We start from the raw sequence: 57671 nt of genomic DNA, 5'->3' as shown, positions 1-57671 counted from the left end.
CTTTCCTCATCCGCTAACAGCCAAGGTGCTTCAGATTGGAGTGAACTTGCATATAAACTATCGACATCTTCAGCTAAAAAAGCTTGAATTTTATCAACTTGGTCAGCAGCAATAGTTAACTGATTTAGCCATTCAAGTAAACGTTTATCTCGTTCAATTAAAACATCTCTTGCAAGTTGCACCTGTTGATTACGAAATTCACTTGCGCCCTGGGTTTGTACTTGACTCAATAAATTAGGAATTAACGCTAAGGGTAAGATTTCAGCAGCTAATTCACATAAAGACTGTCGAATTGCTTCTAATGCAGCAGTTTTTTCTTTTTGTTTATCTTCTAACTGACTGCGTTCGGCGGCAATTTTACCACCTTCAGATACAAATTTATCTAAAGCCTCTTGCTGGATAGTTTCTAATGATTCAACTTGATTTTTTAAATTAGCTAACTCTTGTTCTGTTACTTGATAATCTTCTTGCTGTTGTAATAACCTTTTTTCAATATCTTCAATATTAGCTAAATCTTTAGTATCAGCCATCTCTTTACGCTTGCGGTTGATTAAAACATCTAAATCAACGGCTAATTTATCAGCTAATTCTAGTCCTAAAAGTCCACGAATAGCTTCCACAACAATTGGCGGCGGTGTTTCTTGTTCTGCTAGTTCTTTTACTTGTTCGCCATCAAATAAAAATAAATTAGAAATTCCTAAAGGTAGTAAATTTTCTATATAGTCATCCCAGATACTTGTCAGATAATCAACAGGCCAAGTATCATCATCACCTAAAATTCCTAAAGCATCTTTGCCATCTTTAGGATTTTTCTCCCAAGTTCTCACAATCCGATATTTTACTGGCTGATCATCTTCAATATGTTCAAAAAGTAACTCAATTCGTGTCTTTTCAGAAGGAGTAGCTTTACTATTAACACATTGATTTAAAAAATCACTATAGCTCAAATTACCGCGCGTCGAACATTGAGCGCGTTGTCCATATAATGCTAGGCGAATAGCATCCATCAGCGTAGTTTTTCCCCCACCATTCATACCGCCTAATAAAAGAATTGGGCGAGGATTATCCTCATTTCTTGGGTCAAGATTAATTACTTGTCTGCCAGAATAAGGGCCAAAATTTTGTAATACGAGTTCTAAAAATATCATTTGTCTTTATAGATAAAAGGCTAGATGCTTTGCGAGATCCCCGACTTCTTAAAAAAGTCGGGGATCTGACCACTCCCACGTCTTAAAATGAATGCGATGAACCACTAATTAATTTGTCAGAATCTGCCTTGTTAAAATACTCATAACTTCGCCAGGGTTAGAACTAGGTAATAAAGGACTCCACTCGTAAACTTGGGCGAAACCCAGTTTGTATAAAGTCAAAATTGTGTTGTGGACACCTTTTTTAGAACCATAAATTACAACCTTTACAGACTCTCTATCGGGTGTTGTTTGTGTAGAGTCGTTGCTGGAAGCAAGCTGTGTGGTGCTTTGACAAGTCTCTGCTAGAAAGCTTTTAGTCATTGGAATTTACCTGTTTATGGGTAAGTCGTTGTGTTACTTAAACGTAACAAGATAATCTTACCTCGTTTGTTACATATACAGAACATTTACTCTGTTAGAAGCCTTTGACACAATCAAAGGCATGGGAAAAGCAGGTAAAGCACTTAAACAGGTGTTGGAAACATACAGCATCAGTCAGAACAAGTTAGCCGTCACAATGGGAACAGGACGGCCAAACATTCACCGTTGGATTAATGAAATGACAGACCCCGTTGCTGATAAGCTGTTAGAAATTCGTGATGCACTCAGAAAAATTAATCCAGTCGCCGCAGACGAGTTTATCAGGCTGTACTTAGGAGACGCTAATGATGACCAGCAAATTTAAGCCTTTGTCTGTTTCTTTTTAAATTTCATATTTGACCAAGTTTTTGCATTGTCAGAAGATTTTGATGTATTTTCTGTATCATTTTGTGTATTAGGTATACTTGCTTGTTCATTGGGTGCAGAAAAATCGGCTAAAGTTAGTTGCTTGACTTTTTCAATATCACCTTGTTCAACCGCCGTTTTCAAATCTCGTTTTAAATGAGCATTTCTCACCGCTTCATCTTTAGAACGAGAACTAGTAGCAAAACATTTTTCTAAGCTTTCATAAATTCCTATACGACGTGACATTTTGCGAAATTGGCGTTCTGTGTCTAAAAGTTTCGCCATCAGTTCTAAGTGCATTTCATCATCTTCACAGATTTCTTCTAATACAGACCATTCATCGCTACCTAATAAGCTAAGGTCTGCACCTGGACGCGGATCTTTAAATTCCTCACCCGTCACTTCTTGATAAATGCGGGGTAAGCTATCGTCAAACTCGTGCTTTTCTTCTAACCAGATACGGCGAATTTCACTTAGTTCTTCAAGAGAAATGAGGTGAATATCGCGCATATTTTCTGGTGCTGTTTGACGGATTTGTTTTTCTGCTTCTAATAAGCGCCTTAGCCAATACTCTCGCCAGTATTTTGTATATGGCCCATGAATTGGTTCAACAGAAATTTCTCCATCTAAATTACGTTCAAACAGTTGTACTTCTCCCCAAATACGGCGAAAATCTCTTTTATCACGATCATCTCTGATATCTAATTCATTGCGAATATCTAATAGAGGCTGCATCCATTCTTTTTCTTCATCATTTTGGATCATTGCCTCCATTGATTTATCTTTATTAACAATTGTGCAAACCCAGCAGCCAAACCGAGAATCACCACAACTAGGTGTAGAAGTATCAACAACTAGTGGACACTCATTATCTGCTGTTGCACCGCGATACATAATAAATAAGTCTTTATTGCTATATCCCCAAGGATTCTGACACTGATTCAGATAAATCCAAACTTCATCAGTACGCCAATCTTCAATGGGAAGATAAATCAGAGAGTTGGGTCTGTTGGGGTTAGCATTTATATGATCTTTTATACGCCATTCCCGATGTTTAGCCATCGTAGTGGCACGTTTAACACTTTCAGCTTTACGAGTACCTAAAACGAGAATTACTTCACCATTAGCTTGGATTACTTCACGAATAAAGCTATCAGTTGGTTTAATCTTTAATCTGTCTGTACACCAACGCATACGGTTGCGTGGGGCTGGATAGCCTTTGCCTATTAAGTTCACCCAAAAAGTATCTTTAACTGCGGGATATAGCAAATGAGCCTTTATTGGCATTTCTTGTTCATTTGCGGCTAATCTCATCCGTTCTAGAGATTTACGTACCCAAACAGAGACTACAGGATTTTCTACTAAAGTATCAGTTGTGATGACATGAATAGGCTTAGTCCGCTTTTCTGGGGGGAGTTCAGATATTGCATTCCAAATAAGCTGTAAAGTTGCTGTGCTGTCCTTACCCCCCGAATAACCAACAACCCAAGGTATGGCATCCAAACAATACAATTCTTGAATTTCAGTGGTAAGAGCTTGGATATACTCTACCAACTCTGCTACAGTACGTGTCTGCTGACCTTTATTTTCTGGTTGTTGTGCTTCAGTCATTGCTTCCTACCTCTGGACATTTGGGCGTTACCGCTTTTTACTCCAGCATATGGAATGCGCGGCTTCCCAAAAAGTTTTTAAAAACTGATTTATTAGTATCTAACTTTTTGGACAATATAGCTAGGTTACAAGACTAAGTTTTTAAAAATTAATATGAGTGACATTGCATCTAACCTCACTACTGATATTGCAAAAGAGTACCTGGAGAGAGACAACAAGGATAAACAGGTACTAGCTTTACTTCTAGAAAAATTCTTAGAGAAAAAAGACCAAATTCTGGTACAGAAAACGGAAATGGGAGGAATTGAAGCCTATATTGGTTCCGTGACTCTAGAATGGTTCGCTGGTCGAGTTCATTTCGCTTCTGGTTTACCTCTGCTGCAAAAAAAATATAATCCAGAGACTGATAATATCGAAATCGATGCAGATAGTATCGATGAAATTCAACAGCGTCCTATCGACTGGTCGCGCCAAGCACCTTTAGTTCAATATTTGGCTGCGAGAAAAAATCATAAGTTTCCCCCAGTTCTCGTAGTCATTAACCAGCCTTGGGTTGATAACTCAAAAGCCTCGGAGTGGGACAGTGAAGAACGTGCTACAAAGTCTACTACAGATTTTACACCTCTAGATAAAGATGGTAAGGTCGGCTTACTCAATGTTTCTGAAGAAAATGTGACAATTTATGCACTAGATGGTCAACATCGGCTAATGGGAGTTCAGGGTTTAATTGAGTTAATTAAAACTGGCAAACTCCAGCGATATAAAAAAGATAAAATCGCCGATGATAGTTTTATTACTATCTCAGATTTAACAGAGCAGTATCAAGTAGATCCTGCTTATTTACAAAGCCTACCTAAAGAGAAAATTGGCATTGAATTTATTTGTGCAGTAAATTCTGGGGAAACTCGTAACGAAGCCAGAAGAAGGGTAAGGTCGATTTTTGTCCATGTTAACTTGATGGCTGCACCTTTAACTAAAGGTCAGTTAGCACAGTTAAATGAAGATGATGGTTTTTCTATTGTGGCGCGAAAAATTGCAGTAACTCATCCACTTTTAGAACAACGTCCCAACCGTAACCCGCGTGTTAATTGGAATAGTGCAACTGTAGCTACAAATTCCACAGTTTTGACGACATTACAAGCTCTACAAGATATGTCTGAGAGATATTTAGGTCAAAAATTCCCTCACTGGAAACCATTAGAAAAAGGTTTGATTCCAATGCGTCCAGAAAACGAAGAAATTGAGCAGGGAATTGCAGAATTTAAAAAGCTATTTGATAACTTGGCGAATTTACCTAGTTACAAAATTTTGGAACATGAAGATACACCTGTTTTGCGAAGATTTAGTTTTGAAAAAGGTGGTGGTGAAGCTAATATACTTTTTCGTCCTGTAGCGCAAGTTGCTATCGCTCAAGCTTTGGGATTTTTGGTGTTTAAAAAAGGGTTTTCTTTAACCAGTATTTTCAAGAAATTGAAAAAGTTTGACCAACAAGGCGGCTTTACTGGGATGGAATATCCTCAATCTCTTTGGTATGGTATTTTATATGACCCGAATAAAAAACGAGTTCAAGTTTCTGGAAAAGATTTAGCAGCAAAGTTATTAATTTACATTTTGGGTGGAATTGAAGATTCAATGGAACGTGCTGAACTTCGCAAGGCTTTGGCTAATGCTAGGACAGTGGAAAATAAAACAATTGGTTTTGATGGTGAATTTGTGGAACTCAAAGAAGTAGGACTTCCATCTGTATTGTAATTAGCCTTGAAATATATTTTGACGATGCCATTGTAAGGCTTCTAGTTCTGGAAAGTATTGCTCTTTATTTGGTAACAGCAGCCTTTCACCGTGAAAGTCTTTCATAGGTTTAGTATGGGGAGAGATTTCTTCTAATCCCCTACTTACAATAATTTTATATTGTTCATCAGCAGTAAACCAACCACGGTCAAAAGCCCAGTGGTGATTTTTACAAAGAGCAATACCATTATGGATTCTGCTGTCATAAAATTGGGCAAATGGTTTGATATGTGCGCCATCTACAATGTTTTGATTTGTAGCTTTAATGACTCGCAGTCCACAAAAAGCACATTTAGAATCATATATATGAACAATTGCTTTTCTAAAAAAGGCGTTTCTAATTAATGTCGTTTTTAGTCTCCATTGAGGATTAGTTTTAGCCGCAGCATCTAAATTTTGTAAATCTTTGCTTAAAACTTCCTCTTCAGATGTTTTATTTTGAAAATTCTGGTTGATTTTTACAAGGTCTTCTATGATATTTTCCTCATAGGAAAACCAACTTGACATTATTGCATCAATTAATTCTATTCTGGCACTATCATCTTGTATTAAGTTAAACAACTCATCATCTAAATACGCATAATCAATATCTTCTCTCAGTTTAGGAATGCTTTGAGGACGACCTCCACCATATTCAGAACTATACTTGAGATGCCAAAATCTACATTTATCATTTTTTAGGTGAAAAAAAGGAAGTGCAAAATCACTACCTTTAAATGAGTTACTAGTCGTTAATTGCCAGTATTTTTTAAATGTTTCAATTAGAATATCAGAAATAATAATATGATTGTCTTTTATTATCTCTCGTGAGATTAACTCTATGATAGAAAGTAATAACACTGGTTTATTAAGTGCATCACCTTTCTTATGAGTTTTATATACTTTTAATTGTGAAAAGCAATTACAATAATAATCTAAATTTTTATTCATTTTTATTAGTAACTAGCAGATTAAAATTATATAAATTTACTTAAATCAAACTCTTCTTCATAATTATCCTGAAATCGTTCAGAACTAAGAAATAATAAAATTCTTTCTGAATAATCTACTGCTCCTCTCATTTCTATTTGTAATATTTCAAGTCCGCCATTAGCATACTCTTCAAAAATATAATTGCGCGTCTCATTATTGTTTGCCTCATTAAAGGCAAGAATATTGATTTCCTGAGTTTCAACAATTGCTAGTAAGTTAATTACAGTATCATATCCCCTGATAATAAACTGCTCTTGCGGAATAGGTGATGGTTCGCGTTTAGAAATTTCGCCTAAAGGTACGCGCTTTTTATGCTTTGCACCCAAGGCTGCTGCAAATACAATCACATCAGCAAATGTTTGAAAAGGCCCAGTACCACCATCGGAAGATGTTAACGCTTTTACTAAATCTGCTTTATCTTTAGCAACCCTGATTCTGCCAGTTTCAGCCATTGATTTCAATATTCACATTGTAGCTATGATAACCGAAAGCTAAGATAATCCCAATCAACGCAAACAAAAACGCCCCCCTAAAAAGGAGAGCGTTTTTATTAATTATTTAGAGACAATCTCTAGAAAATTAACCGTTGATTGCAGGAGCATTCAAAGCAACGGGAGTAACTTCACCAGCAGCTAAGTCTAAGGGGAAGTTGTGAGCATTACGCTCGTGCATTACTTCCATACCCAAGTTAGCGCGGTTGATGATGTCAGCCCAGGTGTTGATAACGCGACCTTGGGAGTCAATCACGGATTGGTTGAAGTTGAAACCGTTCAAGTTGAACGCCATTGTGCTGATACCTAAAGCGGTAAACCAGATACCAACTACAGGCCAAGCAGCTAAGAAGAAGTGCAAGGAACGGCTATTGTTGAAGGACGCATATTGGAAGATTAAGCGACCGAAGTAACCGTGTGCTGCAACGATGTTATAGGTTTCTTCTTCTTGACCGAATTTGTAACCGTAGTTTTGAGATTCGGTTTCGGTTGTTTCACGAACCAAGGAAGAAGTTACCAAAGAACCGTGCATTGCAGAGAACAAAGAACCGCCGAATACACCAGCCACACCGAGCATGTGGAAGGGGTGCATCAGGATATTGTGTTCTGCTTGGAACACGATCATGAAGTTGAAGGTACCGGAGATACCCAAAGGCATACCATCAGAGAAGGAACCTTGACCGATGGGGTAGATCAAGAATACTGCGGTAGCAGAAGCCAAAGGAGCAGAGTAAGCTACGCAGATCCAAGGACGCATACCCAAGCGGTAAGACAATTCCCACTGACGACCCATGTAGCAAGCACATCCGATCAGGAAGTGGAAAATTACCAATTGGTATGGGCCACCGTTGTACAACCACTCATCTAAGGAAGCTGCTTCCCAGATTGGGTAGAAGTGCAAACCGATCGCGTTAGAAGAAGGAACAACTGCACCAGAGATGATGTTGTTTCCGTAGATCAAAGAACCAGCAACTGGTTCACGGATACCATCGATGTCTACGGGGGGTGCGGCGATGAAGGCGATTACGAAGCAGGTGGTTGCAGCCAGCAATGTAGGAATCATTAATACACCGAACCAACCGACATAAATACGGTTTTCGGTGCTGGTGATCCAATTGCAGAACCGCTCCCATACGTTAGCGTTAGAACGCTGTTGTAAGGTTGTGGTCATTGTTTTATAAGTGCAATGTTTAGTTAAATATTGAACAGACAAATTTTTTTAATGCCTGTTGAAATAAGTCTACATGAATTTACTTTAATTGGATGTTTCGCTTCATATTCTGTAATATTTTTCTGCTATTTACTCGCGTAAATGTAAAGTTTTAAGTTGAATTTATGGCAGCCTTTCAAGGCATCCAAAGCCTTGATATTCATGAGTTATAGCTGTTTGAATTGGCTGTGAATTTTGGGGATAAATTTTCTAGAAACACGGCTTTATATTTCTTTACAAATCTGACTTAAATTAATCAAGATGTAGTCAAGACTCTACAAAGCCTGCTGGATAAGAGACTTAGTATTTAAACCATGAAAATAAGGGGAAAATTGTAAACCCAACTTTCTTAGAATCCTAAAATTATTACCCTTAAATAATTTTTATTAAAAAATGTAAACGAAATAACCTATTTCTTTCGCCATACTCTGTTATGGAAACTGCATCAGAGGTTTTATCGTTGCGTTGGAGGAATTAAAAGACTAACTTTTGGTCAGCTATAATCATTAACCCTAGATTCTATAGATATAGCAGGTGACAGGGTTAAAAGCTTTGTGATGTCTAAGTTTGATTATTTATCGATGTCCTAAGCAATTTGGCTACTGCTATAGATGCTAATTATCTGAGAAGGAGAATAAAAATCTGCTTGTAGAGGTTGGCGTGAAATGAAGCGATCGCCATTTCTCAAGCTATAAGTATTGATAGGGCTGACTTTTAATTTTCTACAATTAAACTAAAATTGTTGATTGTGCCACTTTCAATGGCGGAATGTAAGCTAAAAAACAAATCAGTAAAAAGTGGTAGCAATATAGCAGTTTTGCTCAAAAACTCACATCTACCAAAAATCTGCCCCACACATGAGTTCACTATCGCCGCGCCCTGACAAAATTTTGGTGGTCGATGATTCACCAGATAATGTTTTTTTAATTAAAACCATACTAGAAGAAGAAAGTTATACGGTTAGCACCGCAGAAAACGGTTTTGTTGCTTTAGCCCAACTAGAAGCATCTCCTTGTGACTTGGTATTGCTGGATTTAATGATGCCAGGAATGGATGGTTATGAAGTTACCAGGCGCATTCGTGGAGAGATGAACTTGCAGCAATATATTCCTATTTTGTTAATCACAGCCCACGATGCACCCAACGTTGCACACGGATTAGATTTGGGCGCTGATGATTTTATTCGTAAACCAGTGACGGTAGATGAATTACTTGCCAGAGTGCGATCGCTATTACGACTCAAGCATAGTATGGATGAGCGTGATGAAATTGCTCGTCAGAGAGAAGACTTTGTTTCTCGACTCACCCATGACTTGCGTACGCCCTTAGTCGCGGCTGATCGGATGTTAATGTTATTTGAGCAAGGTGCTTTGGGTGAATTGTCATCGCAAATGCGAGAAGTACTCACCATCATGGCGCGTAGCAATGCCAACTTGCTCTCGATGGTAAATACTTTATTAGAAGTGTATCGATTTGAAGCCGGACGCAAAACCCTAGCGTTTCAATCTGTTGATTTAAAGCTATTAATTGCCGAAGTAGTTGGAGAACTCGCACCTTTAGCCGCAGCTAAAGCACTGACTATCGAACAAAAATATGCCGAGGAATTAACTAATAGTAATATTATGGGCGATCGCTTAGAACTGCACCGCCTGTTAACTAACCTTATAGGTAATGCCATTAAATTTACTGAATCTGGCTATATAGCAGTGCGCCTCTCCCCCGCAGATCAAAATCCAGAGATTTCCTCCTGGGGAAACACGTCATCTATCTCTGGGAATGACTATATTGATATTGTGGTAGCTGATACAGGTTCGGGTATTTCGCCCGAAGAACAAACAACATTGTTTCAAAGATTTCGTCAAGGTAGCCACAAGAGTTCCGGTAGTGGCTTAGGACTGTATTTATCTCGCCGAATTGTCGAGGCACATCAAGGGCAGATTTCTGTTAATTCTGTATTAGGTAAAGGTAGCGAATTTATTGTCCGTTTACCCCTTAAACCTTGAAGAAATAATAAATTGATCAAGTATGATCCATAGCAGTCCTAAATCATTTGTGAATATCAAGATACCCGAATTCTTAAATAAGCTGGGTATCTCACCCTCTCGATCAAATATTAGAGGATAACATCATGATTACTGCTGAATTATCTAAAATTTCTGAACTGATTAAGCAGCAACGTCAATTTTTTCAAACTGGTAAAACAAAAGATATAGCTTTTCGCCTAGAAAAACTCCGAACTCTCAAACAAGCAATAATTGATAACGAAGCTGATATTGTACAAGCTTTAAAAGCAGATTTTCAGAAACCCGAATTTGAGTCTTACATCACAGAAATTGGTATTACCAAAGAAATCGATTATGCCATTAAACATTTGCACTCTTGGGCTAAACCACAAAAAGCAGCAGTGCCAATCGATTTTTTTTCTTATTCAGCTAAAATTTATGCTGAACCTTTAGGAGTTGTTTTAATTATTGGCCCTTGGAATTATCCCTTTAATTTAATTATTGCCCCCTTAGTCGGTGCGATCGCCGCAGGTAATTGCGCCATTATCAAGCCTTCAGAACTTGCCCCCGCTACCTCTAGTTTGTTAACCAAAATAATGGCTAAATATTTTGCACCAGAGTTTATTACTGTGGTGGAAGGTGGTGTAGAAGCCAGTCAAAAGCTATTGGCAGAAAAATTTGACCATATCTTTTTTACTGGTGGTACGGCTGTGGGCAAAATTGTGATGGAAGCAGCAGCAAAACATCTCACATCAGTGACTTTAGAATTAGGCGGCAAAAGCCCTTGTATTGTTGATGCTGAGATTAATTTAGAGCATACTGTTAGACGGATTACTTGGGGTAAATTTATTAATGCTGGACAAACTTGTGTTGCCCCAGATTATCTTTTAGTTGATAAAAAAATTAAGCCAGATTTCATCAATGGCTTGAAAAAAACTCTCACAGAATTTTATGGCGAAAACCCATACAATAGTGCTGATTATGCCAGAATTATCAGTCAAAAACACTGTGAAAGGTTAATTAAACTGCTTGATAAAGGTGAAATTGTGGCTGGTGGCGAAAGCAAATTAGAAGAACGCTATATTGCCCCAACAATTATTGATCAAGTCTCCTTAACAGATCCTGTAATGCAGGAAGAAATTTTTGGCCCAATTTTACCTGTAATTGAATATACAGATATTACAGAAGCGATCGCCTTAATTAATTCCAAGCCAAAACCCTTAGCTTTATACCTGTTTTCACAAAACAAAAATCTGCAACAACGAGTTTTACAAGAAACTTCTTCTGGTGGCGTTTGTCTGAATGACACAGTAATGCACCTTGGTGTTTCATCTTTACCCTTCGGTGGCGTAGGTGATAGTGGTATTGGTAACTATCATGGTAAAGCGGGTTTTGATACCTTTTCCCACCATAAAAGCGTGCTGCATAACTCCTTCTGGCTAGATTTAAAATGGCGTTATGCCCCATATCAAGACAAATTAGGCTTTGTGAAGCGATTAATTAAGTGAAAAGTGCTGAGTGCTGAGTGCTGAGTGCTGAGTAATCTTTTTCTTATTAGGACTCTGTACTGAAGTATGGTAAAAATTGAGAGACGTTGCATTGCAACGTCTCTCACTCAACAAAATCTTCAAATCAAAAACTACTGCTATAGCGTTCTTCCGCCCAAGGTTCGCCCCGGCGATGATAACCGTTGCGTTCCCAAAAACCTAGTTCTTCTTTCTTGAGAAATTCTAAACCATTAATCCACTTGGCACTTTTCCAAGCGTAGAGATGGGGAACAACTAACCGTAAGGGGCCACCATGTTCTGCGGGTAATGGTTCTCCAAACAGTTGAACAGCAAAGAAATTTTCTTCCCGGACAAAATCTTCAATGGCGATATTAGTAGTGTAGCCACCATAGCAATGTTCCATGATGTGGGCGGCTTCTTTTTCTACCTCTATCAAATTCATAAAATCTGTTACCTTAATGCCAGTCCACTTGACATCCAGTTTTGACCAACGGGTAACACAGTGAAAATCTGCTGTAAATTCGTGCTGTGGTAGCGCCATAAAGTCCGACAAAGTGAAAACAGCAGGTTTAGCCGCACCCCAAACGCGAAATTCCCACTCTTCGATATTGACTTTGGGTGTTGCACCATAAGTTAGTACAGGGAAACCTTTGGCGAGGTGCTGTCCAGGCGGGACACGTTCACCCTGTTCTTTATCTGGTTTTTGAAAAAACTTGCCTAACATATTCTCAGCAAAATTAGGTTAATTGAAACACTTGGCTATTTCGAGATGATGAACTAAACCTGATTGTGAGTGTGGCAGAGAGCCTGAGCATAAACAACTAGACTCAGACAGAGAAGAAATATTAATTTTGCTGAACACCTACATCATTAGGATATCCAGATAATTTACTGTGTGATTATGATTATCTGATCATCAGTCATGGGTAATAGGTAATGGATAATGGATTTTCCAAATTATTCATTACCGATTTTTTATGTATCCGATTACTTGCTGCACAACAGGCATAAACTATTAATAAGTAGAAGAAATTTCGGAAAAACTTTTGCTCAAATACCAAAAAGCCTGAGCGGTAGAAGTCACCGCTCAAATCTTCGGTGATGCTAGGGTTTTTCCTAATCGGAAATTATGATTCTTCTTCCTCTTCTTCAGCAGCAGGATAGACAAATGTAGAACGTCCAGTCAAAATAGACTTGCCGAGAGACAAAGCTTTTTGAGCTTCAACAGCAGCTTTATGTCTCCAAGTAGCTCGACGTTTATCGCGTTTAGATTTAGATGTTTTCTTCTTAGGGACAGCCATAGTAGCGGATATCGCAATTTTTGACAACCTTTCTATTCTAAGCCATCTCTTTGCATCTGCAATGGTCTACCTGTAATTTACAAGTAAGGGGCTAGAGGTGAGAGGCTAGGGGCTAGTATTTTTACTCAGCACTTACACTTCGACTTCTTCTGTTGGAGACGCTGCGCGAACGCTCAGTGTACAGCACTAATTACTCAGCACTCAGCACTTTTAACTTACGGTGTGGTGGTTGCTGGTGCAACGGTGGTGATGGGAGGGATATTGACGGGGTTGCTTGGGGTTTGTTCAAAGAATAATAGCGATCGCGCGGTTTTAAAGTAAGTCGCCCAAAGTTGAGCATCAGGACGGGAACGCCATTGGGGACGGCTGACTTCTAAAGCTAAAATTGGTGCGATCGCACCGTAGCTCTGTACGGAGACAATAATCGATACATCTGTAGCTAATATATCTTGGTCAAAACTGCGTTGTGCGGCGGCTCTGGCTGTGGCTTCGGCTCTCCGCAGTGTGGTTTCATAGTTTTCATCAGGTAATCTATCAATAATTAAATCAACTCTAGCTGTGTAAGCTCTTACCATCTGTGGTGAAATTACTTCTGCCACAATCCATACAGGTAGGCTAGAAAAGAGCAAAAATATTAATGGAAATATCCGGATTTGTTTGATAACTTGGCTAATAAATAAAAAGGAAATGATCGATGATTGTTGGTTAGCAACATTCTTGGTCATAACCTGAAAGCTCCTTACTAATTAATGGCCTGTAATTGAATTGTCTGAGAATTTTTACTGAAATTAAAGGCAATAAAAATTACTTAGTCTTTGGGATTTCATGAGAAATTCCGAGACTATAAGACATAGGTTAGCTTTGTTCTTTCGGCAAAGCCAACCGCAATTTTAGGCAAGTCAACCAATTTTGGATTTTAGATTTGCGATTTTAAATTGATGATGGCTACGCTATCGAGCGTCTTTTCAATTTGTTTAGCGGACAAGCATTAAAACTTGAACTAAAAAACAATCCAAAATTCAAAATCTAAAATTGGCACGGTCAACCACAACCTACAAATAGCGGGATGGCAAATCACTGGGCGATCGCGATCGGCATCAATCAATATCAATTTTTTCAACCTTTACGTTGCGCCCAAGCCGATGCCGAGGCGCTAAAAGATTTTTTGGTTCAAGAAGCAGGTTTTTCTCCCCAACGCTGTCTACTAATGACAGATACTTCACCACCAATTGGGGATAGGTCTACCTATCCCACAAAAGAAAATATTTTGCTGTTGATAGAAGACTTGGCTGCGGCTTGTTGGCAACCGGGGGATTATCTGTGGTTTTTCTTTAGTGGTTATGGTGTTAACCATACAAGCCAAGATTACTTGATGCCAGTGGAAGGTAATCCTGAGTTAATGCAGGAAACCGCCATCGAAATGCGATCGCTCTTGCACAGCCTCCACATAGCTGAACTAAATGCTGTAGTGCTGCTTGATATTAACCGGGCTTCCAGTACGCAAGCAGATGCAACCGTTGGACAAGAAACCATTGAAATAGCGCAAGAATTACAATTAGCAACGATTCTGTCTTGCGAACCAGAACAATTTTCTCGTGAAAGCAGTGAGCTAGGTTACGGATTTTTTACTGCGGCTTTGTTAGCTGCGTTACGTTCTGGTCATGGCAGCAGTTTGGCAGATTTAAACAGCTATTTAAATGTGTTCACGCCAGAATTATGCCAACACTATTGGCGACCAACTCAAAATCCAGTAGCGATAGTACCTGCTAAACCGTTTGTCATCTTGCCACAGTCAGAGGTGAATCATCCAGTTACAGAAGTTCCCAGCACACTGGAACCAACTGAAGCCGCACCCCATGAATTAGAGACATCTGAAGTTGAGGGTAGTATTTTTTCAGAAGAAAACTTTGCTGTGGCTTTGGCTGCTCCCCCATTAGCGCCAACATCAACCAAAAATCCCGTAAATTCGCCGCATATTGGGATTTGGGGAGAAGCATCGGTTTTACAGTCGGCTGTTGCTGCCAGATTACCAGATTTGAAGTTTCCCAGTTTCAGTTTAGGAGAACCACAACTTTCTCCATCACCCGACTTAATTGCCAACGAAGAATATAACAACCAGCAAGGGCAATTAGCGATCCCTGCTTCAGAAACAAGTGCGGGGAGATTTATTCCCGATGTTGCCCAACCTTACATCTCACGTTTACCTCAGAAAAAGGCCAATACCTTATGGTGGCAACAATTTTTCTTTTGGGGCGGTGGCATGATGTTAATAGCTGCTGTAGTAACAGTGGTCTTTCTCCGCAATCAAGAAAAGTTCGTGGCGGGTCGAGAAGCTTTATCGGCAAAGTCCCATGAACATGAACAAGTAGTTCCTGCAAAAAATCAGTCTGCTGCTCAAATAGCTTCCCTTTCTGAGTCGAAGAACCGCAATCAAGCTGTATTAGACTTGGCGAAAATGTCTCTTAGACAAACTCAAGCCAGTGATTTGAGTTTAGCGATCGCCACTGCGAGAAAAATTCCGCCAGGTGAGCCGCTTTACGAACAAGCCCAAGAAAATATCAATATTTGGAGTAACATGATCCTTAATTTAGCCGAGGGTCGTGCCAAGCAAAGACAATATACTAATGCGATCGCTGCCGCACAACTAATCAGTAAAGAAAGCTCCCTTTATCCCCAAGCCCAAACAGTAATTAAACAGTGGCGACAAGAAGCCAAGCAATATCTCGCTAACAAAACTTTATTAGATGCGGCTAATGCCTTAATTAAGCCAGGACAAGCCTCTACATATAATCGCGCCATTGAAGTAGCCAAGCGCGTTCCCCAAGGTCAACCAGGATTTGATTTAGCTCAAAAATCAATTAATAAATGGAGCGAAAAAATCTTAGACTTAGCAAAAACTCGTGCTGCTGAGGGTGATCTCAAGTCCGCCATCACCACCGCAACTTTAGTCCCAGAAGAGACATCTGTGTATGAAGATGCTCAAGAAGCAATCCGTAAATGGCAGAAAAAATAGTTGAGAGTTAATTCTGGGTTGTTGATCAATTTGCCAGCAGTATCGATTTTAAAGAAAAGATGAGATTTAGTTGCTAATGATGAAGTCAGGGGCTAGTTTATGCCAAAATCTGGCTATGGATACTTGATAACTTACCCCTTAAGTATAATCATGGGTCTGAACGGGTATAAATCTCAAAGTGATCATGGAAAATCGTCAAAATTTCAACCATGAGCCACCCCAACTGATAGAACCCAATCTAGAATTAGCGAAGACTAAATTGGGTTCCAAAGGTCGCTCAAACATGCTGATGGCTTTACTGACACAGCATCCACTGGTGCTGTTATGTGGAGTTTTTACAATGGTTGTGGGTACGGCGACTGTGGCATTTTATAGCCTCAGTTATGTAGATCATAGGAAACAGGCAGAGTCAGAACCCATCCCAGTAATTGTAGAAGAGCCAATTACGATTGAACATAGCAATCCTCTACCTTTATGGATGGTAATGGCGATCGCACTCAGTTGTGGTAGTGGTTGCTATCTCATTTTTCGCTTGTGTAACCCCAGCCAAGCTCAGAAATTTCCTAAATCTGCCTCCAGTCGCCTAAAAGCTCTAAAACCAGCTTCGCAAACATCCCGAAATTTACCAGTGTTTGCATCTTTGCAACCACTCAAAGTCAAAAGCAAAACCTTGGTTGAAGTTCTACCACCAGCACAAAAATACCGCCTGGGTAAAGGTAAAGAATCACTCGCAGACTTGATGGATATTCGCAAAGAAAATTCCTTGTCAGCACTTTTACAAAAGCATTAATGTTGCCGTAATACAAAAACTTTTGAAATACAACTTTTAAACTAAGAGGGTACAGCATTGCTGTACCCTTCTTAGTGGGAATTATACTGAGATTGTGGATTGATTATTTTTTCCTGCGCCTGGATGTTTTTAATATATAACGCGATGTGCGACTTATTCTTGAAACCCCTCTCCAAACCTCTCCCCGAAACGGAGAGAGGCTTTGAATCTTGCTCCCCTTCCCTGGTAGCTTACTGGTGAGTTTTTCAGTAACCCATTTGTCGCAATCATTTTTCAAATTGGTATAATTATCAAAATTTGGGGGATTCTCCTTCATACCCCATACACTGTACTTTTTATCTGAAATGCAAAAATATAGTAAAAATAATATGTTTACTTGATTAAAAAAATAACGTGAAAATTTGATTTTCTCAGTATTTGTTTAAGTACATATAAATCTATTTTTGCTCTACTTACTTAAATTTACCAATTGTTGATATTCAATTAACTAATGTAATATATTAATTGTTTTGTCCAAAAATTAAATTTCATTTCAAATTTAAAATATCAACATTTAAACTCAGGTTTTTTTGTGAAGAATTAACCGATTTATTCTGATTTATCAATCCCGAAATATAACCTGATAAATTATCAATATTTTTTATAATTTGTTCAAATTGTAAAATCATCAATTTTCAGCCTACATAACCAAGCGTATTTATGAGTGACTTATTCAATCATGCCCTGGGGCTGACACAAAATCAATTAACTGCTGTTGAAAAATCAGATCCAGATGCACTACATTTTAATATTACCTTTAATGATCCATCAGGAAAATTTTCTGCCTATTACTCCGCTATCAAGTCTCATATATTAGCGGCTGGGTCTAGTTGGGACAAGTATATTACAGGTAATGCTGATTTAGAAATTGTTGTTAATTTTTCTAATCCAAATCCCACAGCGACAGGCAGAAGTTTAACTTCATCTTTTGTGTATAAGAAAGGCACTTTGTCAGTATATGAACCAGGTGCAGTATCAGAAATTCGCACCGGAGTTGATCCTAATGGTGCTACGCCTGACATTGAATTTAACTTTAATCCTGATTATCTAGTTAATGAACTGTGGTTTGACCCCAAACCAGTAGCACGAACTACGGCTGTACCCATTAATAAAACAGATGCCGTTTCTTTATTACTCCATGAATTTGGTCATGTCTTTGGCTTCAATGCCTGGAAAGATAATTTTGATGGCACACTCTCAGGTAATTATCAATCTACATTCGATGAAAAAATTATTTTTGATGGCAGCAATTTTTTCTTTGTAGGAAAACAAGCGACTAGTGTTTACGGCTCTCCTGTACCCTTGACTTTTGGTAACATCACTCATGTGGGAAATGATGGTTCTAGACCAGGAGTTAATCTGGTTAGAGACTTAATGAATGGTGTCAAATTTTATCGAGGATTTCGCTATAGTATCTCTTCACTTAATGTTGCCATATTAAAAGATGTTGGTGTACCTATTGTTGATGTCCCAACTCTTAGTCTGAGTAGTGTTACGACTACCTTACCAACCAACGTTGAAAACCTCACTCTGACAGGAACATCTCAAATTAACGGTACTGGTAACGCGGGTAATAACATTCTCAAAGGTAATAGTGCAAATAATAAGCTAATGGGCAATGCTGGGAATGACACCTTAGATGGTGGTGCTGGCAAGGATACCTTAAACGGGGGGAGTGGCGATGATATCTTAATTGGCGGCGCTGATAATGATAGTTACTACGTGGATAGCAGCAATGACCAAATTATCGAACTATTGAATGAAGGTACAGATACAGTCCGCACGACTGTGAATTGGAAACTCAGCGATAACTTAGAAAATTTGGTCTTAACTGGTACTAGCGGGATTAATGGTACGGGAAATGCTTTGAAAAACACCATCACTGTGAACAAAGCGGATAATCAACTGTTGGGTGGCGATAATGATGACAAACTAATAGGAGACGCAGGTAACGACACCCTGAATGGCGGAGATGGCAATGATAGCCTAGTTGGTGGTAATGGTAATGATAGCCTGGTTGGTGGTAATGGTAATGATACATTGGTTGGTGGTGCGGGTAGCGATCGCCTAACGGGTGGTACGGATAGTGATAAATTTGTTTTTTCCAGTCTAGGTGAGGGTATTGACACTATTACTGATTTCAGCAGCACCGAGGATTTTTTAGTAGTACAAACTCTCTTGACTCATTTGAATTATACGGGTATTAATCCCATTGCTGATGGTTACATTCGGGGCATACAATCTGGGTCAAGTACTTTGATTCAAATTGATATTGATGGCTTAAATGGCAACTCAATTTTTAGCACTTTAGTCACAGTCAGCAACTTCATCGCTAGTAACTTCAGCTTAAATAACTTGATTTTTTAGTGCAGTAATCAGCAAATCTGCATTGAGGTGACAATGCCAAGTCTACATATATTTTCACAGGTCAATACTGGTTTATCGTCAATATTTGATAACTAGGATAAATAGTCATAGTTGGATTTACTTGTTAAACTTTAAGTTAACTACATACTGTTATCGGTTACTAAAGTTTAAAATGAATGAATGAACAAACGAAAGCAATTCGAGTTGCTTGGTGTAGTTCACTAGATTTACCTCAACCAACAAATACGCGCCTCAATTTTGAGTGGATTACGGTTGATATCTCCAGCTTATTTGAGCAGGATTTTGACATTATTGTACTCGACTTCAGAGTTGTTGCAAGTATAGAGAAAGTTAGAGATTTATATAATACTGTTGGGAAACCAACAGTATTATTAGTAGAGACGATTGAGCAAGAATCTGCTGTGCTTACTTGGTTAGAAGCAGAAGATGAAACCTGTCAATATGATGCAATTAATCAGCAAATTTGTCTACGTTTACAGCGCAGTTTTTGGCACAATCAACAAAAGCATTTATTTAATCTCGATAAATTGACAGGAATTGCTAATTTTCGGAAATTTAATGATTATGCTATCAATCTTTTAACTTCTAATGAAGATATCGAACAAATATCTTTGATTTATTTAGATATTGACCGTTTTAAGTTTATTAACGATCGCTACGGTCACATAACAGGAGATCAGATATTACAAGAGATTGGACAAATTCTGCAAAAGTACTCACTAGGCGCAGGAATTGTGGCGCGGACAGGCGGGGATAAATTTGCTATTTGTATGCGTGGAAGTATTGAGCAAGGGAAGGCCTTTGCAGAGTTTCTCAGAACCCAAATCGAAACTCATGAATTTAAGCTCAATGCGATGTCGTCGGTGCGCCTCACTGCGTCCTTTGGTGTGATTTCGATGTTAGGACACACCTCGATTGAGCAATTATGGCAAGAAATTAATCAATGTATATATGCAGCCAAGCAAAAAGGGCGTAATCAAGTTGTCACATCTGAAGAATTTGATGCGATCGCCGATGCTTCAGGACAAGATAAACTGATAACTGATTTTGAGCATCGCATTCGTGTCACCGCAGAACGGATGATTAGTGAAATGGTGCTGAAAGCCAGTCGATTAGCTAATAAATACCGCGTCGAGGCCGAACTCGATGGTTTAACGGAGGTGTTTAATCGTCGCTATCTGGATAGGTTACTGGCGCGTGAAATCGAAAAAGCTCATAAATATCAGCAACAACTCACAATCTTACTTTTAGATTTAGATTATTTCGGTGCAATCAATCGCACCTACGGTTTTCCTACAGGTGATCAAGCTTTAAAAACTGCCGCACAAGTATTTCAAACCCATATCAGAGCCGGAGATTGGGTGACACGCTACGGTGGAGAGGAATTTTGTATTGTTATGTCTAACACTGACCTGAATACAGGATGTCAGATAGCAGAACGAATTCGCCTCGCCCTCAGTGCAGAAGTTATTACAGCCTACAATGGTCAACAATTCCACCTCACTACCAGTATTGGTGTTGTCGAACTCATAGCAGAAGATAAACTTGTCTCTTTTTTACAGCGTGCCAGCGATAAACTGAGAGAAGCCAAGAAAAACGGGCGTAATCGCATTTGCTTTTGATGGGAAAGTACTGAGTGCTGAGTTTGATTAGACAAGGTAGACAAGGTAGAAACATTACTCCCTTGTCTCCCTTCCCTTGTCCCCTTTATCTCCAATAACCAAGCACACTTCAAATTTTCTCCTTCGCCGGGGGGACAATACCAGTTTGATTTAAACCTGCATCAATATCGCGGAGAATTTTGAAATCATCCTCTGGTAAAGGATAACTACTACTGTTAAACAAACCTGCACTTGCAACTGGTTGCTTTTCTAAAAAAGAGAATGCTTGGCGAAATTGTTGTGGTTGGGCTTTAATTGGTGCATCAAAATGGCAGGGAATAATCCACTGAAAATCCCAACTAGCAACTTTATCAGCCCAATCAATTGTTTCTCTGGGTGCGCGGTTGAGGATGAGAGTTTGCAAAACTGGTGCGACAAATAAACGTCCATCGCCACGTAAGGCGTGAAATGACCTTTGCCAATTATTTTGCCATTTAAAGGGAAATAAACCAAAATAAGCTTTGCGGGAACGTTCTGGGGCTTTGAGGGCATCGCGGAAGACTTCACCCCAGGCGGGTACATCTAAAACACTGGGTTGAAAGTATAAAGCAAATAAAGTGATGCGTTGCCATCCTTTGCGGCGGTTGGCTTGATTATCAGCAACCACATCAGAACCTTTTTCTTTAGCGTGGAAGAGTAAGGGATAAGGGTCGAGTTGAACGATCGCAGGAGGTTCTTCTGGTATAGATACTACTGCATCTGTGACTAATAAAGTGTGCGATCGCTTGTGTAGAAATGCTACTTCTGTAAATTTACCTGGGCCTAAATCAATCGTTTTCAAAATTGTATAGTCAAATTCATCACCAAAAGGCGCTTGACTGCTATCTTCTGGCAAGACTTGAGTACGTTTTCCTGGTAAACCCAACCAACTCAATGGTAAATTTAGCGGGAAACTCCATTGATTTGGGGCGACAAATACCTGTGCATTGGGAAAACATCTGGCGAAGGGGCCGACGAAAACCTTATGTTCAATGCCAGAAATAGTTGGCAAGATAATATATTTCACATCACCATGTTCTGCAACTAACTCCTGTATCAGTTGCAGACATTCTTTTGTCGGTGCGACAGGTGCATAAACCAATAAACCACCCGCATCTAACTTGACAACTGTCATCCGAATCGGCACAACAACATAAAAAATGCCTTGCAATTGGTCAAAAGTCCAGATGGAGTCTTTGATGATTTCTTTGCGAATTGTCCGCCGCCTGCTATATGGGTAAAGTGGCACAATCGGCCAGAATGGCCAAGAAATATCTTGTGGATGAATTTGTTCTGTTACTACACGTTCATCAAAAGCCACCCTGAAACTCCTCCGAAAATTCCCAATACTTCAGTTTATTCTTTCTGCGCCAAAGTTGGAGTTTAGCAAATTCTGTTACTGAGAAATACAAAAAGTAAAATTTTTAAACCAGATATTTACAGACGAAGTTAATTACCTCTGTTAATCCTGATTGGGTTTTTAAATTAGTAAAAATAAAAGGTTTATCACCGCGCATTCTTTTTGCATCGCGTTCCATCACATTTAAATCTGCACCGACATAAGGCGCAAGGTCAGTTTTATTAATCACTAATAAATCAGATTTGGTAATTCCTGGGCCACCTTTGCGGGGAATTTTATCGCCAGCAGCGACATCAATCACATAGATAGTTAAATCGACTAATTCTGGACTAAAGGTAGCAGCTAAATTATCACCACCACTTTCTAAAAAGACTAAATCTAAATTATGAAAACGTTCTTCTAACTGTTCAATTGCCGCTAAATTCATTGAAGCATCTTCCCTAATCGCCGTGTGGGGACAGCCACCAGTTTCTACACCCAAAATGCGATCGCTTGCTAAAGCCTGAGAACGCACCAAAAACTGTGCATCCTCCTGAGTATAAATATCATTCGTCACCACAGCAAGATGATACTGCTCACGCAACGCCTTACATAAAGCATCCACTAACGCTGTCTTCCCCGAACCCACCGGGCCTGCAACACCTACTCGAAATGCGTTCATAGTCACACAGTTAAGTAATAAGTAGTGAGTAATAAGTAAATTCTTTACTCATTACTCATTATTCATTATTCCTTACTCATTATTCATTACTTTTTTCAATCAGTTGCTGTAACTCATAAACACCGAGTCTGCTATAACTATGGTATTCCCTTTAATAAAAAGTGAGTACATAGAGAATTTTTATAGTTTTTGACATAATTCTGATTAAGATAATTACTTAAATATTGCTGAATAGTTTGAGATTTACATAACAGAACTTGCTCAGGACGATACATTTGTAAAACTGAGATCAGTTGTTCAGCCGTTATGCTGTTAGATTCTATCCTGATGTGGGACAAAACAGCAATCTCTGGAGGCACGGGTAAGCCCGAATAAAAAGCATAAATTGGATAGTCTGTGAACAGCCAGTTAGTATATTTTTTATGTTTTAAGAGAATGTCTACGAGTTGGATATGATTTTGATTCTGCTCTAAATATTTATGATTTTCTACCAAAATGACTCCTAATTTAATAGGAGTGACAAAAATTGCGAAAATAATCAAGACTGCGGCTAAATAAGGAATGGTAATTTGCGATAAATTAGCAAGTTTAAATTTAGAGTACCACTTATTTTGACGGAAAAAATCTAGTGATAGCTGTAATCCATAGGTGGCTAACCAAGTCAAGGGAATAGACATTAAAAGGTAGTGGTGATACCAGACTGGTCGATGATTCATTAAAACGATAAAACTGATAACAAGCCAAATAACTGGGAAAGAATTTTTCCATTGTTTTTTTTGAATGATCACTGTACTTGCCAGAATAGCTAAAAGTAAATAATCAAAATCTTGCAAAAGAAATGATAAGGTGAGAATTTGACTATTTTTGGCTAAAAAAGCTGTGATTGTTTTTTCAGATAAACGAGCTTGCAGCAATTGTTCATAATTGAGAGAATTCCAGGCGATCGCAATCAGGAGAGAAACAATTAAACAAGCTGCCAACCACAGTAAAGGAGTTAGCAATACTTTCCAATTTAGTTGCTGGCGATTGTATTTATTAACTTGAAAAATAATTATATCAAATAGGATTAAAGGAATAATAAAAGCAGTAAATAACTTGATTTGTAAAGAAAGTCCGAAAAGTACACCTGATAGCAGAATTAGAAGTTGAGAGTTTTTCTGAGGAAAGTTTTGTTTATATAGACTCAATATAAAAATTGAGAGCATGACCATTGCTAAGGAAGGTAAACCAATCATCACAGAAACACTCAACCGCAGAAAATTGCAGGAAATTATTAACATTAAAGTGCCAATAATTGCCAGTAAATTTCCAAAATATATCCGTAGCGTCTGTGAGAAAGACCATACCAACATTGTGGCATAAGTCAAAGTTAACAGCCGTGCAGAATAAATTGATTTGCCAAACAAGTTCAACCAAAACCCTAAAATGACTGTTGAAAGAGGCGGTTGGTCATTCCAAACTTGTGTATACATTGAAAAGCAATCTAAATATAAAATAGCTTTAATTAATTCAATTCCTTCATCACTGCTATCAAATTGAAATACCTGCTTAATTGGCATAAAAGTAAGAGCAAAAATAAAAAAACCAACAGGTATCAAGAGATTAAATAATAAAAATATTTTAACTTTATGATTGGTCATGTATAGCAATCCTATTGGAGATATGAACAAAAGATACTATAGGACTGATATTTGATTTCTGAAAAAAATCAGTACATTCAGATCAGGCTTCTTTCCTACTCCCGACTCCCCATTCCCTATTCCCTACCTACACAAATAAATTCAGAAATCAAACCGGATTCCTATAGTACAACAAGGCAAAAGTCAAAAGAAAGAATATTAATAAGTAGATAGGTGAAAAAAATTATCGTTCAGGGAAGGTAGGAGGAAATAAGTTGTTAAGATTATTTACTTTTCTTGACACAGTTGGGTTTATTTATGCCTACCTAATTATCACAAGCCTTTTAGCAATTCCTTATGGTCACTGAGTTTCGGCTTCGCTCAACTACTGCATGGTCTAATACCATTTCACTTTAAAAATGATACAGACATGAAAGCAGCGCCTCGACTTCTCCTGACGGAGACGCTGCGCGAACGCTCGGCGACCGGAATCAGAGTTGCAGAGGAAGTGATTTGTATTAGTAATTTCGTGAATTGGTAAGTAACCACGCAAAATTAATTACAGTCATTGCGAGCGAAGCGAAGCAATCCCAGCCCTTGCGATTGCTTCATTTCGCTTCGCTCCATTCGCAATGACTTTGTGTAATTAATTATGTTTAACTACTTATAAGTAAGGCTGTGAGGCATTTATCAAGGGAGTTTGAGAGGGTGCTTGCAAACAAAAATCTTTGCTTCCTCATTGTTGATCACAGGAGGGTACAAAAATTAACCGTATGTTGGGTTTTCGCTGTTGCTAGGGTAATTACAAGAGCGTTTTATGGTTACTTACGGTTTTTACAATTGCTCAATTGCTTGTCTATCCTGGGTTTTACACTTGCCTTGATACTCCAAATACATACACGCCTGACCATTTTTTGTTTTCCTTAACTTGATACTAATCATCTCATCCATAAAAATTAAGCAATGTTTAAAATTAGGATTTTGTTACCAAATATACAGTAATCCTTGGTGATTGACTTTTGAATACATAAGTAATGATGTAATAAATTTGAAATGACGTAAAATAAAGCTCTCTCAAAGTTTTAATCGCAGGGATCATCTCATCTCTAAGTAGAAACCAGTTCTAAGTGAATTTATATATCTAAAGTGAGATGATAAAATCACCTACAGATTAAGATAATCAATAAAAGTATTGTAAAGGTTTATTAGCTAAAATTTTTCTTAAGATTACCAACAAATCTTCTGGCTATTTGTTAGCTTGGTTAAACCAAACATCGAATTTAAGACTAACAGTTCAAAAACAAAAATTTAGTTATCTCCAGGGGTTAAAAAATGCAGATAGTATACAAGATTTACTGCCCAAATTGTGGTAGTAAAGCAGAGCGTTATTACATTTCAGATAGTGAATTAACACGGACACAATGCTCAAGTTGTGATTACTTGATGATTAGTTGCACCCGTACTGGTAAAGTGATTGAAGCTTACGCCCCTGGAATTCAGTTAAGTAAAAGATAAAAAGTAAAAATGCAAAAAAATGAAGTATGAGCTAAGTTAATTTCATACTTCAGAATTCATCACTTAACACTTCAATTTACTTTTTACTCATTCTCAACTGTCCACAAGCAGCATCAGCTTCTAAACCGCGAGAATAACGTACACTTACAGCAATTTTTTGTTGTTGAAGAATGTTAACAAAAGCTTGGATGCGATCGCGGCTGGGGCGTTGATAATCCACTTCTTGAATTGGGTTGTAGGGAATCAAGTTAACGTGACTTTGGAAGCCCCGCAGACGTTGTGCTAGTTCTAAGGCCTGTTCTGGTAAATCGTTGACACCAGCCAGCAAGATATATTCAAAAGTCATACGGCGGCCTGTAATTGCTACATATTCCCGACATTCCGCCAATAAATCTGCTAAAGGATAGGGGCGGGCGCTGGGAATGAGTTGTTCTCTGAGGGCTTGGTTAGGGGCGTGGAGACTTACCGCCAGGGTAATTTGCAAATGATGTTGGGCGAATTGACGAATGCGATCGCGGATTCCCACTGTAGAAACAGTTAGCATCCGTTGTCCAATACCCACATCTTGATTTAACGATGTCAAGGCGGCTAAAACATTATCTGTATTTAGCAACGGTTCACCCATACCCATGAACACCACATTGCTAACTCGTTCTTGAAAATCTTCTTGGACAGTTAATACTTGATCAACAATTTCGTGACGGGCGAGGTTGCGTTTATAGCCTCCTTTACCAGTCGCACAGAAATCACAAGCCATCGGACAACCCACTTGGGTAGAAACACAGACAGTTAATCGCTTATCGGCGGGAATACCTACAGTTTCGATAATCTGTCCATCAGCTAATTGCAGTAGATATTTGACTGTACCATCTGGGGCAACTTTGCGGTAATGGATGGTAGAACGACCAATAGGGATATCTGCAATTTCTGTACGCCATTGTTTGGGAAAAACGGAAATATCAGCAAGCGATCGCACTTGCTGATGATAAATCCAATCATGTAACTGTTTCCCTCGGTAAGCCGGCTGTCCCTGCTGCTGTACCCAAGCAGTTAACTCGCTAACCGAAGCACCGAGTAAGGGAGGAATTGCTAATTTTTCCGTGGTGGGTGAGTCAACTTGAGAAATGGATGGCGTAACAGACATAGGGAGAGACTTACGAGTTTAAACTTGGATCTCTATCCTAAGCTGTTACGCCAGAAATTTGCATATTGACTTTTAGTATCCGCTTACATATCTAATAACTCGTTCTGTTTGAATCACCCGATTATTTTTGAGAATCTCCAGGGATGCGCCATTAACTGCATATTCATAGTTATTATTCCGAGCTACATATCCTACACCTTCTTCGGAGGAAGTAGGTAGAGAACGGATAGCTTTACGAGTTGACTTAGAAATTCCGGTGTAAAACAGACTGCCTCTTTTGTTACAAATATAGATATGAAAATTCTTAGTTTCAAAATAAGCTTCTAATCTGCCGCCACCTGCATAACTAGGACAATTAGATGCTTGGGCAATTGTCTGACTATTAACTGTTGAAACAGGAGTAGATTCTAATTGTGCAGCATTCGCAGATGAAGATATACCTACAATTCCAGACAGTAGTGAAGCTGTGGCTAAAATGAAAACAAAAGACTTATTTTGTACTTGATAAAAGCTGTTCATAATCAGTCCTGAAGTTTGATTACTATTCGCTTCAAATCTAACTGATGGTTTTTCGGATTTTTGAGAGAAAAAACACTGAAATTTACATAAAGTCTTATCTAACTGGAATTTCCAAGATGAACTCTGCACCCTTTCCTGATTCCGAAATACACTCTATTTTACCTTTATGCTGTTCCACAACAATTTGATAGCTGGTAGTTAACCCAATACCTGTACCTCCACCTACTGGTTTAGTAGTGAAGAATGGATCAAATATCCGTGGTTTAACTGCTTCGTTAATTCCTATGCCATTATCTTGAATAGAAATTCGCACCCAATGGTGATTGATAGTTTGAGTGGTAATGGTAATTTGAGGTGCAGTTGGTAGCTGCGATCGCTCCTTAATCATCTCATGTAACGCATCAATCGCATTACTGAGAATATTCATAAATACTTGATTCATCTGCGAAGCATAGCAGTTAACTAAAGGCAACTGACCATAATTTTTAATAACTTGAATTACATTAGTTTCAGTCTTACCCTTAAACCGGGGTTGTAGCAACATTAAACTATTATCAATTCCTTCATGAATATCTACAGGCTTCATATCAGCCTCATCCAAGCGCGAGAAATTTCTTAAACCCAGTACAATCTTGCGAATCCGGTCTGCACCTACCTTCATCGAAGATAGAATTTTTTGCAAATCTTCAATTAAAAATTCTAAATCAATTTCAGTAATAATTTGTTCTAGATTCGGTGTCACATTAGGATATTCTTGCTGATAAGCAGCGATTAATTCTAGTAAAGAATCAACATAATCACTTGCAGGTTCAATATTCGCATAAATAAAATTCACCGGATTATTAATTTCATGGGCTACACCAGCTACCATCTGCCCTAAACTCGACATTTTTTCTGTTTGGATGAGTTGCGATTGCGTGCATTTCAGTTCATATAAAGTTTGTTCTAACCGCAGATTTTTTTCATTTAAATCTTGAGTCCTAGCGGCTACTTTTTCTTCTAGCTTGGCATATAGCTGGGCAATTTCTAAAGAAATCGCCGCCTGGGAAACTAACAGCTTTAAGATTTGTAGTCTATCGGGTGTGAATACACCTACCGTTAAAGTATTTTCTAAATAAATAATGCCAATTAATTGCCCTTGATTCAAGATGGGTGTACACAATATAGACTTTGGTTTATTTTGCAAGATATATGGATCAGCCGCAAAATGTCTGTCAGTACTCGCATCATTGATTAATACATTTTCTCTGGTATGTAAAACATAATTAATCAAACTCAAGGGAATATTTTTACTTTCTGTTATTAATGTTGATTTTATCTCGCATGATAGATGATTATGACACTGCACCACAATTCTCAACTCATCATCCTCTTGCAACATTAATGCAGATTTATCTGCACCGACATTCTCGATAATTACCTGCATTAACTTTTGCAATAGCTTATCTAAGTGAATTTCCGAAGCAATTGCTAGAGATGCTTGAGTCACAGTTTCTAAATCTAAAGCATCTGATACATTTGTGGTATTAGCATCAACCGTGATTGGGCTGGTAAAAGAGTTAATTTGTGTATTTTTTATTTGATTATTAATCACCTTAGCTAGTAGCTGATGATGGCGTTTTTCTAAATCGGCAACTTTGACTTTAGCACCCCAACGGGTATAACAGTAGTAAGCATCAATCAAATAAGGTTGAGCAATTTTTTCTTTACCACAAGCCAGATAAAATTCCGCAGCTAATTCATTTGCTATTGCTTCTTCTTGGATATATCCATTAACTTTAGCCCCTTGAACTGCACTTTCATATAATTCTACAGCTTGCCAATTATTACCTAAAACTCTAGCTGTTTCTGCCTCAATCAAATCATACTTGTGTTGAAAATTCATTGGTGCATTTTCAGCCCAAACTTTCATTTTTTGCTGATTGGCTAACACCTGCTGCATATATTCTGCTTTTTTGCTATCAGGCTGATTATGATAATCTGCTAACAAAGCCAAAGAATAGTAAAAATTATGTTTAGCAGTACCATATTGTCCGACAGCAGCTTGGATATATTGCAGCCCAATTACCGCATTTTCTACAGCATTGTGTGGCTGTTTAAATAAATAAAATAGTAAGGTTTTAATTAAAAATATATTAAATAAAGAAGTTTCTGTCTTTTTATCGAGACAATAGGCTAAATTTTCAGCGTGATTAAATAAACTACCATCTAATTGTTCTCTACTAGCACTTATATCCATTAAGTTTAATGCAAATTGTTGCCAGCCTCGCAACATAACTATTGCGCCATACTGCTCAAACTGACACATCCATAAATAATATTTTTCTAACTGGTTAAATACATTTGGTAGTTCTTCACCGACATAAATTAAATGTGAATAATTATTAGAAGCAGAATAAAGTGCATATTCTATATCTCCTACTTCCATACCTAGTTGTAAACATTCTACTAGGGGAGTAATTGTTTCTTGTAGATGAGATTTCCAGAATTTTACATTGCTATTGTACATCAATAAAACTCGACATTTAATTTCTCTCGAATCGACTTGATCGAGTAAATTTAATGCAGCTTCACCATAGCGATAACCCGCTTCAATTTCTAAATAAAATGCACTGATTAACAAGCCATATAAAACATACCCATAAGCCGCAAACATAGAATTTCCATAGTTGACAGCGAGAGTAATAATTGTAAATATAATTGCTGGTAATAATCCGGGATTTGTGAAATAAGCCGCAGAAATCATATTAGTTAAAATTCGCATAGCGGCAAGTTTATCGGGAGCAGTCATCAATGGTAAATTAATTAAGTTAGTAACATCTAAATTTTGTGGTGGTGCTGACTCTAAACTAATTCCTAACAAATCTAATAACTGTAAGCCTGTATCTATAGCTAACTGCATCTGGACTTTGGAGGTATACATCTGCATGAGAATTTCATACACCTTTACTTGGTCGAGTAAATTAGCTGCTTGCTGACGAACTATATCGGCATAAATTTCTACTTGGTCAAAATTGATATTTAAATATTCGATTTCTACTGCTTCTGTATACAAATTCAGTGTTAATTGATACTGCGCTTGCCAACTATCCAAAGATAGTAATTCTAAGCCAACAGCTAAATATTTCTTAGCCGCTTCGTAAGCTGTGGCTGATTTTGCTTTGCGAACAGCAAGTAAATTTAGTTGCGCTAGTTCATCTTTTTCCGCTTGGGTGTGAATTAAATCAATACCGACATTTAATTGGTTAACTATCTCAAAGATATTTTCTTCTAATTTTTCGGGTTCAGTGTTTTTGAGGAGTAGTTTACCGATGGTTACGTGTGTTGTCTTTTTATCAGCTTCTGGAATTAAATAATAAGCTGCTTGCTGTACTCTGTCGTGGAGAAACTTATAGGTAACATTGATATTATCTTGATTAATAATGGCTGGTGTCTGGTCAGTTGTTAATTCATCATCAGTAAATAATTTATAAATTTCATTGGTCGGCAAAATCAAGCCTTCTTTTAGTGCTTTCCACAAATCAGCAGAGGTTTCAACTAAGGATTTATCCGAAACTATAGATAAGGTAGCTAAATCAAATTTATTGCCAATACAAGCTGCAATTTTCATGATTTCTTGCGTAGCCTGGGGTAGCTTACACAACTGTTTGGCAACAAATTCAACCACATCATCCTGCAAGTATAAAGCTTGAGCTTCCGTAATATCATATTGCCAATTAGCAGTATGAAAATTAAATGTGATTACTCCATCTTCATGTAATGATTTGAGTAATTGAGTTGTGAAAAATGGATTACCTTTAGTTTTGGCTAATACTAATTGAGTTAATTGTATAGCTTGTGTTTCGTGGCAATTGAGGGCATCAGCAATTAAGCAGTTAAGTTGCGTTTCGTCTAGAGGGTTGAGATGAATTTGATGAACAATGGCTTTGGCTTGATAAATATCATCTAAAGCCATCATAAATGGATGTCCAGGATAGACTTCGTTATCTCGATATGCGGCAATGACTAATAAATATTTTGTCTCTGTACCGCTTAATAGTAGTTGAATTAATTTTAACGATGCTGCATCTGCCCATTGTAAATCATCTAAAAAAATTACTAGGGGATGTTCTTGTGTGGCTAAAACTTGAATGAAGTTACTAAATAATAAATTAAAGCGATTTTGGGAAGCATTACCACCTAACTCAGTGACTGCTGGTTGTTGACCGATAATTTTTTCTAATTCGGGAATGACATCAATAATGACTTGTCCTTGAGTTCCCAAGGCTAATAATATTTTGCTTTTCCATGTTTGTAATTGGGTTTTAGTTTCTGTGAGTAATTGCCGCATTAAACTGCGAAAAGCTTGAACTAATGCTGAAAAAGGAATATCTCGCTGGAATTGGTCAAATTTACCTGCGATAAAATAACCCTGTTGGCGGACAATGGGTTTATGAACTTCGTTGACGACGGCAGTTTTACCAATACCAGAAAAACCTGCAACTAACATTAATTCAATGTTGCCAAGGCTAACTCTCTCAAAGGCATCTAATAAGGTTTTAACTTCTATTTCTCTACCATAAAGTTTTTCGGGAATTAAAAAGCGATCGCTCCTATCTCGCTGTCCTAATTTAAATGGTATAATTTCACCTTGATGGCATAAATAATCTTGACAAACTTCTAAATCATGGCGAATACCTCTAGCAGTTTGATAACGTTCCTCTGCCGTCTTTGCCATTAATTTCATAATCATCTCAGCTAGTATTGATGGCAATGCAGAATTGATAGTTTTTGGGTTAATTGCTTCTTTAGCCAGATGACAATGTATGAGTTCTAAAGGATTTTGGCTATTAAAAGGTAACTTACCTGTGAGTAATTGGTAAAAAGTCACACCCAAAGAATAAAAATCAGTGCGATAATCAATTCCGCGATTCATTCTCCCTGTTTGTTCGGGAGAGATATAAGCTAATGTGCCTTCTAAAATATTCGGACTTTTAATTTCGGAGTTTTCTTTGGGTAATAAAGAAGAAATACTAAAGTCTATGATTTTAACTTCTTTAGTTGTGGGGTTAATTAAAATATTATTGGGATTAATATCTTTATGAATAATCCGATTTTGATATAAAAATTCTAGTGCCTGGGTGACTGCGATCGCAACTTTAAAAAAATCATCTAAACTTAAAATTTGACCTTGAGTATATTGGCTTAGAGAAATTCCCCCAAAATCTTCTAAAATCAGTGCATAACTATTGCCATAAGTTTCTAAGCTATAGCATTTAACAATATTTGGATGTTTGAGATGGCGGGTAATAGAATACTGATTTCTAAATAAAATTAAATCTTGAAATTGGGGATATTCCGTATTTAACAGTTTGATAGCAACTGGGGTGTGGGTTTCTTTCTGTTCAGCACGGTAAACCCTGGTTTTAGGACTGTCATGAATTTTTTCAAAAATCTCATACCCAGGAATAAAAGTACTTACCATAAAGATAACCACAGGAGATACATTATAAGTAGTATTCCCGTGGGTATCTGTAATCTCACATCCGTGAGTAACTACAGCTATATAAATTTCTTAAAAACTAGCCAAAAGTTGTGCTGTTCCAACCCCACATCGCACCTTTAGCATCTGCAAACTCTATGTAAATGCGATTTTGGGGGACATCTAAAGCTTGATTAATTTGCTGGCAAAAATCCTGACTCATCGCTTGGGTTTGGTCTGGCTTCATGGAACCAATACTTTTAATCTCAATGTAACAAACCGGGTCTGTAGTCCCAGCAAAAGTCATGGGGACATCTGCTTCAAAAGCCGTCATTACATAAGATTCTGGTTTACCTAAATGCTTGGCTAATTTCCCTGATAAACTCTTGAGCATTGTCTCAACTTCAGCTTTTGCAGGCGCAGATACAGAAGTTTGTACTTTGATTAATGGCATAGCACTGAACTAGAGATTTACATTGTTCAGTTTATCGTAGACAGGTAGGGTAGGGGGCAGAAGGCAGTTCAGTTAAGAGAATAGTAGGTTGGGTGTAGCGATAGCGTAACCCAACAAAGTATGCGTGAATGTTGGGTTCCTTTCCTCCACCCAATTTTTATGAACGAACCACAGAGGCGCAGAGAGAAGTTGCGTGTGCAAGTTCCCCGCGTTGAGCAAACTTCGGGAGAACCCAGAGAGAAGAGAGAATACTTGATAATGTTGGGTTCTGTTACTTTGCCAAAGCTTGTTGAAAAGTTTTGATGGCATCAACGTGGTTCACCATATTAATGCAGCGTAGCAACAAATCCAAATCGATGCCTTTGACTTCTTCACTACTGGATATTCTTTCATAGTCTAGTGTGTCCCCGTTTTGCCGCAGGTGATACACTTCCAAAGCTCCATCTTCCCAAAACCACACTTCAGGAATCAACAGCCGCTTGTATGCTTCCAATTTGTTGATACCGCCACTGCTAAACACTACTTCAATTACTAAATCAGGGCGTACTCGACCAGGAGCAAGTTTATAAGATTTATCTGCTTCTCGCTTTACTCCACCCGCTTCATTTTCTAAAGTCATTGAACCAGTAGGAGTAAAGTCAAATCCTGCCATGAGCAGGTATATTTCTAACAATGCGCCGAGTCTTTCTTTAACAGTTTCGTGTGGTTCTCCTGGCATTCTGCGAATCTCAAAAACTCCATTTAAGAAAGACAGTCGATATCCTGGACGGTCTAATAACTGCTCAACTGCTTTAAATTCTCTCCAGGTGACTCCCTCAAACAACAGAGGTGATTCTTTTGCTGGTTTGGCGATTGCTGCTACGGTCATAACAAAGTCTCCAGTCTGTTTCCAGATGAGAAATAATTCCGGTTTGAGAAGGCAGGTTTTAATTTTAACTATGCTTTAAGTCTGCAATGACTTCAGCCATTTATTCACCAGTGTATTGGCAGTTTTCATGACTGTATTGAAGTTTTGTTTTAGCTGATGCTGGCGATACCATTTCTGAAAAGCGATTTCATAGGCTTCACCTCTGGCATAAAAGTTATTCCAAAAATCCAGCCCAACTGTTAAACCCCAGAATAGTAAAATGCCCAGTGACCAATGAATATTCGGCAAAATAATCAAATAATTAGCTAATATTAAAAAACTATTGACAATTGCAAAATTTCCTAAACGTTTTTTAAATTTTGCAAGACGGTAAGCATCGAAAGCTTGACGCTGTTGAATTTCATTTTGTTGCGATCGCCAGTCTTGTTCTGCTAATTGTAAAGACTCTGGTGATATGTCTAACTCACCCGCAATTTCTACGAGTAATTCGTAAGAAAACTCTTTTTCTTGGTTATCAGCTTGACGCGCGATCGCTAACTGAAGAATACGATGTACATCTTCTTGACTATAAGAATGATGGCTATTACTTTCAAATCCTGCCATAGTCTTGACTATTAATATATTTTTTAACGTGGGGTTACTATTTCTAGACTAGCAAATCTAGATTATGCTTTCTGGTAGCTTAAAAGCATAAATATCTTGGATGACTTGCACCCAACCGTCAGAGACAGATTCCAAGATGCGATCGCCTTTTTCTTTGCTGGCGGTTGTTGGATCACCAATCACGCCACTTTTACTGATATCTTTTGTTGTCCAAGATACTGGTAACTGTCCTTCCCAACTAATTAAAGTACTGTTTGGCTGTTCTGGTGGGTATTCAGCCACAGCTTTTTCGAGTTTTACCTGTTCTGGTAATATTGCCAACATAATGCTAGTTTCTGCATCTCCGGCGTGCATACCCAATTTGGCTTCTTTGGGTGTGAGCAATTCTTTGGTAATATTGGGCGCACGCCAAGTAAACAACGGAAATATTAAAAAGTCATCATACTTAACGTGTAAATCTCGCGCCGCCATTTGCATGATTTGGGGTTGTCCACCGTGGGAGTTCATCAACACCAATTTTCTAAACCCAGCCCGGTAAAGACTTTCTCCCACTTCCATAATTGTGGCTGTCAGGGTTTCGGAACTGAGGGTAATTGTGCCAGGAAAGTGCCAGTGTTCGTTAGATTTCCCATAATACAGAGTCGGCAAGGCATACGCGGGAAGATTTGCATCTAATTTAGTCAAGGCTTTCCCCAAAACACCAACACCAATCGCCGCATCTACAATCAATGGTAAATGGGGGCCATGTTGTTCAATTGCCCCGACTGGTTGAATAATTACCACATTTTCTTTATTGGGCATATCTTGGATATCAGTCCAAGTCAGGTAAGGAAAAAAGCGTTCTGGGGGAATAAAGCTGTGCATATTACTGCGATCGCGTCATTTTAATTTTAGGCGTTGTGAAGAGTCTCAACACATCAGGATATTACCAGAAACAAAGAAGCATAATAGCCAAAGAACAAGTAGTAACAAGGAAGAATCAATGGTTGATGACAATGGCTCAATTCGCACTTTATCAGTTGATATTGGTGGTAGCGGTGTAAAGGCGATAGTTTTGGATATTACCGGAACTCCCGTTACAGATAGGGCGCGGGTAGATACACCATCCCCAGCTAAACCAGATGTCGTAATTAATGCGATCGCACTTTTAGCAGATTCTCAAGGTGATTTTCATCGGGTTTCGGTGGGGTTTCCGGGTGTAGTGCGCTGCGGAGTCACAGAAACAGCAGTTAACTTACATTCTGATTGGATTGGGTTTGATTTTGCTAAAGCATTATCCCAACGTTTGAATAAACCAGTCCGAGTAATTAATGATGCAGACATGCAAGGCTTAGGTGCGATCGCTGGTAAAGGTGTAGAGTTAGTAATTACCTTGGGGACTGGCTTTGGTTCGGCTTTATTTGTCGATGGTAAACTTGTACCAAATATGGAAATGGGACACCATCAGTTTCGCAAAGGCCAGACTTACGAAGAACAATTAGGACGTGCAGCGTTACAAAAGTATGGCGAGAAGAAATGGAACAGGCGCTTAGAAAAAGCGATCGCTTCTTTGCAGCATTTATTTAATTATGATTGTCTTTATATCGGTGGTGGTGAAGCTGTAAAAGTAAATTTACAACTACCTTTAAATGTTAAACTCATACCCAATGTTACGGGTTTGTTAGGCGGAATTGCCTTGTGGCGCGATTAGTCTAAAGTCTGAAGTGTGAAGTCTAAAGTCTGAAATTAATTAGTGGAGGATTTAGACTCACCACATAATTCATCCCACAAATATAGCAGTCCTAAATCATTTGTGAAGAACAAGATCCCCGACTTCTTTGAGAAGTCGGGGATCTGAGCCTCTCAATTTTTACATCTCATGTAAGATTGCTATATGCAGCGCCCCATTTCTAGCAGTTTTTTTAGATTTTTTATTGATGCCGATCGCAAAGCAATGGGCATCTTTTAGTATGAATAATGCCTATTTGTTGCTTGTTACGCCGTCTGTGTAGAAGCTAATTTTGAGTCTGCGGTCGATTTTAACCGGGTAATGGTGGCTTTACGAATGCGATCGCTTTTGCGTACTCCACCTGTCATTTCGTATTCTCGGCTGTCTTTGCCATACCTCAACACCACACCACTAACCAAGCGTTCCGAAGTTTCACGAATGGTCTTTTCCAGGGTTTGTATGTTTGCTTTGGCTGTATCAAGGGCAGTTAGCATCATATTATACTGGTCAAGCTCCTGGCGGAGTTGCTCTGTTAACTCAGTTAAATGGTTTAAACTGATGGAATCACCAAAGTCCAAGCTAGAATCAATTGATTTAAATCCGATTAATCTCTGTTCTGTTTTTTCTAGTACCGGAGAGCCTTTTTGTTTGCGTGGCATCAATGAATACCCTTTACTAAACTTTATCTTTCTAGGGTGTCTCAATAAAGCGATTTATTGGTTCAGTAAAACTTACAAAATAAGATGTTTTTTGTAATAAGGTTTGATTACTAACTCAGTATTTTTACGACAAAAAATAATAAATCGTTGAAAACAGATTTGTGTTGTGAACGAATAGACTTGTGTTGTGAATGAATGAATTTGTGTTGTGAATAAATAGACTTGTATTTTGAACGAATAAACTTGTGCTGTGAACGAATAGACTTGTATTGTGAATGAATAAACTTGCGTTGTGAACAAATAAGCTTGTTCACTTGATTATTTATTTCAGGACTTACGCAGAATCATGAAAAAACGAACCACAAAGGGCGCATAGACGCGATAGCGGTTTCCCGCAGGGTAGGACACGAAGTTAAGAGGATTCGAGAGTGTTTTTGCGTAAGTCCTATATTTAACCTAAAGAAGCCCACCTCTTGCTAAAGCTATGGTGTACACACAAATCTGAAATAGCTGATTAACAAGGTTTTACCCCACCCTAACCCTCCCCTTGGAAAGGGGAGGGAACTAGATTTCTCTTTTTCCCCCCTTTCCAAGGGGGGTAATTTGATTTGTGTACACCACACCGTAGCTCTGCAAAGAGTGGCTTGTAATATTATTGCTCCTCAGAACAGCGATGTCTGGGTAACAAGCTCTTTTTTTGTTTTTCTTGCAAACTCCTAGCTTGTTTCAAGACTGGAATACACTGATTAATCATCCACATTAAAACCTCAATTGCTGAGTCTCCTTGCTGAAGGCGGTTTTCGGCATTTACGCCAATTAATATTGTTTGCAGAATTAGCAAGAAAGTAATAGCTTTTTGACTTGCACTCTTACCTGATTTTTTAGCTGACATCTGAACTCACCTTGTTTTTAAGCTGACAAGGTGAATTATTTTTTTGGGTGTTTCCCCAGACACATCCCCCACACAAAGTCTATAATGCTTGTATCGTCAGCTTTTGCGGCTTGGGGAAGCTTGTTTGTTTGGGTAATTACAAATTATTTATATTTTCTTTATATTTGACTGATGTCAAGAAATCTTCGTAAGGATGAATCAGCTTTAGACAATGTACTCAGTCTGGTAGAAGCATTGCTACAACTGTCACAAGAGCAAGAATGTGAGTCAAAACTTCCACTTTGCGTTGTCTGGAATGCTAATAAGCTGCAAATTACCGGATATAAAAGCCAATCAACAAGAGGAAACAGAAGCAAAATAATTGAAGTTGGGACAAAACAGGAATATTTACTCAACCAAATTAAAAATGCTGGCAAAACTTTAAAACTTCCCCCGCAAAAAGCAGAATCTAACGTTTCTCAGGAGAAAAGAGAGTTACAGGAAGTTCAAATTGCACTTGACTGGCTATGGAAGTTAGGACTGCGAGAACCAAAAAAAGCTGCAAATAATCAAGGTTATTGGAAATTTACCTTGACGCTAAAACATCAGACAGCATCGATAAAAGATAATCTGGAAGTGGTTAAGCAGAGATGGAAGGAATACCACCAAAAGCCAAATTTAAAAGAAACATCCCAGGAACAAACAACAGATAATAGCTTCCATTGGCAAAACATCTGTGGCACTATGCTCAAAAAGCACAAGCGTCTCACCACAAATGAGTTTTTCTTTGCTTATGATGACATGAAATTTGAGCTAGAGGAAATTCATGTACCTTTAGCATTGGTGGAGCGTAAAAAACCGAACAAGTGCAGCGAGGATATTTCCCCAGAACAAGGTTCACGACTTTACGAACCGAGTTATGAAGAAAAGCAGCGATTTGAACATCAGGCTTTTTTAGAGCAAATTATCCGTGATGGTGTTGGTAAAACTCAAGGACACCGCATTGCATTAATTGGAGAACCGGGTGCGGGAAAAACTACTCAGTTGCAAACTATAGCTTTTTGGATATTAAACAAGAATCTGGGTTTACCAATTTGGATTTCTTTGGCAGACTTGCAAGGAAAAAGTGTAGAAGATTATCTGCTGCAAAATTGGCTAAAGAAAGCTTTAAAAGTGGTGCGTGTAAAAGAAGAACAGGAAAACTTTTTTGCAGATTTATTCAAGAATAATTTTGTGTGGTTGTTGTTGGATGCAGCAGATGAAATGTCTTCACCCCAACCATTAACCCAGATTTCCCAGCAATTGACGGGATGGGTAAAAAATGCGCGGGTTGTGCTGACTTGTCGAGTGAATGTTTGGGAAGCAAACGCCAATGCTTTAGAAAATTTTGAGACGTATCGGTTACTCAATTTTGCATATCCCCAACAAGTGCAAGAGTTTATTGGGCGTTGGTTTCACAACAGAAATGCAGACAAAGGGGAAAGATTATGGCAGGAATTAGATAAACCTGAACGTCAGCGCATCCAAGATTTAGTTAAAAATCCTTTGCGGTTGGCGCTGTTGTGTAGCACTTGGCAAAGTTCCGATAAAGGTTTACCAGAAACTAAAGCCGGACTTTATCAGCAGTTTGTGGAAGAGGTTTACAAGTGGAAAGAAAACCGCTTTCCTACCACCGAACAGCAGCAAGAGGAATTAAACGCTGCGTTGGGACGTTTGGCAAAACGGGCAATCGATCAAGAAACATCACGGTTTCGGCTACGGCATAAGTTTGTGCGTGAGGAATTAGGCGATGCAAAACAGCAAAATTCTTTATTTTGGTTAGCGTTAAAGTTGGGATGGCTAAATGAAGTTGGACTGGCTGCGGAATCAACAACGAAAGAGAAAGTTTACGCTTTTTACCATCCCACATTTGAGGAATATTTTGCAGCGTTGGCGGTTGATGATTGGCAGGAGTTTCTGAATCATGTTCCCGACAACCCCACGCTAGGCGTTTATCGTATTTTTGCCCCGCAGTGGAAAGAGGTGATTTTGCTGTGGTTGGGACGTGAGGATGTGAGCAAGCTTGAAAAAGAAGCATTTCTAAAATCATTGGTAGAATTTGATGATGGGTGTAGAGGATTTTATGGTTTGCAAGCATACTTTCTTGCTGCTGTAAGTATCGCAGAGTTTGAAACTGGAGAGATTGCTAACAAAATTATAGAACAACTAATTGAATGGACATTTGGTTCAGTAAACTTTCCCAAACACCACTTTCACCTATCTAGTCTTATAGCCGCAATAGCTAAAAATTTACTTCTACAGACACATTATAAAAATGTAGTTGATGCCTTGCATAAGCGGTTAAAATCTAGTGAATCTCAGGGAGGTTCTTTAGATACTGCTTTGATACTACTTGAAAAATCCCCTGGTCATGAACTTGCTGTCAGAATTATTGTTGATTATATAGATAAAAGTCCAGCCATATCTAAGCAATCAAGAGCAATTAACCTCAAGCGTATTCAAGCCATCAGCAAATTAAAAGAATTTGCTGTTAGTAATCCCCTTGCAATTGCTACTTTGGCTAACTTGTCTGTAAATAAACAAAATCATGAAAAACCTGTTTCAAAATATGATTTTAGTTGGCTAATTCCCAAAGTATACGCAAATAATAGAGAAAAATTTCTTGATTTTTTAGAAAGAATAGATATCAATAATATTGGAATGACCATCAGTAAACTAAATGAATTTAACACTTTAATTAGATTGTTAGGTGTAAATATAAAAATGAATACTAAAATTGAGGGACTAGCAATTTTAGATGATTTGATCGATATCTCATGTAGGATAGATGATAGCCATATTGAGTGGATTTCTGGATGTTTTAGTAGTATTCATTTATTTGCAATTAATAGATTAGCAGAACTAGCTTCTACTAACTCTGATACTATTACTAATTTAATTGAAACATTATATCAAAATAATGATAATTATATACGTCAGAGTTTAATGATGAGTTTGGGAAAAGCTGCTTGTATAAATATAAATGCTACTAAAGCTGTACTTCAAATTTTGAAAACTACCGAAGATGAAATTATAGCTGACGCTGCCATTTACTTCCTAAAAAAAATTTCCAATAGTAGTTTGCTTACACTAATAGTTACAGAGTTAAAAGACTACATAGAAGATGCAGAAGTCTATGAGATTATATGGCATTGCGCCCAAAGTATACCCTACCCAGCTTTTTATCAAGCTTGGCATCAACAAGAGAAAGTGAAAGATGGAGAGTAGGAAAATTAATTTTGTGTGGTTATACCAATTTTTTATGAAGCTGTATAGAACTTCGATCCCCTTGAGCCTCTCTTGTTAAGGCTACCGTGTACACACAAGTCGAAAATAGGCAGTATGAAACGCATCCCGCCTAGAACTAAAGTTCCAGGCTGATAGCAAAAGTCTACTGAAGTAGACTGGAATTAATTTTTTTTGAGTCATCTTCAGATGACTTGCGCTATGAGACTCGGAATTCATTCCGAGGCGGGATAGATGCACTCAACGAACATTTCATTTATTTGTGTGTACACCGTAGCCTTGTAGGAGAAAGGTCAAAATGTACTGCACCCAACCAAGAACTGCTATATTATTACCCCTGCGCCCGATACACTGGGCTAATTTGACGATAGGTATTAAGTAAAACCAAGAATTTATCAAAATCAAAACTTACTGGGTCAACTTTCTGCCCAGAACGGTCAACTTGTTGATGGGTAGTAATGCGGTCTTCAGGAACCTGACTTTGGGCAATTAACCAAGCTAAAGAATGATATTGGGCTTCGGTATAGCCGCTATGAGCTTTAATATAATTATCACCGCGTCCATCGGGTGGGGTTTCTAAAGAAACGTGATAGGCAAAATTATTGACAGATGGCGCTAAATTAGGATTAGTCTGGACAGTTTCAACGCCATTAAAGCTTTCAAAGACTGAGTTAGCCGCCCCAAAAGCGCGTTTTTCTGGTGGGACTAAATAAACAACTGTGCCATCTAATTTAATTAAGGAATGATAACTTGCTTGGACACTTTCATCTTCGTGGGGTGTCTGAAAAAAATTAATCGCACTGTCGGCAGAATAACCAGTTTCATGGAGTACGATAATAGCTGGATTGGTGAGTGTGACACCGTAAATATCTTGAGTGTAGCGATCGCCATAATTACTAGGGTCTACTCTGGCAATCTCATATCTTGGTTGATATTTTGCAAAAGCCTCTGTAGTTCGATATCTGCCAAGATTTTGCTTGGGAATGACTGGAGACTTGGCTGATTGATTTTTAGAAGATTGCAACTTTACTTGAGGATATTCACTCCAAGCTGTCGTCATCTCTTGATTTGATGAGGTGGTTTGATTGATTTTTGCTTGGTTAATTTTGCCAATCAACAGTGCCACACTCAAAGCAGTAAACACTAGAGAAATTAATAGCACCCTGGTTGCCCATTCTCTAAAACTCATGTTGGCAGATTTCAGAATACAGCTAGAAACATCTTAATCGAAACAACAATACCAATTCATCTGCCAGACAGCCCCAATGCGACTTATTTCAAGAATAAATAAAGTCTCCCTCCCTCATCAAAACTACTTAAGTATTTTTAATTGCCAACAAAACTGTTACAATCTCCCTATTGTCGATAGAGAATATGAATTTTTTATTGAGTTTGCAATTAAACATTACTAATACGTGCAATCATCCAGTACCATAAATCGTATATAACCATATATACATCAGTTTACCGTAGATTGAGAGGAAACACGGAATGAAATTTTGGCAGCATCCCCTGAAGCAAATTCAGAATAGACCATATCGGTTCAGACTCAATTCACTCAAAGGTTTTGTATCACTCACCTTAGTAGGAGCTATTTTGAGTGTGGCGCTGGCCGCCTGCTCTGGTGGAAATAGCAGTAGTTCTGGTGATGGTACTACACCTGCTGCTAGTCCTGTTGCAGCAAATAAATCCAATGTGGAAATCACCTTAGTTTCCTTCGCGGTGACTAAAGCTGCTCACGAAGCAATTATTCCCAAGTTTGTAGAGAAGTGGAAACAAGAGCATAATCAAACTGTCACCTTCAAGCAAAGTTATGGTGGTTCTGGTTCGCAAACTCGCGCCGTCATCGATGGTTTAGAAGCAGATGTAGTTCACCTAGCATTGGCTGGAGACACAGAAAAGATTCAGAAAGCCGGACTAATTGAGCCAGGATGGGAAACTGAAGTTGCAAATAACGGTATTGTATCGAAATCCGTTGCGGCGATCGTTACTCGTGAAGGTAATCCGAAAAACATCAAAACTTGGACAGATTTATCAAAAGAAGGCGTAAAATTAATTACCGCCGATCCAAAAACATCTGGTGTAGCCAAATGGAACTTCCTAGCACTGTGGAACGCAGTCATTAAAACTGGCGGAGATGAGGCTAAAGCCACAGAATTTGTCACAAAAGTGTATAATAACGTACCAATTTTGACTAAAGATGCCCGTGAAGCAACTGACGCATTTTTCAAACAAGGTCAAGGTGATGCCTTAATCAACTACGAAAATGAAATTGTGTTAGCTGAACAGAAGGGTGAAAAAGTAAATTACATCGTTCCTGATGTAAATATTTCTATCGATAACCCAGTTGCTGTGGTAGATAAAAATGTTGATAAGCATGGTAATCGAGAAGTAGCAGAAGCTTTTGTGAAATATCTCTACACTCCAGAAGCACAGCAAGAATTTGCCAAATTGGGATTCCGACCAGTTGATGAAACTGTAGCCCAAAGCAAAGAAGTCAAAGACAAGTTCCCCAGCGTTAAAACATTAGGCACAGTCAAAGATTACGGTGGTTGGAGTGAAATTGACAAGAAATTCTTTGCTGAGGGCGGCGTTTTTGACAAGATTCAAGCCCAAAAGAAAAAGTAACTAGTCAAGAGTCAATGGTCAAGAGTCAATGAACAATAAACGGACATCAAGGCTTTATTGTTCAACGACCAATGACCAATCACACAGGATAAATTGATATTTTTTTATGGCTGTATCTTCCCCGTCATCACCTCAAGACATTGTTGCCGAAACTCCTGTTTGGAAGAAATTTCTGCATCAGTTGATTAATTTGCCTTGGACATGGCGCATTACTTTGGCATATCTAACATTCATGTTGTTTTTGCCAATAGCAGCTATGTTCTTAAAAGCCAGTACCGAACCACCTGCTAGGTTTTGGGAAATTGCCACTAGCGATGTTGCTTTGGCAACTTACAACGTAACCTTTGTGACATCCATAGGGGCGGCGTTACTCAATGGTGTATTTGGTACTTTAATTGCCTGGGTTTTGGTGCGTTACGACTTTCCTTTAAAAAGGATAATTGATGCCACAGTAGATTTACCCTTTGCCCTGCCAACTTCTGTAGCGGGTTTAACATTGGCAACAGTTTACAGCGATAATGGCTGGATTGGTTCACTGTTAGCGCCTCTGGGAATTAAAGTATCATTCACTCGCTTGGGTGTGGGTGTAGCCATGATATTTATTTCCCTACCTTTTGTGGTGAGGACTGTCCAACCTGTATTGCAAGAAATGGAACATGACATTGAGGAAGCGGCTTGGTGTTTGGGTGCTTCTCAATGGCAAACCTTTTTGAAAGTCATTTTACCGCCTTTATTTCCGACAATTTTGACTGGTGTTGCTTTGGGTTTTTCCCGTGCAGTTGGCGAATATGGCTCAACAGTAATTATTGCTTCTAATACACCCTTTCAAGATTTAATTGCGCCGGTGTTGATTTTCCAGAGATTAGAGCAGTATGACTATTCTGGCGCGACTGTGATTGGTGTAGTGTTGTTGACAATTTCGTTAATACTGCTATTGGCAATTAATTTCTTACAAGCGTGGGCGAGAAGATATGACAGTAAATGAGCCAAGATTTAAACGCAAAGAACAGAAAAGTTGGGTTCCGACAGTTTTAATTGGGATTGCAATTGGTTATTTAGCTTTAATTCAATACATTCCAGCAATTAACGTTTTTGTCCAAGCCTTTAAAAAAGGAGTCGGCCCGTTTTTTGCCAACTTAACCCACCCAGCGTTTCTCCATGCAGCTTGGTTAACGTTTATATTGGCGTTAATTGCAGTGCCAATAAATACTGTCTTTGGCTTATGTGCAGCTTGGGCGATCGCGCGACATAAATTCCCTGGTCGTGCCATAGTTTTAAGTATCATCGACCTACCCTTTTCTATCTCTCCCGTAGTCGCTGGGTTGATGATTGTCTTACTCTATGGCCGCAACGGCTGGTTTGCCCCTTTTCTCCAAGCTCATGATATTAAAATTATCTTTGCCTTTCCGGGAATGGTATTAGCAACCGCTTTTGTTAGTATGCCCTTTGTCGCACGAGAAGTCATTCCTGTATTAGAGGAATTTGGTAGTGACCAAGAAGAAGCAGCTAAAACCTTGGGTGCAAAAGATTGGCAAATATTTTGGCGCGTCACCTTACCTAGCATTCGTTGGGGATTACTTTACGGCATAATTTTGACCAACGCCAGAGCAATGGGCGAATTCGGTGCTGTTTCGGTAGTTTCTGGTAACATTGCTGGCAAAACTCAGAGTTTACCCTTGTTTGTCGAAGATGCTTACAAGCAATATGAAACTGAAGCTGCCTTTTCTGCGGCTGTACTCTTGGCACTGTTAGCAGTCGTCACATTAATACTGAAAGAAATTTTAGAACGCAAAACGCGCATCAAAGACGTTGAATGAATGCTTTGAGATAGGATGTCAATTTGATGCGTAATGAGTAGCTAAGGTGTACACACAAGCCGAAAATTTGCTCTATTAAACCGCATCCCGCCTTGAACTAAAGTTTCAGGCTCGTAGCCAAAGTTTATAGGATTTACGCAAAGAAACGAAAAAATAAGGTTTTAGAACAGGGTGCAGGGCTATGAGGGTGTAAGGGTGTAAGTATTCAAAACCCTTTCACCCCATACCCTTTCACCCCTACGCCCAATCCCCACAAACAATTTTGGTGCGTAAGTCCTGGTTTACTCAAGTGGACTGGAATGAGTTTCTTGTTGAGTCCTCTTGAGAGGACTTGCGCTATGAGATTTGGAATAAATTCCGAGGCGGGATAGATGCGCTCAACTCGGATTTGGATTTGTGTGTACACCGTAGTCTTTTGAAGGGGAGGCTCAAGGAGATCAGATTTTATGCAGCTTCATAAAAAATTGGTATAAGTCCTAACTTATTACTCATTACTTACTTGTTCCCTGTTCCCAGCGTTGTGGTTTGATATCATCTCCGCAGAGAAAGTAATACTGGTGACATACAACCATTGCGATTATACTGTGTCAGTGGTAGTCAGTGGTGCATTATGGATGCTGAGGAACTTTTAGAAAAGTATGCCGCAGGGGAAAGAAAATTTCATTCGGTAAATCTGAGTGGAAAAAATCTTCAAGGCGCAGATTTTAGTGATATAGAACTAAACAGCGCAAATTTGAGTGGTGCTGATTTAAATGAAACCAACCTAACAAAAGCGAATCTTTCTAATACAAATCTCACTAAAGCGTGTCTAAAAAATACAAACTTAAATTCAGTCAACGCTTCTTCAGCAACATTTCATTGGACAGAACTCAATGGTGCCGATTTAAGTTGGTCAAATTTGAGTAGTGCAAATTTATGTTATGCGAATTTAGAACAAGCAACACTAACAGGTATAAATTTAAGTAGCGCAAGATTAATTTCTGCAAATTTAGATGCAGCAAACTTGAGTGGAGCAAATCTTAGTAATGCAGACCTAAGTGTAGCTTCATTAGCTGGAGCTAATCTAAGTAAAGCTAACCTAACAAATGTTAATTTAATTGATGCTTATTTAATAGAATCTGACTTGACTCTGGCAAATTTAACTGACGCAAAGTTAGAACGTGCTAAACTTCAAAGCACTAAGTTTTCTAGAGCAAATTTGGATAAAGTAAATTTGTCAGAGATGAATTTAGCTAATGTAGACTTTACATCGGCTTCGCTTCAAAGTACGAACCTGAAGAAAGCACTACTCCAAGGAGCAACTTTAGAAAGAGCCAATTTGCGATGGGCAAAACTAACCCACGCAAATCTAAATAAAGCAAATTTGAGAAGGGCTGATTTAACTGGTGCTGATATTTATGGTGCAACCTTTATAGATGCTGACCTAACTGGTGCGATAATGCCTGATGGAGAAATTTACAAACCGATCGCCTCTGAGGTAGAAGTCGGTAAACAGGTAGTATCACCAGAAAAAGTAATATCTATGACACGACAAGTTATTAATACTGATCAAGCACCTGCACCAGTGGGGCCGTATAATCAAGCGATCGCAGCTTCTGGACAAATGATATTTGTAGCTGGACAAATTGCGATCGATCCTCGACTCGGTGATGTTGTTTACACAGATGATGTCAAAAAGCAAACTGAGCAAGTATTAGCAAATTTAGAAGCAATTTTAAAAGCTGCTGGGGCGACTTTTGCCAATGTCGTCAAAACAACAGTGTTTTTAGCTGATATGAATGATTTTGCTGCCGTGAATGCGGTTTATGCTAAATACTTCCCTGAAGATACAGCCCCAGCGCGTGCTTGTGTTCAAGTGTCGCGTTTACCAAAAGATGTAATGGTAGAAATTGACTGTATCGCAGTGGTTTGAAACTGATACAGCGTTTTCCGGTTGAGTGCAGTACAAGTTAATAGGGGATAGAGGCTAGGGGCTAGAGGCTAGATAAATGTAGCTCATTAGAATGAAAAACGCTGTAGATTAGCTCATAACCTCAACTTCTATGAAAAGTTGGGGTTATACAGTTGTTTTAATTCCTAAACTGTTTCTGGAGTTAGTACTATTTAAATAAAGCTAATTGCAACAATTATGAATATCCAACTCAAGCCTGAACATGAGCAATTTATCCAAGCTCAAATCGCTAGTGGTAGATTTACTAATGCAGATGAGGTTATTGATATAGCATTTCAACTGCTAGAGAAACTAAATACTGACTACATTTCGTGGATAGAAGAAACTCGCTATAAAGTTGATGTTGCAATTGCTGAAATCGAACGAGGGGAAGGTTTGGATGGAGAAACAGTAGTCATGGAAATACTCAACAGGTTTCAAAAGGCGCGTGAGGGTACGGAATGAGCCGATATATTATTGCGCCGTCTGCCAGTCGTGATCTAAATGATATTGCTAATTACTTTCTTGATAAAAATTTGGAAGCTGGCGAAAGAATCTTTAGGTAATTTCATAATAAGTGTCAAAAATTGGCTCAATTTCCCAATATGGGGCGTAGCTATGCTCATGTTAAAGATTCCTTGCGTGGCTTACCACTAAATGGATATATCATTTTGTATCAAGTTATTGATGATGGAGTCACTATTTTGCGAATTGTTAGTGGTCGTCAAGACTTAGAAAGTTTATTTGCAGAACTAGATGATAACTAAGAGATGACTTATTAAAGTAAACCTTAAATTTTAGGATGCTTTATAGTAACGCTTAACACACCGAGAAAGATACTGCGTTACGTCCAATTCTCAGAGAATTGCGTTTGTTCAGATCCCCGACTTCTTTGAGAAGTCGGGGATCTTGTTTCTCACGGAGGTTTGCTTACTCATAAGTGTAGCGATCGCGCGGCAGGGGTTTTGTTAAAAATCTCGCCAGCCATGCTAAGGCAATTATCCATAAACCGACAGATATTGGTCTAATTTGATTTTGTAATTGCAAAATTTCCGTATCACTAAAACTACGATTGAGCAATTGGAATGCAAAAAGAAAGGCTACAACCCAAATAATGATCCCAATCGGAGTTAGTATTGCTAATAATTTAACTGTTTTATTTACCTTTCTATAATTCTGCCAGCGTAAAGCTATCCAACATCCAAGCACTTCTCCAATCCACCAACCTAAAAATTGACCCATTAAAGGTGGTATAATACCCTCTAATTCAGCATTAGGCATAAATTTAATTACGTATTCTCTACCTAAATAACCACCTAAATATAAAAGTGGAACAGCACCGATAAGACTACCAAGCATTGCTGCTAAATATCCGCTTTTGTTGTTTTTAGATAACTGCATATTGACCAGAAAAACGATAATTAATACTGAATTAAGATTGTTAGTAATTGAACAACTGAATTTAGAGGTAATTTTCGTTGCCCAATGCAAAATAAGTTTCACTATCCTATTTAATTTGTGAACGCAAATTATCAAGGATAGCTATAGATCCAATATCAATTAAGCAGTTTCCGGAACTGAAATAATACAGACAGAGTAAACCCCACTGTTCAGATGAGGAAAAGTGGGGTGCGGGATTAAAGCTTATGTTATGGAAGTATTGACCAAAAATTTAATCTTGTGGTTCAATACCTGCTGCTCGTAATTGTGCTGCTAGTCTTTCTGCACGTTGGCGTTCTTGTTCAGCGCGTTGGCGTTCTTGTTCAACTAACTCAGAACCCCACAATAATAATTGTCCATTTTCATCCCACCAGCGCAACCAATAACCTGTACGATTTTCATGTGTACCTTGCCATACACCAAGGTAAAGATTCATGTCGGCTATCAAGTAATGTTGGTTTTCGTTAGGACTTTGTATGGCATACCTACCTGTGTTGTTATCTAACAAATAAACCTCTAAATTACCACTGGCTGGTTCAAAAATTGCATAGTTTGGTACTTTTAAAATGCACTCGTAAAAAAACCATTTACCAGGGGGATAAGTTGGTTTGATGGAATATTCTCCGCCATCTTTATCAGAGAGAAATTCAATCACAATTATGGGGATGTCTCCTTCTAATTGCGGCGTGTAACTGCGAATTACTTCTTCTCTGCTGACTGTAATGTTAGGAATATATGCCCAATCTGGTGCTTTGACAACTGTTGCACCGTTTAAAGTGGCACAAATGCCGTAATTTGTTGGTGTCAGCGCATTAACTGGGAGTTTTCCTGCTAGTTCTAGGCTTTGGGTTAAGGCTGCGGCTAAGGCTGGTTGGTTGATGTTGTCCACTGGTTCATCAGGCAGAATATAATCTTCGGGTAGTTTTTCCCAAGTGATTTGGTAGGTTTGGGTGATGGTGGCTGTCATGTTGAGTAGGGGTGTGAGGGTTTAGGGGTGTGGGGTGTACTTCGGCTGCGCTCAGTAACCAGGGTTTAGGGGAGATTCTATAACCTGTCCCCTATTACCTATCACCTATTCGTCATCGTCGGGATCGAAATCGCTATCTTCTAGTGTTTGATGGGGGATGGCGGCGATAATTGCATCAATTACTTTGGATACTGGTAAGATTTCTAGATTAAGGTCAGGAAATTTTGTGCCTTTTGGGACGATCGCTCTTTTAAATCCCAATTTAGCTGCTTCTTTTAACCGCAGTTCCATTTGGGAAACGGCGCGGACTTGTCCACCCAAGCCGACTTCCCCAATCAAAACTGTACCAGGGTCAACAATGCGATCGCGGAAACTGGCAACAATCGCGATCGCTACTCCTAAATCTACGGCTGGTTCTACTACACTCAATCCACCCGCCGAAGCAACATAAGAATCTAATTTAGACATAGGAATCCCCACACGTTTTTCTAAGACGGCGAGAATTTGGACTAAGCGGTTGTAGTCTACTCCAGTTCCAGCCCGTCGCGGAGAAGGGTAACTTGTCGGACTAACAAGGGCTTGTAATTCCACCACAATCGGGCGTGTACCTTCGCAAGCCACCACAATGGCTGTACCAGGTGCGGGATCATCACGATTGCCTAAAAATAACTCTGAAGGGTTAGAAACTTCTCGCAGTCCGTGTTCTACCATTTCAAAGATACCGATTTCGTGGGTGGCCCCGAAGCGGTTTTTCACGGTTCTTAATAAGCGGTGGGAGGCAAAGCGATCGCCTTCAAAGTACAATACTGTATCTACTAAGTGTTCTAAAACTTTCGGCCCGGCGATCGCACCTTCTTTGGTGACGTGTCCCACAATTAACATCGTAATATCTTCATGCTTCGCCACTTTCATCAGCGCCGCGGTACATTCCCTTACCTGGGCTACCGAACCAGGTGCAGATGTCAAAGCCGGAAAAAACACCGTTTGAATACTATCAATTACCGCTACATTCGGTCTGAGGGAATCTATTTCCCGTAAAATCTCTTCTAAATCAGTTTCTGGTAATACATACAAGTCTGCACTCATGCCTTCTGGGGTTTCTGCTTCTAATGCTTCGGTAGTAGCGGATGTTTCTGATGCTTCTGTATTTTCCTGAGACTCAGTTTGTTTATCATTAGCATCCCCAACTACATTCATCGGTTTAGACACACCCAAACGCAAAGCCCGCAATTTGACTTGTTGTCCTGATTCTTCCCCAGAAACATAAAGAATACGATATCTCTGCGCCAGTTGATTGGATACTTGCAACAATAATGTCGATTTCCCAATTCCCGGATCACCACCAATTAACACCATTGAACCGGGAACAACGCCACCACCCAAGACTCGATCTAATTCTCCATAGCCAGATTCCCAGCGCGTGACTTGGCGATCGCTAATTTGATCAAAAGTCAGTGAAGCTCGCGGTTTTGCTGGTTTAGCATTAGGCTTACCATTATTTTGCTCTTTGTGCCAACTGCTGACTCCGCCTCTTGTGGGGACATCCACAGAAGATTGAATCGCAAATTGTTCTTCTAAAGAATTGTAGGTTCCGCAATTAGGACATTTACCAAACCACTGGGGAGATTCTGCACCACATTCGTTACAAATGTAAAAGGTTTTAGGCTTAGGCATTCTTAAATCTTAATTAAGTTAATTATTCTTAATTTTTTCTTAATTCTTACAGAAATCTAAAGTCAAACAAAACTGGGTTCTACCGCATTTTTCAAATCAATTGTGGGAATGATATCTTAATATTATGGTATTAAAAATTAATCATGAAAAATTTTAGTTAAGGAGAATTGAGAAACTTGGAAAGTCATAAAGAAAAAATTCTGGTGGTAGACGATGAAGCCAGCATTCGTCGGATTTTAGAAACGCGCCTTTCGATGATTGGCTACGATGTGGTGACGGCTGGCGACGGTGAAGAAGCGTTGGACACTTTTCGCAAATCTGATCCTGATTTAGTAGTGTTGGATGTGATGATGCCAAAGCTGGATGGCTACGGCGTGTGTCAAGAATTACGTAAGGAATCAGATGTCCCTATCATTATGCTAACAGCCTTGGGGGACGTTGCCGATCGCATCACAGGTTTAGAATTAGGTGCTGATGACTACGTAGTTAAACCATTCTCCCCCAAAGAACTAGAAGCGCGGATTCGCTCAGTCTTGCGCCGTGTCGATAAAACAGGTGCGTCGGGTATCCCCAGTTCGGGTGTAATTCACGTAGGGAATATCAAAATCGATACCAACAAACGCCAAGTCTACAAAGGCGATGAACGCATTCGCTTGACAGGAATGGAATTCAGTTTACTAGAATTGCTAGTTAGTCGTTCTGGCGAAGCCTTCTCTCGTTCCGAAATTTTGCAAGAAGTTTGGGGATACACACCAGAACGCCATGTAGATACGCGGGTAGTAGATGTGCATATATCTCGGTTACGAGCAAAATTAGAAGACGATCCCAGTAACCCAGAACTAATCCTGACTGCACGCGGTACAGGCTATCTGTTTCAACGCATAATTGAACCTGGAGAAGAGTAAAGGAAAGTATGAAGTGTGAAGTATGAAATCTTATCGTTCATTACTCAGCACTCAGCGAGAAGTTGCGTGCGCGGGTTCCCCGCGTTGAGCAAACTTCGGTGACTCAGCACTCAGCACTTAAAATGACTAAACCTGATCCCAATCGAGTTCTGCGCCGTTTACCCATAGTTGTTGGTGGGTTAGGCGCTATACTTTTGCTGATTAACCGTTTATTAACACCAGAACTTACAGAATCCCAATCCCGTGGCGATGTGTTGGGTGTAATTTTAAGTGCTGTGTTAATTTTAACAGGGTTAATTTGGCAGCAAGTACAGCCGCGATCGCCTGAAGTTGTGAAACTGATTGGGGAAGAAGGTTTTATCCTGTCAGAAGACTTACCAGAAGCCGTGAAAACAGAACTAGCCTGGGCATCTCACTTGATATTAACGAATACCGTCACGCGATCGCTGGTAGTTGTATATCAAGGCAAAGTTTTGTTACGTCGCGGTATTCTGGGTTCTAAATCAGAAGTCGTACCAGGGCCAATCTTCAATCGGGTTATCGAAAAACAACAGCCAGTTTATTTAGTAGCTTTAAACCTTTACCCTGGCAGAATAGAATTTGATTACTTACCCGAAAATACTCAAGGAGTAATTTGTCAACCAATTAGCAATCAAGGTGCGATGATTTTAGGAGCCAATGCACCCAGAAGTTACACCAAACAAGATGAAAATTGGATTGCTGGCATTGCTGATAAATTAGCCGTAACTCTCCAACAAATCAGCGTTGATGCTTCATAATTAAAAATTACTTATGCAAATTATTTATTGGTTACTAATTGCCTTAATGGTTGTGGGAATTATTGGTGCTGTAGTACCAGCAATTCCTGGTAGCAGCTTAATTTTAACTGCCATTATTATTTGGGGAATTGTTAGCGGTTCTTTTGCAGCGATTAAGATACCGTTAATAGTTACAATAATTGTTTTGCTATTAAGTGTAGGCGTTGATTTTTTAGCCAGTTATATCGGCGCAAAACAAGCAGGTGCTAGTAAATGGGGACAAATTGGCGCAGTTGTAGGGTTAGTATTAGGAATTTTGGGATTCTTACCAGCTTTACCCTTTGGCGGGCCGTTACTCGGAATGTTATTTGGGCCACTATTAGGTGCAATTGTCGGTGAATTTATTTACCGCCGAGAATTATGGCCAGCAGTGAAAGCAGGTATTGGAATTGTCGTCGGTACATTAGTCGGAAATTTGATTCAAGGTTTGTTAGCAGTAGCCGCAGTCGCCGTTTTTATTGTGACAACTTGGCCGCAAGTATTTGGCGGATAACCTAACTTTGAGAATCTTGCTTTCTTTTCTCTGCTTGTTCAATACATTGTCTAATTGCTTCTTCCGCTATCCGAATATTCTCTTCAATTGGCGTACCATCTTCAGCAAACATTGGCCCGTACCATGTCGCTTCCGAGTCTGGAGTACGACGACTATACAGTACACGCAAAGGCTCTACATCCTCACGATGTGCCAGCGCATAAGCTATCAATTCTTTGTTAGTCATAGCTTCAAAATTCGGACGCATTGAAAAACCTCCAATTTCCATCAGGGGGTACAATGATTTGAATTTCCTCATTCACAAAAATAAACACTATTTTGGTTTGGTCATCAAAGCGGAATAACTCTATACTGCGATAGGTGTTTGATAACATTTGGCAGACACGCACACAGGCTTGCGCTTGCTCGTTTGTGGGATTTATTGTTTGTTCCTCAATTGTGACACAAAGAATCTTAAGACTTTTCTGATGTGGAGAGCGATCGCACCTGCAACTCACAACGGTGCGATCGCCTAAATTAACGAATCACTAAAAAGTCTGCAAAGATTTCTGTGCTTCTGTGGCGACTGCTTCGACTTGATCATTCACCATAGTTTCCAATATCGCTTTGGCTTCTGCGCCACCCAGTCTGGCTAAAGCTTGGGCGACTCTATAACGCATTTGCCAATCGGGATTAGTAGAGTATGGTGCTAATAAAGGAATTGCGGCGGTATTTCCTAAATCACCAAAGGAACTAATCGCAGCAGTTTGGACTAATTCGTTCTCGGATGACAGAGCTTCTTGGAGTAAGTCAAAAGAACGCGGATCACCTAATTCACCTAATGCCGCAATGATGCTGAATTGAACTAGCCACTCATTAGTAGAGTGGTAAAGGTGCTGTAAATCTACAAAAGCATCGTGTAATTTGAGCGCACCTAAACAATCGGCGGCGGCGGCTTGCACATCGGCTTCGGGGTCATTGATCAAGCGATCACGTAAAATATCCAAAGACAATTGCAAATCTTGGCTACCGAGTGTATCCATCTGACTCACGGCTGAGTAACGCACTCTTGAGTTGCTATCACCTATAGCAATCTGCACAAGTTCTAAACCAACTGCGGGTTCTAATTCGCGGATTTGATTGACAGCACGCAGGCGATCGCCCAAATCTTCAGAACTGAGCATTTGTCTTACCGACTCAGGAGTAATACTCATTTAATGATCCTAACTTCTAAAATGTTTTAAAAAATCTCCATAGTTAATCGTCAAATGTCCATAGTCAATAGTCAAGAAACTCCTAACTAATGACAAAGGACTAATGACTAATGACCATGATTAACTTGCTGCCATTGCCCGAATCACATCACCACGGGTAAGAATGCCAACAACTTGACCTTGGCTATCTAATACAGGTAAGCGATGCACATTGCGATCGTGCATCATTTGTGCTGCTTCTTTTAAGGTTTTGTTGGGGGAAATAGTGACCGGATGTTTACTCATCACTTCTCCCACGGTTTGCCCCAAGGCTTTATGTAAATCGCGATCGTAAGTGGCAGGATTTTTTAAATAAATCACACTATCCAAAAACATAATGTAGGCAGGCGGAGTTACACCAGTTTCTTGCCACATCAAGTCAGTTTCCGAGATAATCCCCACCAGTTGACCGACATCATCCACCACAGGCAGCCCACTGATGCGTTTCTCTGCCAAAATTTGAATAGCTTCCTTTAGAGGAGTTTCCGGCCGAACAACAATCGGGTTGCGGCTCATTACGTCGTCAACATTTCTAGACATTTGCTTGCTGACACCATTTTTTACAGTCTCTGGCATTATTGTAGAAAATTGCCGGGATGAACTGAATTGAATTAATAGATTGTTACTTGCGGACAATGTTATGGCAGAAGGCAGTGGTTCGACTGCGCTCACCAAACGGAGGTAGGAAGTAGGGAATGGGGAGTAGTTTTTTTGTCATTTGCTCATTTCACCTTAAACCTTGTTGACGCAGCAGTTCACTTAGCCAAGCTGTATCTGTGACTGATAGTGCAGGTATGGGGTCACGAGTGTAATCAATTCTCAAGTCATAACTACCTTGGTCATAAATATCATTGATGACCTTTTGGAGATTTAAGAATGGTTCTTGGTCTTCTGGGTACAAAGGTAAGGCAAATTGAGGAATAGTATCTTTGAGATTAAAACCATAGAGTTCTGCTTTGGGGCGGACTTCGCTGCGGCTCACTAAAATTCGATAATCGCTTTCTATGGTTTTACCCAAAATCGGCATTGGTTTTCCCTGACGGAGTAAATCAATTTCAACCAAATGAGTAGAACTGCCTAAGACTGTTTGACGTTTCGTTTCATATTGCAAGCGACCCATCACAGATTGCTTATTCTTAGGGGATAGAACTTCAATGGCTGTAACAACTTCATTGGTTTGTACTGCCCGAATTTCTAAATAACCTTCTGTTATGACTTCTGGCAAAGGAATTGTTACTTCTATTGGCTCAACATTGGGAGTAACAAGGGCGATATTATTAGGTTGATTGATGTTAGTCCTCGCTCGTTGCACTGATACATCAGGAACACCAATTAATAAAGATTCCTCACCGCTACTTTGATAAACACGCTCTTCAATCGCCACAATATATTTTGGTCGAATTTGTGGTGATAAATCATTAGCGATCGCAGTTATTAAGCGATGATGAATCCCAGACCATAATGCTGGATGCTCTAGATAGGGATTCATCCCAGGAAATGGAGAAGGCATAAGTAAGTAAAAAGTTAAAAGTCAAAAGTTAAAAGACTGCTTTACTCAGACTTTGTTGGGTTACGCTATCGCTACTATTCTCTTAACTGAACTGCTTTACTCAGCACTCAGAACTTTATACTCAGCACTTTTTAAAGCGGCGATAATTTGACCATTAGCTTCGGGAAAAGCATAATTTTCTAATTCATCTAAGCTGACCCAGCGAACTTCCTCACATTCTAGCGGTTGGGGAATACCTGATAACAGGTGACAGCGATGCACTGTTAAAGTTACACGCAATTGGGTATAAGTATGGTCGATGGTGATGAGATGGTCTTTGACTACAATTTCTATACCTAATTCTTCGGCTATTTCTCGCCGGATACATTCTTCTATGGTTTCTCCTGGTTCAATTTTGCCCCCAGGAAATTCCCATAAACCACCCATTGCACCTTGCTGACGACGACGGTCAATTAAAACTTGCTGCTGGTCATTCCAAATGACGGCGACACCAATAATTTTATGTGGAATAGAAGTCATATCAATTTTAGATTTTAGATTACAGATTTAGCTTGATCAAAAAGTGTTCCTAACAGAGCAGTGGCAAGCGAGACAGGAAGCCTACAGTGTACCGAAGGTCGCTGTAGGTACTTCACTGATTTATCTAATCAACTGGAGTGGTCAGATCCCCGACTTCTTGAAGAAGTCGGGGATCTCGCAGACTGATCAAAAAACTCGGCAGGATAATTTTGAATCTGCCGAGTTTATAGAACCCATTTGGGATCTAGTATACTGATAAAATAACAGTATGTTTTGTCACTTATGTATTTAAGCAGTTTAACAGATGAAGAGTGGCTAATTATTGAACCATTATTACC

General features: G+C 39.0%; 50 protein-coding genes and 1 pseudogene (1 of these 51 running past the window's edge). 20 read left to right on the top strand and 31 right to left on the bottom strand.

The annotated features are described in order from the left end of the window. Both dndD and H6G79_RS20830 read right to left on the bottom strand, forming a co-directional pair. On the bottom strand, nt 1-1148 hold the 5' portion of the coding sequence (dndD, locus tag H6G79_RS20835) for a DNA sulfur modification protein DndD (RefSeq protein ID WP_190591285.1). The gene continues 841 nt to the left of window position 1, outside the view; 1148 of the gene's 1989 nt are visible here — the first part of the coding sequence; the start codon lies at nt 1146-1148; its stop codon lies off the left edge, out of view. Nucleotides 1149-1256: 108 nt separating this feature from the next. Beyond that, entirely contained in the window at nt 1257-1511 is a 255-nt protein-coding gene (locus tag H6G79_RS20830; RefSeq protein WP_190591284.1) for a hypothetical protein, read from the bottom strand. A 121-nt stretch (nt 1512-1632) separates the two neighbouring features. Between H6G79_RS20830 and H6G79_RS20825 the strand changes: the two genes are divergently transcribed. After that, entirely contained in the window at nt 1633-1875 is a 243-nt protein-coding gene (locus H6G79_RS20825) for a helix-turn-helix transcriptional regulator (protein WP_190591283.1), read from the top strand. Here H6G79_RS20825 and dndC read toward each other — a convergent pair. Beyond that, complete coding sequence (gene dndC, locus H6G79_RS20820; protein ID WP_190591282.1) at nt 1872-3527, bottom strand: DNA phosphorothioation system sulfurtransferase DndC; 1656 nt, start codon at nt 3525-3527, stop codon at nt 1872-1874. The genes H6G79_RS20825 and dndC overlap by 4 nt on opposite strands. A 153-nt stretch (nt 3528-3680) precedes the next feature. Between dndC and H6G79_RS20815 the strand changes: the two genes are divergently transcribed. Further along, nucleotides 3681-5279, top strand: a complete 1599-nt coding sequence (locus tag H6G79_RS20815) for a DGQHR domain-containing protein (protein ID WP_190591281.1) — start codon at nt 3681-3683, stop codon at nt 5277-5279. On the opposite strand, the gene H6G79_RS20810 is transcribed toward H6G79_RS20815, so the two are convergent. The 3 genes from H6G79_RS20810 to psbA all read right to left on the bottom strand — a co-directional run bounded on the left by H6G79_RS20810 (nt 5280) and on the right by psbA (nt 7952). After that, on the bottom strand, nt 5280-6248 hold the full coding sequence (locus H6G79_RS20810) for an HNH endonuclease (protein ID WP_190591280.1): 969 nt from the start codon (nt 6246-6248) through the stop codon (nt 5280-5282). It lies immediately after the preceding gene. A 26-nt stretch (nt 6249-6274) separates the two neighbouring features. Continuing rightward, nucleotides 6275-6742, bottom strand: a complete 468-nt coding sequence (locus tag H6G79_RS20805) for a DNA phosphorothioation-associated protein 4 (protein WP_190591279.1) — start codon at nt 6740-6742, stop codon at nt 6275-6277. A 127-nt stretch (nt 6743-6869) separates the two neighbouring features. Continuing rightward, nucleotides 6870-7952, bottom strand: coding sequence for a photosystem II q(b) protein (psbA, locus tag H6G79_RS20800; protein WP_190591278.1), 1083 nt, complete (start codon nt 7950-7952; stop codon nt 6870-6872). An 896-nt stretch (nt 7953-8848) separates the two neighbouring features. On the opposite strand from psbA, the gene H6G79_RS20795 reads away from it, so the two are divergent. Further along, nucleotides 8849-9994, top strand: coding sequence for a hybrid sensor histidine kinase/response regulator (locus H6G79_RS20795; RefSeq protein ID WP_190591277.1), 1146 nt, complete (start codon nt 8849-8851; stop codon nt 9992-9994). A gap of 125 nt (nt 9995-10119) precedes the next feature. Next, a complete protein-coding gene (locus H6G79_RS20790) occupies nt 10120-11502 on the top strand; it encodes an aldehyde dehydrogenase (protein WP_190591276.1) in 1383 nt (460 codons plus the stop codon). Between the two features lie 124 nt (nt 11503-11626). On the opposite strand, the gene H6G79_RS20785 is transcribed toward H6G79_RS20790, so the two are convergent. The 3 genes from H6G79_RS20785 to H6G79_RS20775 all read right to left on the bottom strand — a co-directional run bounded on the left by H6G79_RS20785 (nt 11627) and on the right by H6G79_RS20775 (nt 13528). Further along, nucleotides 11627-12226 carry a sulfite oxidase-like oxidoreductase gene (locus H6G79_RS20785; protein WP_190591275.1) on the bottom strand — a complete coding sequence of 200 codons (600 nt, stop codon included), beginning with the start codon at nt 12224-12226 and terminating at the stop codon, nt 11627-11629. Between the two features lie 403 nt (nt 12227-12629). After that, a complete protein-coding gene (gene rpmF / locus H6G79_RS20780) occupies nt 12630-12803 on the bottom strand; it encodes a 50S ribosomal protein L32 (protein ID WP_190591274.1) in 174 nt (57 codons plus the stop codon). 215 nt (nt 12804-13018) lie between these two features. Continuing rightward, a complete protein-coding gene (locus H6G79_RS20775; protein ID WP_190591273.1) occupies nt 13019-13528 on the bottom strand; it encodes a hypothetical protein in 510 nt (169 codons plus the stop codon). Nucleotides 13529-13869: 341 nt separating this feature from the next. On the opposite strand from H6G79_RS20775, the gene H6G79_RS20770 reads away from it, so the two are divergent. The 4 genes from H6G79_RS20770 to H6G79_RS20755 all read left to right on the top strand — a co-directional run bounded on the left by H6G79_RS20770 (nt 13870) and on the right by H6G79_RS20755 (nt 20655). After that, nucleotides 13870-15816, top strand: coding sequence for a caspase family protein (locus H6G79_RS20770; protein WP_190591272.1), 1947 nt, complete (start codon nt 13870-13872; stop codon nt 15814-15816). A gap of 184 nt (nt 15817-16000) precedes the next feature. After that, nucleotides 16001-16606, top strand: coding sequence for a hypothetical protein (locus H6G79_RS20765; protein ID WP_190591271.1), 606 nt, complete (start codon nt 16001-16003; stop codon nt 16604-16606). Nucleotides 16607-17305: 699 nt separating this feature from the next. Then, on the top strand, nt 17306-19012 hold the full coding sequence (locus tag H6G79_RS37390) for a calcium-binding protein (RefSeq protein WP_190591270.1): 1707 nt from the start codon (nt 17306-17308) through the stop codon (nt 19010-19012). A gap of 176 nt (nt 19013-19188) precedes the next feature. Then, nucleotides 19189-20655 (top strand): diguanylate cyclase, encoded by a 1467-nt coding sequence (locus H6G79_RS20755; protein ID WP_190591269.1) that lies wholly within the window; start codon nt 19189-19191, stop codon nt 20653-20655. A 109-nt stretch (nt 20656-20764) separates the two neighbouring features. Here the strand turns inward: H6G79_RS20755 and H6G79_RS20750 are convergent, their stop codons facing one another. The 3 genes from H6G79_RS20750 to H6G79_RS20740 form a co-directional block, all read right to left on the bottom strand. Continuing rightward, nucleotides 20765-21994, bottom strand: a complete 1230-nt coding sequence (locus H6G79_RS20750) for a DUF4336 domain-containing protein (protein ID WP_190591268.1) — start codon at nt 21992-21994, stop codon at nt 20765-20767. Between the two features lie 103 nt (nt 21995-22097). Next, nucleotides 22098-22694 (bottom strand): urease accessory protein UreG, encoded by a 597-nt coding sequence (ureG, locus tag H6G79_RS20745; RefSeq protein ID WP_190591267.1) that lies wholly within the window; start codon nt 22692-22694, stop codon nt 22098-22100. Between the two features lie 137 nt (nt 22695-22831). Next, nucleotides 22832-24334, bottom strand: a complete 1503-nt coding sequence (locus tag H6G79_RS20740; RefSeq protein ID WP_190591266.1) for a glycosyltransferase family 39 protein — start codon at nt 24332-24334, stop codon at nt 22832-22834. 1311 nt (nt 24335-25645) lie between these two features. Here H6G79_RS20740 and H6G79_RS36860 point away from each other — a divergent pair. Further along, a complete protein-coding gene (locus H6G79_RS36860) occupies nt 25646-25828 on the top strand; it encodes a replication restart DNA helicase PriA (RefSeq protein ID WP_242048484.1) in 183 nt (60 codons plus the stop codon). Between the two features lie 76 nt (nt 25829-25904). Here H6G79_RS36860 and rlmN read toward each other — a convergent pair whose 3' ends face one another. From rlmN to H6G79_RS20705, 7 genes are all read right to left on the bottom strand, one after another. Then, entirely contained in the window at nt 25905-26972 is a 1068-nt protein-coding gene (gene rlmN, locus H6G79_RS20735; RefSeq protein ID WP_190591265.1) for a 23S rRNA (adenine(2503)-C(2))-methyltransferase RlmN, read from the bottom strand. Nucleotides 26973-27044: 72 nt separating this feature from the next. Next, complete coding sequence (locus H6G79_RS20730) at nt 27045-27491, bottom strand: hypothetical protein (RefSeq protein WP_190591264.1); 447 nt, start codon at nt 27489-27491, stop codon at nt 27045-27047. A gap of 94 nt (nt 27492-27585) precedes the next feature. Beyond that, entirely contained in the window at nt 27586-32955 is a 5370-nt protein-coding gene (locus tag H6G79_RS20725; protein ID WP_190591263.1) for an ATP-binding sensor histidine kinase, read from the bottom strand. 97 nt (nt 32956-33052) lie between these two features. After that, nucleotides 33053-33406, bottom strand: coding sequence for a phenylpyruvate tautomerase MIF-related protein (locus H6G79_RS20720; protein WP_190591262.1), 354 nt, complete (start codon nt 33404-33406; stop codon nt 33053-33055). A 271-nt stretch (nt 33407-33677) separates the two neighbouring features. Then, nucleotides 33678-34274, bottom strand: coding sequence for a Uma2 family endonuclease (locus H6G79_RS20715; protein ID WP_190591261.1), 597 nt, complete (start codon nt 34272-34274; stop codon nt 33678-33680). A gap of 75 nt (nt 34275-34349) precedes the next feature. After that, nucleotides 34350-34877 carry a 2TM domain-containing protein gene (locus H6G79_RS20710; RefSeq protein ID WP_190591260.1) on the bottom strand — a complete coding sequence of 176 codons (528 nt, stop codon included), beginning with the start codon at nt 34875-34877 and terminating at the stop codon, nt 34350-34352. 57 nt (nt 34878-34934) lie between these two features. Then, nucleotides 34935-35741, bottom strand: a complete 807-nt coding sequence (locus H6G79_RS20705) for a creatininase family protein (protein ID WP_190591259.1) — start codon at nt 35739-35741, stop codon at nt 34935-34937. A gap of 118 nt (nt 35742-35859) precedes the next feature. On the opposite strand from H6G79_RS20705, the gene H6G79_RS20700 reads away from it, so the two are divergent. Continuing rightward, nucleotides 35860-36567 (top strand): ROK family protein, encoded by a 708-nt coding sequence (locus H6G79_RS20700; RefSeq protein WP_190591258.1) that lies wholly within the window; start codon nt 35860-35862, stop codon nt 36565-36567. Between the two features lie 284 nt (nt 36568-36851). On the opposite strand, the gene H6G79_RS20695 is transcribed toward H6G79_RS20700, so the two are convergent. Both H6G79_RS20695 and H6G79_RS20690 read right to left on the bottom strand, forming a co-directional pair. Next, nucleotides 36852-37244 carry a hypothetical protein gene (locus H6G79_RS20695; protein ID WP_190591257.1) on the bottom strand — a complete coding sequence of 131 codons (393 nt, stop codon included), beginning with the start codon at nt 37242-37244 and terminating at the stop codon, nt 36852-36854. 652 nt (nt 37245-37896) lie between these two features. Then, nucleotides 37897-38136, bottom strand: a complete 240-nt coding sequence (locus H6G79_RS20690; RefSeq protein ID WP_190591256.1) for a hypothetical protein — start codon at nt 38134-38136, stop codon at nt 37897-37899. Nucleotides 38137-38307: 171 nt separating this feature from the next. Between H6G79_RS20690 and H6G79_RS20685 the strand changes: the two genes are divergently transcribed. Next, complete coding sequence (locus H6G79_RS20685) at nt 38308-41382, top strand: NACHT domain-containing protein (RefSeq protein ID WP_190591255.1); 3075 nt, start codon at nt 38308-38310, stop codon at nt 41380-41382. Nucleotides 41383-41731: 349 nt separating this feature from the next. On the opposite strand, the gene H6G79_RS20680 is transcribed toward H6G79_RS20685, so the two are convergent. Continuing rightward, entirely contained in the window at nt 41732-42589 is an 858-nt protein-coding gene (locus tag H6G79_RS20680; protein ID WP_190591254.1) for an N-acetylmuramoyl-L-alanine amidase, read from the bottom strand. A 302-nt stretch (nt 42590-42891) separates the two neighbouring features. Here H6G79_RS20680 and H6G79_RS20675 point away from each other — a divergent pair, with 302 nt between their 5' ends. From H6G79_RS20675 to H6G79_RS36855, 6 genes and pseudogenes are all read left to right on the top strand, one after another. After that, nucleotides 42892-44028: a sulfate ABC transporter substrate-binding protein gene (locus H6G79_RS20675; RefSeq protein ID WP_190591253.1), complete on the top strand. Its 1137-nt coding sequence runs from the start codon at nt 42892-42894 to the stop codon at nt 44026-44028. A gap of 106 nt (nt 44029-44134) precedes the next feature. Further along, a complete protein-coding gene (gene cysT / locus H6G79_RS20670; RefSeq protein ID WP_190591252.1) occupies nt 44135-45013 on the top strand; it encodes a sulfate ABC transporter permease subunit CysT in 879 nt (292 codons plus the stop codon). Continuing rightward, the gene (cysW, locus tag H6G79_RS20665; protein WP_190591251.1) at nt 45000-45845 is read left to right on the top strand and encodes a sulfate ABC transporter permease subunit CysW; all 846 of its coding nucleotides are present in this window, start codon (nt 45000-45002) and stop codon (nt 45843-45845) included. Before cysT ends, cysW begins: the two co-directional genes overlap by 14 nt. A gap of 610 nt (nt 45846-46455) precedes the next feature. Next, nucleotides 46456-47757: a Rid family detoxifying hydrolase gene (locus tag H6G79_RS20660; RefSeq protein WP_190591316.1), complete on the top strand. Its 1302-nt coding sequence runs from the start codon at nt 46456-46458 to the stop codon at nt 47755-47757. Between the two features lie 216 nt (nt 47758-47973). Continuing rightward, complete coding sequence (locus H6G79_RS20655) at nt 47974-48240, top strand: type II toxin-antitoxin system ParD family antitoxin (RefSeq protein ID WP_190591250.1); 267 nt, start codon at nt 47974-47976, stop codon at nt 48238-48240. Nucleotides 48241-48356: 116 nt separating this feature from the next. Continuing rightward, a pseudogene (locus tag H6G79_RS36855) lies at nt 48357-48542 on the top strand (type II toxin-antitoxin system RelE/ParE family toxin); the annotation flags it as partial. Nucleotides 48543-48705: 163 nt separating this feature from the next. Here H6G79_RS36855 and H6G79_RS20645 read toward each other — a convergent pair. The 3 genes from H6G79_RS20645 to radA form a co-directional block, all read right to left on the bottom strand. Further along, nucleotides 48706-49278 carry a hypothetical protein gene (locus H6G79_RS20645; protein WP_190591249.1) on the bottom strand — a complete coding sequence of 191 codons (573 nt, stop codon included), beginning with the start codon at nt 49276-49278 and terminating at the stop codon, nt 48706-48708. A gap of 169 nt (nt 49279-49447) precedes the next feature. Further along, entirely contained in the window at nt 49448-50182 is a 735-nt protein-coding gene (locus H6G79_RS20640; RefSeq protein WP_190591248.1) for a Uma2 family endonuclease, read from the bottom strand. A 105-nt stretch (nt 50183-50287) separates the two neighbouring features. Further along, entirely contained in the window at nt 50288-51856 is a 1569-nt protein-coding gene (radA, locus tag H6G79_RS20635) for a DNA repair protein RadA (protein WP_190591247.1), read from the bottom strand. Between the two features lie 176 nt (nt 51857-52032). Between radA and rpaB the strand changes: the two genes are divergently transcribed. From rpaB to H6G79_RS20620, 3 genes are all read left to right on the top strand, one after another. Further along, entirely contained in the window at nt 52033-52761 is a 729-nt protein-coding gene (gene rpaB, locus H6G79_RS20630; RefSeq protein WP_010997963.1) for a response regulator transcription factor RpaB, read from the top strand. A gap of 122 nt (nt 52762-52883) precedes the next feature. After that, nucleotides 52884-53540, top strand: coding sequence for a cofactor assembly of complex C subunit B (locus H6G79_RS20625; protein WP_190591246.1), 657 nt, complete (start codon nt 52884-52886; stop codon nt 53538-53540). A gap of 13 nt (nt 53541-53553) precedes the next feature. Further along, nucleotides 53554-54072 carry a DUF456 domain-containing protein gene (locus H6G79_RS20620; RefSeq protein ID WP_190591245.1) on the top strand — a complete coding sequence of 173 codons (519 nt, stop codon included), beginning with the start codon at nt 53554-53556 and terminating at the stop codon, nt 54070-54072. Nucleotide 54073: 1 nt separating this feature from the next. On the opposite strand, the gene H6G79_RS20615 is transcribed toward H6G79_RS20620, so the two are convergent. From H6G79_RS20615 to mutT, 6 genes are all read right to left on the bottom strand, one after another. Next, nucleotides 54074-54319: a DUF6887 family protein gene (locus H6G79_RS20615; RefSeq protein WP_190591244.1), complete on the bottom strand. Its 246-nt coding sequence runs from the start codon at nt 54317-54319 to the stop codon at nt 54074-54076. Further along, a complete protein-coding gene (locus H6G79_RS37755; RefSeq protein WP_396019812.1) occupies nt 54303-54494 on the bottom strand; it encodes a DUF6888 family protein in 192 nt (63 codons plus the stop codon). The genes H6G79_RS20615 and H6G79_RS37755 overlap by 17 nt, the downstream gene beginning before the upstream one ends. A 105-nt stretch (nt 54495-54599) precedes the next feature. Continuing rightward, nucleotides 54600-55265 (bottom strand): phycobilisome degradation protein NblB, encoded by a 666-nt coding sequence (gene nblB / locus H6G79_RS20610; protein ID WP_190591243.1) that lies wholly within the window; start codon nt 55263-55265, stop codon nt 54600-54602. A 120-nt stretch (nt 55266-55385) separates the two neighbouring features. Then, complete coding sequence (locus tag H6G79_RS20605) at nt 55386-55844, bottom strand: CBS domain-containing protein (RefSeq protein ID WP_190591315.1); 459 nt, start codon at nt 55842-55844, stop codon at nt 55386-55388. Between the two features lie 187 nt (nt 55845-56031). Next, nucleotides 56032-56814 (bottom strand): DUF4058 family protein, encoded by a 783-nt coding sequence (locus H6G79_RS20600; RefSeq protein ID WP_190591242.1) that lies wholly within the window; start codon nt 56812-56814, stop codon nt 56032-56034. A gap of 96 nt (nt 56815-56910) precedes the next feature. Then, complete coding sequence (gene mutT / locus H6G79_RS20595) at nt 56911-57333, bottom strand: 8-oxo-dGTP diphosphatase MutT (RefSeq protein WP_190591241.1); 423 nt, start codon at nt 57331-57333, stop codon at nt 56911-56913. Nucleotides 57334-57671: the final 338 nt, after the last annotated feature.

The organism is Anabaena sp. FACHB-83 (genome assembly GCF_014697485.1).
Taxonomy (GTDB): Bacteria; Cyanobacteriota; Cyanobacteriia; order Cyanobacteriales; family Nostocaceae; genus Nostoc_B.
Note: the sequence above shows the minus strand (reverse complement) of the source record. Positions and strands in the feature narration are given on the sequence as shown.

What these genes read in the sequence shown, in the direction of transcription:
- H6G79_RS20620 (WP_190591245.1), top strand. Translation starts at nt 53,554, where the DNA reads ATGCAAATTATTTATTGGTTACTAATTGCCTTAATGGTTGTGGGAATT.
- H6G79_RS20640 (WP_190591248.1), bottom strand. Translation starts at nt 50,182, where the DNA reads ATGACAGCCACCATCACCCAAACCTACCAAATCACTTGGGAAAAACTA.
- H6G79_RS20755 (WP_190591269.1), top strand. Translation starts at nt 19,189, where the DNA reads ATGAATGAACAAACGAAAGCAATTCGAGTTGCTTGGTGTAGTTCACTA.
- H6G79_RS20765 (WP_190591271.1), top strand. Translation starts at nt 16,001, where the DNA reads ATGGAAAATCGTCAAAATTTCAACCATGAGCCACCCCAACTGATAGAA.
- H6G79_RS37390 (WP_190591270.1), top strand. Translation starts at nt 17,306, where the DNA reads ATGAGTGACTTATTCAATCATGCCCTGGGGCTGACACAAAATCAATTA.
- H6G79_RS20790 (WP_190591276.1), top strand. Translation starts at nt 10,120, where the DNA reads ATGATTACTGCTGAATTATCTAAAATTTCTGAACTGATTAAGCAGCAA.
- H6G79_RS20705 (WP_190591259.1), bottom strand. Translation starts at nt 35,741, where the DNA reads ATGCACAGCTTTATTCCCCCAGAACGCTTTTTTCCTTACCTGACTTGG.
- H6G79_RS20655 (WP_190591250.1), top strand. Translation starts at nt 47,974, where the DNA reads ATGAATATCCAACTCAAGCCTGAACATGAGCAATTTATCCAAGCTCAA.
- H6G79_RS20825 (WP_190591283.1), top strand. Translation starts at nt 1,633, where the DNA reads ATGGGAAAAGCAGGTAAAGCACTTAAACAGGTGTTGGAAACATACAGC.
- ureG (WP_190591267.1), bottom strand. Translation starts at nt 22,694, where the DNA reads ATGAACGCATTTCGAGTAGGTGTTGCAGGCCCGGTGGGTTCGGGGAAG.
- H6G79_RS20715 (WP_190591261.1), bottom strand. Translation starts at nt 34,274, where the DNA reads ATGACCGTAGCAGCAATCGCCAAACCAGCAAAAGAATCACCTCTGTTG.
- H6G79_RS20815 (WP_190591281.1), top strand. Translation starts at nt 3,681, where the DNA reads ATGAGTGACATTGCATCTAACCTCACTACTGATATTGCAAAAGAGTAC.
- H6G79_RS20720 (WP_190591262.1), bottom strand. Translation starts at nt 33,406, where the DNA reads ATGCCATTAATCAAAGTACAAACTTCTGTATCTGCGCCTGCAAAAGCT.
- H6G79_RS20660 (WP_190591316.1), top strand. Translation starts at nt 46,456, where the DNA reads ATGGATGCTGAGGAACTTTTAGAAAAGTATGCCGCAGGGGAAAGAAAA.
- psbA (WP_190591278.1), bottom strand. Translation starts at nt 7,952, where the DNA reads ATGACCACAACCTTACAACAGCGTTCTAACGCTAACGTATGGGAGCGG.
- rpmF (WP_190591274.1), bottom strand. Translation starts at nt 12,803, where the DNA reads ATGGCTGTCCCTAAGAAGAAAACATCTAAATCTAAACGCGATAAACGT.
- dndC (WP_190591282.1), bottom strand. Translation starts at nt 3,527, where the DNA reads ATGACTGAAGCACAACAACCAGAAAATAAAGGTCAGCAGACACGTACT.
- H6G79_RS20830 (WP_190591284.1), bottom strand. Translation starts at nt 1,511, where the DNA reads ATGACTAAAAGCTTTCTAGCAGAGACTTGTCAAAGCACCACACAGCTT.
- H6G79_RS20785 (WP_190591275.1), bottom strand. Translation starts at nt 12,226, where the DNA reads ATGTTAGGCAAGTTTTTTCAAAAACCAGATAAAGAACAGGGTGAACGT.
- rlmN (WP_190591265.1), bottom strand. Translation starts at nt 26,972, where the DNA reads ATGTCTGTTACGCCATCCATTTCTCAAGTTGACTCACCCACCACGGAA.
- H6G79_RS20680 (WP_190591254.1), bottom strand. Translation starts at nt 42,589, where the DNA reads ATGAGTTTTAGAGAATGGGCAACCAGGGTGCTATTAATTTCTCTAGTG.
- H6G79_RS20685 (WP_190591255.1), top strand. Translation starts at nt 38,308, where the DNA reads ATGTCAAGAAATCTTCGTAAGGATGAATCAGCTTTAGACAATGTACTC.
- H6G79_RS20770 (WP_190591272.1), top strand. Translation starts at nt 13,870, where the DNA reads ATGGCAAATCACTGGGCGATCGCGATCGGCATCAATCAATATCAATTT.
- radA (WP_190591247.1), bottom strand. Translation starts at nt 51,856, where the DNA reads ATGCCTAAGCCTAAAACCTTTTACATTTGTAACGAATGTGGTGCAGAA.
- H6G79_RS20810 (WP_190591280.1), bottom strand. Translation starts at nt 6,248, where the DNA reads ATGAATAAAAATTTAGATTATTATTGTAATTGCTTTTCACAATTAAAA.
- H6G79_RS20695 (WP_190591257.1), bottom strand. Translation starts at nt 37,244, where the DNA reads ATGCCACGCAAACAAAAAGGCTCTCCGGTACTAGAAAAAACAGAACAG.
- H6G79_RS20775 (WP_190591273.1), bottom strand. Translation starts at nt 13,528, where the DNA reads ATGACCAAGAATGTTGCTAACCAACAATCATCGATCATTTCCTTTTTA.
- H6G79_RS20730 (WP_190591264.1), bottom strand. Translation starts at nt 27,491, where the DNA reads ATGAACAGCTTTTATCAAGTACAAAATAAGTCTTTTGTTTTCATTTTA.
- H6G79_RS36860 (WP_242048484.1), top strand. Translation starts at nt 25,646, where the DNA reads ATGCAGATAGTATACAAGATTTACTGCCCAAATTGTGGTAGTAAAGCA.
- H6G79_RS20615 (WP_190591244.1), bottom strand. Translation starts at nt 54,319, where the DNA reads ATGCGTCCGAATTTTGAAGCTATGACTAACAAAGAATTGATAGCTTAT.
- H6G79_RS20710 (WP_190591260.1), bottom strand. Translation starts at nt 34,877, where the DNA reads ATGGCAGGATTTGAAAGTAATAGCCATCATTCTTATAGTCAAGAAGAT.
- cysT (WP_190591252.1), top strand. Translation starts at nt 44,135, where the DNA reads ATGGCTGTATCTTCCCCGTCATCACCTCAAGACATTGTTGCCGAAACT.
- H6G79_RS20805 (WP_190591279.1), bottom strand. Translation starts at nt 6,742, where the DNA reads ATGGCTGAAACTGGCAGAATCAGGGTTGCTAAAGATAAAGCAGATTTA.
- H6G79_RS20700 (WP_190591258.1), top strand. Translation starts at nt 35,860, where the DNA reads ATGGTTGATGACAATGGCTCAATTCGCACTTTATCAGTTGATATTGGT.
- nblB (WP_190591243.1), bottom strand. Translation starts at nt 55,265, where the DNA reads ATGAGTATTACTCCTGAGTCGGTAAGACAAATGCTCAGTTCTGAAGAT.
- H6G79_RS20675 (WP_190591253.1), top strand. Translation starts at nt 42,892, where the DNA reads ATGAAATTTTGGCAGCATCCCCTGAAGCAAATTCAGAATAGACCATAT.
- mutT (WP_190591241.1), bottom strand. Translation starts at nt 57,333, where the DNA reads ATGACTTCTATTCCACATAAAATTATTGGTGTCGCCGTCATTTGGAAT.
- H6G79_RS20600 (WP_190591242.1), bottom strand. Translation starts at nt 56,814, where the DNA reads ATGCCTTCTCCATTTCCTGGGATGAATCCCTATCTAGAGCATCCAGCA.
- H6G79_RS20625 (WP_190591246.1), top strand. Translation starts at nt 52,884, where the DNA reads ATGACTAAACCTGATCCCAATCGAGTTCTGCGCCGTTTACCCATAGTT.
- cysW (WP_190591251.1), top strand. Translation starts at nt 45,000, where the DNA reads ATGACAGTAAATGAGCCAAGATTTAAACGCAAAGAACAGAAAAGTTGG.
- H6G79_RS20690 (WP_190591256.1), bottom strand. Translation starts at nt 38,136, where the DNA reads ATGTCAGCTAAAAAATCAGGTAAGAGTGCAAGTCAAAAAGCTATTACT.
- H6G79_RS20795 (WP_190591277.1), top strand. Translation starts at nt 8,849, where the DNA reads ATGAGTTCACTATCGCCGCGCCCTGACAAAATTTTGGTGGTCGATGAT.
- H6G79_RS20740 (WP_190591266.1), bottom strand. Translation starts at nt 24,334, where the DNA reads ATGACCAATCATAAAGTTAAAATATTTTTATTATTTAATCTCTTGATA.
- H6G79_RS20725 (WP_190591263.1), bottom strand. Translation starts at nt 32,955, where the DNA reads ATGGTAAGTACTTTTATTCCTGGGTATGAGATTTTTGAAAAAATTCAT.
- H6G79_RS20605 (WP_190591315.1), bottom strand. Translation starts at nt 55,844, where the DNA reads ATGTCTAGAAATGTTGACGACGTAATGAGCCGCAACCCGATTGTTGTT.